Genomic DNA, 57,671 nt, shown 5'->3' on the forward strand with positions numbered 1-57,671 from the left:
ATGGTAGTGTGGGGTTTCCCCATGTGAGAGTAGGTCATCGTCAAGATTGAATTCCAGAAACCCTCTTCGCTTACGCGTTGAGGGTTTTTGTTTGTCTGGGGTTCCAGAAACCTCTGTCTTCTCCTGAACTCATAACTCCACCTCTCCGGCAGTCATCCAGACCCACGTGCTTATGGCAATCCGGCGCGCTTGCCCTTATGGTTCGGCATCAGGTTCCACGCACCCGTCAAGGAAGCAAGCATGTCCGTTACAACCTCTCTGAGTGCAGGCTTCATGGTGGTTCAAGGCAACCGCCCGGATGAACTGCGCAGTCTGGTTGTGTCCTGGATGCGGCGATATCCATTGGCGCCCCTGGAAAACGAGATTGCTCTGGTGCAGAGCAACGGCATTGCACAGTGGCTGAAGCTGGCCTTGGCCGAAGATGCTCAGGATGAAGATAACGGTGGCTGTGGTATCGCTGCCGCCATAGACGTCCAGTTGCCCGGCAGTTTCATGTGGACGCTGTATCGCATGGTGCTGGGTGCGGACGAGATCCCCCAGACGTCCTTGCTCGACAAGACCCCTTTGACCTGGCGCTTGATGCGCTTGCTGCCGTCGCTGATCAATCAGCCGCACTTCGAACCGCTGCAGCGCTTCCTGACCGACGACACTGATCTGCGCAAGCGCTATCAATTGTCCGAACGCCTGTCCGATCTGTTCGACCAATATCAGGTTTACCGCGCTGACTGGCTGCAAGACTGGGCCGCTGGCCGCCATCAATTGCGCGACGTACGAGGTCAGTCCAGGCCATTGTCAGCCGCCAATTGCTGGCAAGCCGAACTGTGGCGCGCGCTGCTGGACGATGTCGGGGCTGAAGGGATGTCGCAGAGCCGTGCAGGCGTGCATCAGCGCTTCATCGAGCGCATCGGCAATATGACCGAAGCGCCACCGGGCTTGCCGGCACGGGTCATCGTTTTCGGCATTTCGTCACTGCCGGCACAAGCGCTCGAGGCGTTGGCAGGGCTGGCCAGGTTCAGTCAGGTTCTGCTCTGTGTGCACAATCCGTGTCGTCACCACTGGACCGATATCGTTGCTGACAAGGACCTGCTGCGTCACCAGTACAAACGCCAGGCGCGCAAGAGCGGAATGCCGATGGTCCTCGACCCGCAAGCGCTGCATCAGCATGCTCACCCCTTGCTCGCGGCTTGGGGCAAGCAGGGACGTGATTACATCAACCTGCTGGACAGCCATGACGACCCACGCAGCTACCGTTCCTCGTTCAAGGACGAGCGGATTGACCTGTTCAGTGAGTCAGAGCCCACCAACCTTCTGAACCAGCTGCAGGACGATATCCTCGAGCTGCGTCCGCTGGATGAAACCCGTGAGCTGTGGCCGGCAGTCAATCCTTCTGAGGACCGCTCGATCCGCTTCCATGTGGCTCACAGCGCGCAGCGCGAAGTAGAGGTGCTGCATGACCAGCTACTGGCGAGATTCAGCAAAGACCCTGGCCTGCGCCCGCGTGACGTGATTGTCATGGTCCCGGATATCGACAGCTATGCCCCGCACATACGAGCAGTATTCGGGCAGATCGAGCGCGAAGATCGTCGCTTCATCCCCTTTACGCTGGCTGACCAGGGCCAGCGCGGCCGCGAGCCGTTGCTGATTGCTGTCGAGCACCTGCTCAAACTCCCGGACAGCCGTTTCCCGGTCAGCGAGATTCTCGACCTGCTGGACGTTCCAGCCTTGCGCGCACGCTTCAGGATTCAGGAGCGTGACCTGCCAACACTGCATCGCTGGATAGAGGGCGCGGGCATTCGTTGGGGGCTGAATGCTCAACAGCGTGCCGGTCTGGGTCTGCCGGATGCTCTTGAGCAGAACAGCTGGCATTTCGGCCTGCGTCGCATGTTGCTGGGGTACGCGGTGGGTGCCGGCGCGGCTTACGACGGCATCGAACCCTACGATGAGATCGGCGGGCTTGATGCAGCGTTGATCGGTCCGCTGGTCGCGTTGATTGATGCTCTCCAGGTCGCCCACACAGAGTTGTCGACACCCACCACTCCGGAAGCATGGGGTGCTCGCCTGCAATCGCTGCTGCAGTTGTTCTTCCTCGCCGACAGCGAGCATGACGACTACTTGCTTGCCCAGCTGGAAACACTGCGCGAGAACTGGCTGGAAACCTGTGCAACGGTAAGACTGACCGATGAGCTGCCGCTGACCGTTGTGCGTGAGGCCTGGCTGGCCGGGCTCGATCAAGGGCGCCTGTCCCAGCGTTTTCTGGCGGGCTCGGTCAACTTCTGCACGCTGATGCCCATGCGCGCCATCCCGTTCAAAGTGGTCTGCCTGTTGGGCATGAACGACGGCGATTACCCGCGTGCGCAACCGCCGCTGGATTTCGATCTGATGGGCAGCGATTACCGACCCGGCGACCGCTCCCGGCGTGAAGACGATCGCTACCTGTTGCTGGAAGCCTTGCTCTCGGCCAGAGACCAGTTGTACGTCAGTTGGGTTGGCCATAGCATTCGTGACAACAGCGAGCGTCCAGCTTCGGTGCTCATCGGTCAGCTGCGCGATCACCTCGCCAGCGGCTGGAAGCTGGCCGGCGAGACCGATCCGGACGGTAAACACGATGATCAGCGCTTGCTGAAAGCCCTGACTGTGAATCACCCTTTGCAACCCTTCAGCGCCAATTACTTCCACGCCGGCACAGGTTATTTCAGCTTCGCCCGCGAGTGGCGCCTGCTGCATGAAACCGACCTTCAGGTGGCTGTGCCTCAAGCGCTGCCTGCTCATGAACAGGAAGAACCGCTGTCCATTGCGCAGTTACAGGATTTCCTGAGAAACCCGGTAAAGCACTTTTTCAGTCAGCGCCTGAAGATCTATTTCGAGGTGGCTGAAGCGCCGCTCGCCGATGAGGAACCGTTCGTGCTCGATGCCCTTGAGCGTTACGGCCTCAGTGAAAGCCTGCTCAGCGCAGCGATGGTTTCCCCTGACGATATGGATGCCGCCCTGAAAACCCAGGCGCTGAAACTGCAAGCCAGTGGACTGCTGCCGCTCGCGGGCTTCGGCACCTTGATGCAGAGCGAGCTGATCGAGCCGCTGCCTGACGTACTCAGGCGCTACCACGATCTGTTGACCCTCTGGCCCGAGACCCTGAGCAGCGCTTTACCGATCGGCTTCAGCCATGCGGGTGTGAGCATCGACGGCTGGCTGGGCGGGCTGCACCGTAACGCCCGCGGCGAGCTATTGCTGGTCACCGCCATTCCCAACAGCATCGGCTCGAAAAAGACCCGCAAGTGGCACCGGCTGATTCGGCCGTGGGTCAATCACCTGGTGGCGTGCGCCTGCGACCTGCCGTTGAGCACGGCACTGGTCGCCAGTGATGAAACCCTGATGCTGGAGCCGCTGGACAAGGCGAGTGCCGTCACCACGCTCAATCACTTGCTGACGGCCTGGCTGCACGGCATGCAGGAACCCCTTCCGGTCGCGGTCAAAACCGCCTTCGCCTGGTTGGGCCAGCCTGCCGACAAAGCCGAAGCGGCTGCCCGCAAAGCCTACGAAGGTGACGGACAGACCAGCGATGGCGAGCGTCGCGAAAGCACGGCACTGGCTCGGCAGTTCCCGGACTTTGACGCACTGATCGACAGTGAAGAATTTGCAGGCTGGTGCGAGACGCTCTACAAACCGATTTACGACGCGCCCTGGCAATCGTTGTCCGGCGGGGAGGGCGGCGCATGAGTGAGCAATCCCTTCCTCTCGCGCTGCGCTTCCCACTGCGCGGTAGCCAGTTGATCGAGGCCAGCGCCGGGACCGGCAAGACCTTCACCATCTCCGCCTTGTACTTGCGTCTGGTGCTCGGCCACGGTACCGAGCAGTGCGGCTTTGGTCGTGAACTGCTGCCGCCGCAGATCCTTGTGGTGACCTTTACCGATGCCGCGACCAAGGAACTGCGTGACAGAATTCGTACCCGGCTGGCGGAGGCTGCACGCTTCTTTCGTGACGAGATCCCTTCCCCCGATGGCCTGATTGCCGAGCTGCGTGAACAGTTTGAAGCGTCGCTATGGCCTGCCTGTGCCAGCCGTCTGGACATCGCCGCGCAGTGGATGGACGAGGCCGCGGTCTCGACCATCCACAGTTGGTGCCAGCGCATGTTGCGCGAGCACGCATTCGACAGCGGCAGCCTGTTCACCCAGACGCTGGAAACCGATCACAGCGATTTGCTCGGCGAAGTCCTGCGCGATTACTGGCGGCGCTTCTGCTATCCCATGAGCGGCGACGCGTTGACCTGGGTGCGGGAAAACCTCAGCGGCCCCGCGGCGTTGCTGCCGCGTGTGCGAGGTCTGTTCGGACGCGATCGCAGCCCACTCACCCAAGAACCGGCCGAACTGATCGCGGCGTCATTGCAAGAGCGCCGGGCAGCGCTTGCCGCGCTGAAAGCGCCGTGGGCCGTTTGGTCCGACGAGTTGTATGCGCTGTGTCAGGACGCGGTCGCTCGCAAGGCAGTCGATGGCCGCAAAATGCAGGAGCGCTACTTCAAACCCTGGTTTGAAAAGCTCGCCGCCTGGGCCGCTGACGATACACAGGAAGCGTTGGATCTGGGCACCGGTTTCACTCGTCTGACCCCCGACGGCATTGCCGAAGCCTGGAAGGGCGATCCACCTGCGCACCCGGCCTTCGAGGCCATGGCACAGCTGAAGGCGGCGCTCGATGGCTTGCCCAAACCGGACGCTGCCGTGTTGCAGCATGCGGCGCAGTGGGTCAGTGTCCGCTTTGAAGAAGAGAAGCGTCGCCGCGCCGAGATGGGCTTTGATGACATGCTGCTCAGGCTCGACGCGGCCCTGCATGGCGCTGGCGGCGAGCGTCTGGCCACCCTGATTCGCGAGCAGTTTCCGGTGGCGTTGATCGACGAATTCCAGGACACCGACCCGGTCCAGTACCGGATCTTCGACAGCATCTATCGTCTCGAGGCCAACGATGAGCAGACCGGGCTGTTCTTGATTGGCGACCCGAAACAGGCGATCTATGCCTTTCGCGGCGCCGATATCTACACCTACCTGCGTGCCCGCCAGGCGACCGATGGCCGTTGGCATACACTGGACACCAACTACCGCTCCAGCCATGCGATGGTCGAGTCGGTCAACCATGTCTTCACGCGAGCAGAGCAACGTGAGCAAGGTCGCGGTGCGTTCCTGTTTCGCGATGAGCACGGCAATCAGGTGCCGTTCTCCGATGCGCTGGCCCAAGGCCTCAAAGAGACGCTGCACGTCGACGGTGGACCCCTGACGCCGCTGACGGTCTGGCACCTGAAAAGTGACCAGCCGGTGTCCGGCGTGGTTTATCGTCAGCAGTTGGCAGCCAGTTGCGCGAGCGAGATCGTGCGTCTGCTCAATGCCGGTCAGCAGGGCCGTGCCGGTTTCGTTACGCCCGACAACACAACACGCGGGCTGCGTCCCGCCGACATTGCGATTCTGGTCCGCGACGGCAAGGAGGCGCAGGCGGTGCGTCAGCAACTGACCGCGCGGGGTGTGCGCAGCGTGTACCTGTCCGACAAGGATTCCGTGTTTGCCGCTCAGGAAGCCCACGACCTGCTGTCCTGGCTCAAGGCCTGTGCCGAGCCGGACTCCGAGCGCACGCTGCGTGCCGCGCTGGCGTGTATCACGCTGGACCTGCCGCTGGCCGAGCTGGAACGCCTGAATCAGGACGAGCTGGCATGGGAGCGGCGCGTCATGCAGTTTCGTGGCTATCGCGCCATATGGCGCAGCCAGGGCGTGCTGCCGATGCTGCGCCGTCTGCTGCACGACTTTGCCCTGCCACAGACCTTGATGACCCGCAACGACGGTGAGCGAGTACTCACCAACCTGCTGCACCTGTCTGAACTGCTGCAGCAGGCCGCCGCCGAACTGGATGGCGAGCAGGCGCTGATCCGCCATCTGGGCGACCACCTGGCACTTTCCGGTCAGGCCGGGGAAGAACAGATCCTGCGCCTGGAAAGCGACGAGCAACTGGTCAAGGTGGTTACTATCCACAAGTCCAAGGGCTTGCAGTATCCGCTGGTGTTCCTGCCGTTCATTTGCTCGTCGAAACCGGTGGACGGCAGTCGCTTGCCGCTGCAGTTTCATGACGCCGACGGCAAGTCGCAGATCAGCCTGCAGCCTACCGAGGCGCTGATTCAGCAAGCTGATGACGAACGTCTGGCCGAAGACCTGCGTTTGCTCTACGTCGCACTGACCCGATCGGAACATGCCTGCTGGCTGGGCGTCGCCGACCTCAAGCGCGGCAATGCCAACACCTCCATGCTGCACCGTTCGGCATTGGGTTACCTGCTGGGCGGTGGCGCAGCGCTGGCCGAGTCCGCGGAGTTGAATATCTGGCTGCGTGATCTGGCCCAGGGGTGTGGCGCAATTGCCTTGCAGCCTGTTCCCGAGCCCACCGACGAGCGCTTCAGTGCGCCGCGCAACGCAGCGGCGCTGGTCAAGCTGCTGGTGCCCAAACGCCGCGCTGCCGAGAACTGGTGGATCGCGTCCTACAGTGCCCTGCGTATCGGCGACACGGTAACGGCCGGTGCCGATGAATCGCCTGACAGCCCGCAGGCACAGAAACTGTTCGACGACGAGCGTCTGGACCCCGAAGCCCCGCGCGACATCCTGACCAGCGGCGGCGATATCCATCGTTTTCCGCGTGGCCCCAATCCCGGCACCTTTCTGCACGGGCTGCTCGAATGGGCTGGCAACGAAGGTTTTGCAAATACCGCGCACGCGCCGGACAAACTGCAGGACGCCGTCGCCCGTCGCTGTAATCGGCGCGGTTGGGCGGGCTGGATCAATACCCTGAGCGATTGGCTGCAGCACCTGCTGAACATGCCGCTGCGCCTGTCGCCTGATGCCGCACCGGTGGCCCTGGGCGAACTGGATCAGCCCAATCAGTACCGTGTGGAGATGGAATTCTGGTTCGCCAGCAATAACGTCAACGTCGCGCAAATGGACGCCCTCGTGCGCCGCTTCACCCACGACAACGCGCCGCGTGCTGCAACCGAGACGGTCTCGCTCAACGGTATGTTCAAAGGGTTTATCGACCTGACGTTCGAACACGAAGGCCGGTATTACGTGGCGGACTACAAGTCCAACTGGCTGGGCAGTGACGACAGTGCGTACACCCAGCTGGCGATGGAAACCGCCATTCTCGACAACCGCTATGACCTGCAATACGTCCTGTACCTGCTGGCTCTGCACCGCCAGCTCAAGACGCGGATGGCCGACTACGATTACGACCAGCACATGGGCGGCGCGCTGTACCTGTTTCTACGGGGCAGTCGCTCGGCCTCTCAGGGAGCGTATTTCACCCGTCCGCCACGTGAGCTGATCGAGAGTCTGGACCTGCTGTTTCAGGGCAAACCGATAGCGCATGACCTGCCGGGAGCATTGGCATGAGCCGCTCGTTCGATGATCTGTTGCCTACCGCACTGGACGACATCAGCCTCGCTGAGTTGAGCCCGCTGACGCGTGTCAGCGATCTGCTGATCCTGCTCGAACGTTGGGTCGAGCGCGGCTGGTTGCGTGCTCTGGACAAGGCGTTCGTCGCGTTCCTCAGTGACCTCGATCCGCAGGCCGATTCGTTGGTACTGGTGGCAGCAGCGCTTACCAGCCATCAGCTCGGCCACGGTCACGTCTGCCTTGATCTGTACGAGACCCTCAAAGAACCGGACTTCGCCCTGTCACTGCCACCTGAAGGCGATCAGCAGAGCGCGCCGATGCTGCTGCCCTCACAACTGCTGGCAGCGCTGGATGGCGCCGCCTGGTGCCAGGCGCTGGCAGGCAGCATGCTGGTCGCCGAGGTGGGCGATTCAAGTGCCGAAGCGCGACAAAAACCGCTGGTGCTGGCCGAGCGGCGTCTTTACCTGCGTCGCTACTGGGCTTACGAACGGCGTATCGCTGCAGCCTTGCGTCAGCGCCTGGCCCAGCGTGAAACGCCGCCGGAGGGGCTGCCGCAGCAGCTCGACGCGTTGTTCGGTCCTGCCGATTCTTCGCCACAAGCCGTCATCGACTGGCAGAAACTTGCCTGCGCACTGGCGACCCGCAAGGGCTTCAGCATCATCACCGGCGGCCCCGGCACCGGCAAAACCACCACGGTGGTGCGCCTGCTGGCCTTGTTGCAGGCCCCGGCGGTACAGAGTGGCCAGCCGCTGCGCATCCGTCTCGCGGCACCCACCGGCAAGGCGGCGGCACGTCTGACCGAGTCCATCAGCCAACAGGTGAAGAGCCTGGATGTGAGTGACGACGTACGCCAGAAAATCCCCAGCGAGGTGACCACCGTCCACCGCCTGCTGGGCAGTCGCCCCGGTACCCGGCATTTCCGCCACCATGCGGGCAATTTACTGCCGCTCGACGTGCTGGTGGTTGATGAAGCCTCCATGATCGACCTGGAAATGATGGCTAACCTGCTCGACGCACTGCCTGCGCATGCACGCATGGTTCTGCTGGGTGACAAGGACCAGCTGGCATCCGTTGAGGCGGGGGCGGTACTCGGGGATTTGTGCCGCGACGCCGAAGAAGGTTTCTACAGCCCCGACACCCAGGCCTGGCTGGAAGCCGTCAGCGGCGAAGACCTCGGCAAGGGCGGTTTGCGCCAGGGCGATGCGCAGCAGCATCCGTTGGCCCAGCAAGTGGTGATGCTGCGCCACTCACGTCGTTTCGGCCAAGGCAGCGGTATCGGCCAGTTGGCCCGGCTGGTCAACCAGCAACAGGACCAACAGGCCCGCGCGCTGCTGTCGGCGGGCAGTCATGACGACCTGTTCGCCTTGGCTCTCAAGGGCGAGCAGGACCTCAAGTTCGAACGCCTGGTGCTCGACGGTCTTGGCAGGGGCGAGCAAGGTCCGCAGGGTTACCGGCATTACCTGAACGTACTCGCCGCCGAGCGTCCCGCCGATGATTCGGCACTGGACGACGCGTGCTGGACCCGCTGGGCGCGCTCGGTACTCAGCGCCTTCGACGCTTTTCAACTGCTGTGTGCCGTGCGCAAAGGCCCGTGGGGCGTGGAAGGCTTGAACCAGCGCATCACGCACGCGCTGTTCAGCGCGAAGCTGATCGAAAGCGAACAGCAATGGTACGAAGGTCGCCCGGTGCTGATGACCCACAACGACTACGGCCTCGGCCTGATGAACGGCGACATCGGCATCACTTTGCGCCTGCCTGAGCGCGACGGCGAGGGCAAACAGGTGTTGCGCGTCGCCTTCCCCCGCAACGACGGCAGCGAAGGCGTACGCTTCGTCCTGCCCAGCCGCCTCAACGAGGTCGAAACCGTGTACGCCATGACCGTACACAAATCCCAGGGCTCGGAATTCGCCCACACCGCCCTGATCCTGCCCGAAGCGCTCAACCCGGTACTGACCAAGGAGCTCATCTACACCGGCATCACCCGCGCCAAGCACTGGTTCAGCCTCATCGAACCGCGCCAGGGCATCTTCGAAGAAGCCCTGCGCCGCAAGGTCAAACGTCTGAGTGGGCTGATGTTGGGGCTTTGATCACGTCCGGGCTGTCTGGCGATTCGTTACCGTGCATTGCAGGTACGAAGTCGAGCGCCATAATCCCTATGCGCTTCAACCGGGTTCAAGGGCCAATTGAAAAGGCCAGGGTGTAACTGCATGACGGCGGATAAAGCGTGTGCTGTGGTTCTGCGAGACCGGGGAGTGCTGGAGATTCTGGCATTCGAGCATCCGTTGGCGGGCCTGCAATTGGTGAAGGGCAGTGTGGAACCAGGCGAGTCAACTTGCGCGGCTGCTGTGCGGGAGTTAATGGAGGAGGCCGGGATTCAAGCGACAGCAAAGCGAAACCTGGGTGAGTGGCACTCCACCATAACGGGACATATCTGGGCATTTCATGAATGTCAGGTGGCTCAAGACCTTCCCGATAGCTGGGTGCATTTTGCAGAGGATGATGGAGGACACGATTTCAGATTCTTCTGGCATCCGCTGATGAGTGAGCCGTCTGACAGATGGCATCATATTTTCAAGGATGCCTTGAGCTTTCTCAGGGAGACCGTTACTTGAGTCTGGGTATGGGTCAGCTCTTCTTTAGATGCCGGGAGTGTTTTCTGTGTTTACTCATTGGCTGTGCCGAGTTTGACGTGGCGCGGGTAGCACGCCTCAGGGCTGGAAGGGGTCTGGTCGCCCCGGACACTGTTTCAGACGAGCAATGACGTCAGGCGCCGTTTTTGCTGTGTCGATCCTGCCGATATCATCAAGATAGATGTCTATCGTACTTCCCCATTTAGGCGTGATGTCGATGCACCGCTTGAAACCCTTATCGGTCCACCAATCGAACATCATGAAGAAGTCCTTATCAGGGAATATGTAGCTGAACTCAACGGCTGAGCCGCCGTGCCTGATATCGCCCCTGTGGATTCTGTCCTGAATGTTCCACACGTATCGAAACTCCTCCTTGCTATTCGGAGAAAAATTGACCGCTACGACCGGCGAGGAAAAATACCAAAAAGCCACAGGAAGGATGCCGAGTAGAAGAAACATCCAGCGGCCAAATCGGATCTTGGGTTTATGGACAGGCATGTATCTGGACCCCTTTACCCCATGCCTGGGGCGGTACTGCAAGCACTTCGTCCATGATCATTTTGGCAGTGACGCTTCCTTTAGGATGTCGTCCGCGTTCTGCTTGGGTGCTGTGATGGGTGTACGTTGGTGGTGCTGGTAGGGCACCTTAGGACCGAAAAGGGTCAGGTTCCCCAGCACACTGTTTTAAACGAGCGATAACATCATGGTCAGTCGCAGCAGTGTCGATTCGACCTTTATCATCAAGGTAAATGTCTATCATTCGCCCCCATTTCGGCGTTACGTAGAAACACCTCTGAAATCCCTTGTCGGTCCACCAGTCGAACCTCATGAAGAAGTCTTTATCAGGGAAGATTTGGCCCCACTCGACCGCTGAGCCGCCACCTGCGGGCATGTCACCTTTATAAATTTGATGCTGAGTGTTCCAGATGTATCGAAACTCGTCCTTTCCTTCGTGAGAAAAATTTACTGCTACGACTGGAGACGCTAAGTACCAAAAGGCCATAGGGCCGACCAATAGGCCAACAAGCAGCCAACGGCCATACCCGGTTTTAGTTTTGCTTGCATTTGTGTTCACGGATGCCTTTTCCCCATGCTCCAGGTGCTACTGCAAGAACTTCCTTCATTACCATTTGTGCCGTAATTCCACCGGTGGGGTTTTGGCTGAACAGCTTGATCCCAATGCTAATCGAAATCCGGTCTGGGGCGTCGTCCCATGCACGGAGTCCATCAATGTCGGCCGAGCGATTAGGCCCCGGAAGTTTTCTTTCCTCTTTCGGTTTCTGTAGGACCTCGACTGCTTTCCTGAGTGTGTCTGAAACGATCTGCTCAGCACCTGCGCCATCCAAAAGGATGCTTTCGGAAAGCCCACCAACTCGCCCGACGTATCCATAGTGAATGTTCGACCCGATGTCATAGAAGTAATCGTAATCGCCCTGTTTGTGGTAGACGACGCCATCGTATTTCGCGGCGAGTATCGGCTTGTGGTCCCACGGGCGATTCTGACCAACACGTTCTGCCCAGATGGCAAAAGCCTTTGCTTGCATACCGGCCGCCATGCTGTAGAAATCGGGGTCGGGACCAAGGCGCAAGTAAAATGGAAGCGTCTCATACTCCTTCATCTTTGCCGCCGCATCGAAGCTATTGAGGTCTCTCATCTGTCGAATTGCGGGACTATTGATGTTGGCGTTCATCTCTCCAGCTATATAGCTCGCCAGCTCTTCCATCCTGTCAGGGTGTTTGCAAACAACAGGTTCCGATTTTGGCTAAGGCTTCGCCTCTGACTCCCTAGCGGCAGCCTTAGGTTCTAAGGGCACCTTAGTGCCGGAAAGGATCAGGTTCGCCCTCACATTTTTTCAAGCGTTCAATAATGGCGGGAGATGTTTTGTTAATGTCGACTCTACCCGATTCCGTTAGGTATATATCTAACGTAGCCCAGCGCTTGGGCGTTATGTCGATACATCTCATATGGCCCTTGATGGGGCCCCAAAAGAAAACCATAAAAAAGTCTTCATCGGGGAATAGATGACCAACATCAGATGACGCTTCTCCCGGAAGCATCCTCTCTCTATGAATTTGGTGTTGCGTATCCCATACTAAACGAAGTTCATCGGTAGCTTCTTTGGAGTAATGAATAACTACGCTGGGGGTAGCGGCATACCAAGCCGTTAGCAGAGCTATAAACGCGAACAAAACTGCATGACGCAACTTAAGTTTTCTCACATTGATGATCAATGACACCTGCTCCCCATGCTTGTGGTGCAACCGAAAGAACCTCTTTTATTATCATTTTCGCTGTTATGCCACCATGAGGATGCAGGTTAAAGAGTTTAATCCCGATCCCGACAGATATTCGGTCGGGATCGTCGTCCCAAGCGCGGAGTCCCTCTACGTTCTCGGCACGTTGAGGCCCCCGATGTTTTCTGCTTACCGGTGGTTTGGTTATGTCACTGATCGCCCCGACAGAGTCTGAGACTATCTGCTCTAACCCCGCACCGTCGGTAAGCACGCTTTCTGAAAGACCGCCTGCGCGGCCAACATAACCGTAGTGGATGTTAGACCAAATATCATAAAAATACTCGTACTCTCCTTGCTTGTGGTAATACCCACCGAACTTCTTATGGATTTTCGGCTTGTGGTCCCAATCCCTATACTGCCCTACACGCTCAGTCCAAATCACCAACGCAGCAGCGCCATTTGCTGCGCCAATAGTTTGGGGGCTCGTCGCGCCAACTTGAGCATACCAAGGCCGGTCCATTTGCTTGCGAGTCTCTTCGGCAACGTCATAACTGAGCAGTTTTTTCATTTTCAAAACAGAAGGGTGATGAATATTGCGATTCATCTCGTCCGCAATGTATGTCGCCAGCTCTTCCATCCTGTCAGGGTCTTTGCAAACAACAGGTTCCGCTTTTGACTCAGGCTGCGCATCTGACTTCTTACCGGCTGCCTCAGGGCCTACCAAAGCGTTCGCCGCCAAGGCTTTCTCCGTGAGCTTCGGGTCAGACAACAAGGTCGCCATCTTCTCATTGTCCATGGAACCGTCTGGCCGGAAGGCCCCCAGCGCCATGAAGTTAATAAGGGTCGCGCCACCAGCGTCACCCATGACGAAGCCGCCACCAACATTGCTTGAGCCGGTGATGATTGTCCCGCCGTGACTGGTGGGGCTTCCCAGGTGGGCCATGGGACGGCCATTCACCAGAATGGAAGGAAAGCCTGTAGTGATGACCGCGCCACACCCGCAGGTATCCCCCACACGTGCCGCGCCCATGCCGTTGATGTTGACGTCATCGGATGCAGAAGCGATAGGCGTTGTACCGTGACCCGGCAATGGGCAGGCGTGCTTGTCGCCCAATCGGGCTGAAGAAATCATTGCATGCCGTCCTTGCGTCTTTGATCCGTAGACAACCAGCGTTTAGTTGACGCGTGGCAGGCTACCGGAGGCGCAAAAGGCGGTATGTAGGGGAAATCTTAGTTTTGTGAAGGACCTTGAGAATCTGATCGAAAAGTCGGGGTTACCCCAATGGGAGCGAACCAGCATCCGTGTGACAAACCGCCAACTCCGGTCTGCCACCGCTACGATACGGCCACCTGATCCCTTGAAAATCTGTCACTGAAGGAAGCGAATAGCGCGGTTTTCCCCCAACAAAAACCCCTTATTCAACTCCGTCACCTCCCGAATGTAATCCCACAGCAACGTGATCCGCTTCAACTTGCGCAGGTCCTCCCGGCAGTACATCCAGAATTGACGAGTGATGTTCACTTCCTCCCTCAGCACGGGCAGCAGCCGTGGGTCTTGAGCGGCGAGGAAGCATGGCAGGATGGCCAGTGCGCGGCCTTGCAGGGCCGCGGTGTATTGGGCGATGACGCTGGTGCTGCGCAGCTGTGCCTGGGCGTTGGGCAGCAGGTTGCTCATGTACAGCAGCTCGGAGCTGAACGCCAGGTCGTCGACGTAGCTGATGAAGACGTGTTCGCTCAGGTCCGCCTTGTGTTTGATGGGCGAGTGGTTGTCGAGGTAGGCCTGGGTCGCGTACAGACCCAGGCTGTAATCGCAGAGCTTGCAACACACGTAGGGGCCGTGTTCGGGTCGCTCCAGGGCGATGACGATATCCGCCTCGCGTTTCGACAGGCTGATGAAGTGCGGCAGCGGCAGGATGTCCAGCGAAATGCTCGGGTAGCTGTCGAGAAAGTGGCTCAGTTGCGGGGTGATGAAGAAGCTGCCGAAACCTTCGGTGCAGCCCATACGCACGTGCCCGGATAACGCGACGCTGGACCCGGAAACCTGCTCGCAGGCCATGTGCAGTGTGCTTTCGATGGATTCTGCATAGCCCAGCAGGCGCTGACCTTCGGCGGTCATGATGAAGCCATTGTTGCGCGATTTCTCGAACAGCAGCGTGCCCAGCGAGGTTTCCAGCGAGTTGATGCGCCGCGATACGGTGGTGTAGTCGACGCCCAGGCGGCGGGCCGCGCTGCTGACTTTTCGGGTGCGGGCCACCTCGAGGAAAAACTTCAGGTCATCCCAGTTCAACAGCCCCAGGGAGGTGATGTTTTTTTGCATGTTGACCCTGCTTTTATCTGCGTTCTTGTTAGAAGTTTGCACATCTATACTCCAAAGCACGCCCCCTGACCAATTCAAAAACAAGACTGCCGGGAGGCCACGATCATCCTTCTGCACAGGCTGTGGATGCGTGGTTTGCTGAAGGGAGAATCGCTGAAATGAATGCCTCACTGAACCACACGACGACCTCGATTGCTCGCGTGAAACTGCTGATCAACGGCGAGTGGACTGACTCGCAAAGCAGCGAATGGCAAGACATCGTCAACCCGGCCACTCAGGAAATCCTCGCCCAAGTGCCATTCGCCACGGCCAGTGAAGTGGACGCCGCCGTCGCAGCCGCTCACGCGGCCTATCGAACCTGGCGTGAAACACCGATCGGTGTGCGCATGCGCATCATGCTCAAGTTGCAGGCGCTGATCCGCGAGCACTCCAAGCGCATCGCGGCGGTACTCAGTGCCGAGCAGGGCAAGACGCTGGCCGATGCCGAGGGCGATATCTTTCGGGGCCTGGAAGTGGTCGAGCACGCCTGTTCGATCGGCACGCTGCAAATGGGCGAGTTTGCCGAGAACGTCGCCAGTGGCGTTGACACCTATACGCTGCGCCAGCCGATCGGTGTGTGCGCCGGGATCACGCCGTTCAACTTCCCGGCGATGATTCCGCTGTGGATGTTTCCGATGGCGATCGCCTGCGGCAATACATTCGTGCTCAAGCCTTCCGAGCAGGATCCGCTGTCGACCCTGTTGCTGGTCGAGCTGGCGATCGAGGCGGGGGTGCCGCCCGGTGTGCTCAATGTGGTGCATGGTGGCAAGGAGGTGGTGGACGCGATCTGCACGCACCAGGACATCAAGGCTGTTTCCTTCGTCGGTTCGACGGCGGTTGGCACGCACGTCTACGATCTGGCCGGTCGGCATGGCAAGCGGGTGCAGGCAATGATGGGGGCGAAGAATCATGCCGTCGTGCTACCCGACGCCAACCGTGAGCAAACCCTGAACGCGCTGGTGGGCGCAGGTTTCGGTGCGGCGGGTCAGCGGTGCATGGCGACTTCTGTGGTGGTGCTGGTCGGCGCGTCGAAACAGTGGCTGCCCGACCTCAAGGCGCGGGCGCAGACTCTCAAGGTCAATGCCGGCCAGGAACCGGGCACCGACATCGGGCCGGTGATTTCACGACGGGCCAAACAACGCATTCTGGACCTGATCGAGAGCGGTGTGCGTGAAGGCGCGACGCTGGAACTGGATGGTCGGGAGGTTTCGGTGCCGGGTTACGAGGGCGGCAACTTCGTGGGGCCGACGCTGTTCTCGGGCGTCACCACCGACATGCAGATCTACACTCAGGAAATTTTCGGGCCGGTGCTGGTGGTGCTGGAAGTCGATACCCTCGATGAGGCTATCGCGCTGGTCAACGCCAACCCGTTCGGCAACGGCACCGGGCTGTTCACCCAGAGCGGCGCGGCGGCGCGCAAGTTCCAAAGCGAGATCGATGTCGGGCAGGTCGGGATCAATATTCCAATTCCCGTGCCGGTGCCGTTTTTCAGTTTTACCGGCTCGCGGGGTTCCAAACTGGGCGATCTGGGCCCGTACGGCAAACAGGTGGTGCAGTTCTACACTCAGACCAAGACCGTCACCAGCCGCTGGTTCGATGACGACAGCGTCAACGATGGCGTGAACACCACGATCAATCTGCGCTGAGCGCTGGCGGTCAATTCGCCCGGGAGAACAACCATGAACATCGCATTTATCGGTCTGGGCAATATGGGCGCGCCCATGGCCCGCAACCTGATCAGAGCCGGTCACGCCTTGCAGGTGTTCGACCTCAACAAGAGCGTACTGGCTGAATTCGCCGAGCTGGGCGCACAGGTCAGCGATTCACCCGCACAGGCGGCCCAAGGCACTGAACTGGTCATCACCATGCTGCCCGCCGCGGCGCACGTGCGCAGCGTGTACCTGAATGACGACGGCGTTTTGAAGGGGATCTCGCCCGGTGTTCCGGCGGTTGATTGCAGCACCATCGACCCGCAGACCATTCGCGACATCGCCGCGGTCGCTGCGCAGCAAGGCGTGGTGTTGGGCGATGCGCCGGTGTCGGGCGGCACCGGTGGGGCGCAGGCCGGTACGTTGACCTTCATGGTCGGAGGCTCTGCCGGTCATTTCGCTGTGCTCAAACCAGTGCTGGAACAGATGGGCCGCAACATCGTGCATTGTGGTGACGTGGGCACCGGCCAGATCGCCAAGATCTGCAACAACATGCTGCTGGCGATTTCCATGATCGGCGTGGCCGAGTCCATGGCCTTGGGCAATGCGCTGGGTATCGACACCGAAGTGCTGGCCGGCATCATCAATACCTCGACCGGTCGTTGCTGGAGTTCCGAGGCCTATAACCCGTGGCCCGGCATCGTCGAAAGCGCGCCCGCGTCACGCGGTTACAGCGGCGGCTTTGGCGCCGAACTGATGCTCAAGGACCTGGGTCTGGCAACCGAGGCCGCGCGCTCGGCGCATCAACCGGTCATCCTCGGCGCAGTGGCGCAACAGCTGTACCAGGCGATGAGCCTGCGTGGCGATGGCGGCAAGGATTTCTCGGCGATCATTGAGGGGTATCGCCCGAAAGCGTAGGTGTCGCACGTGTCGGGGATAAGCGGGGCGTTAATGTGTATCCGGTTTTTACAGTAGGAAAACGTGGCAGAACCGGATACTTTGGACTTCGTCAGACCCGCGCCGGGATGCTCGGTACGCTTCGACGAGAAGTGCCGCATCCCTCGTCTAGAGGCTGGCGCTTCACATCAAACGTCCCTGACCCAGAAAAAGAAGAGATCGACCATGAAGTTCGAACCCCTCGCCAGATCGTTGATCGCGACGGCATTGATTGTCGCGTATTCCCCCACATTCGCCGCGTCACAAGCCCCGGTCGCAGCCGAAAACGGCATGGTCGTCACGGCTCAGCACCTGGCTACCCACGTGGGTGTCGATGTACTCAAGGCTGGTGGTAATGCGGTCGATGCGGCCGTAGCGGTTGGCTACGCGCTGGCGGTGGTCTATCCCGCTGCCGGCAACCTCGGCGGTGGCGGGTTCATGACCATTCAGCTGGCCGACGGGCGCAAGACCTTCCTCGACTTCCGTGAAAAGGCGCCGTTGGCCGCGACTGCGAACATGTACCTGGACAAGGACGGCAAGGTCATCCCTGATCTGAGTGCCAAGGGCCATCTGGCCGTCGGCGTGCCTGGCACCGTGTCCGGTATGGAAATGGCCCTCAGCAAGTACGGCACCCGCAAGCGTGAAGAAGTTATCGCGCCGGCAATCAAGCTCGCCGAGGACGGTTTTGTGCTGGGGCAGGGCGATGTCGACATGCTGTCGAGCGCCACGGATGTGTTCAAGGCGGACATGGCCGATTCCGGGTCGATCTTCCTCGACAAGGGCGAGCCGATGCAGGTCGGTCAGAAGCTGGTGCAGAAAGACCTGGCCAAGACCCTCAAGGAAGTGTCCGAGAAGGGCAGCGACGGTTTCTACAAGGGCTGGGTTGCCAAGGCACTGGTCGATTCCAGCCAGGCCGGCAAGGGCATCATCACCCAGGCTGACCTCGACCATTACAAGACCCGCGAGCTGGCTCCGGTCGAATGTGACTACCGTGGCTACCACGTGGTCTCGGCACCGCCTCCGAGCTCCGGTGGTGTGGTCATCTGCCAGATTCTGAACATCCTCGAAGGCTACCCGATGAAAGAGCTGGGCTTTCGCTCGGCGCAGGGTATGCATTATCAGATCGAGGCCATGCGTCATGCCTACGCGGACCGCAACAGCTACCTGGGCGATCCGGACTTCGTCAAGAACCCGGTCGAGCACCTGCTGGACGTCAAGTATGCCGCCAAGTTGCGGGCTGCCATCGATCCGCAAAAGGCCGGTGACTCGAACAAGATCAAACCCGGCGTCGCGCCCCATGAAGGCAGCAATACCACCCACTATTCGATTGTCGACAAGTGGGGCAATGCGGTTTCGGTGACCTACACCTTGAACAACTGGTTCGGCGCGGGCGTCATGGCCAGCAAGACCGGCGTGATCCTCAACGACGAAATGGATGACTTCACCGTCAAGGTCGGCGTGCCCAACATGTACGGACTGGTGCAGGGCGAAGCCAACGCCATCGCGCCGGGCAAGACGCCGCTGTCGTCGATGAGCCCGACCATTGTCACCAAGGACGGCAAGGCAGTGATGGTCGTCGGCACGCCGGGCGGCAGCCGCATCATTACCGCCACGCTGCTGACCATGCTCAATGTCATCGACTACGGCATGAACATTCAGGAAGCGGTGGACGCGCCGCGTTTCCACCAGCAATGGCAGCCTGAAGAGACCAACATCGATACCTTCGCGGTCAGCCCTGACACGCTGAAGATTCTCCAGAGCTGGGGTCAAAAGTTCGCAGGTCCGCAGCCGCTCAATCATGTGGCGGCGATTCTGGTAGGCGCGCCTTCGCTGGGTGGCAAACCGGTCGGTAACAACCGCTTCTACGGCGCCAACGACCCGCGTCGCAACACCGGGTTGTCGCTGGGCTACTGAGTCACGCTGCCAATCACGCCACGGCCCTGAGCTTCAAGGGCGTGGCGTTTTGCGTTCTGAGGTCTGCTCAGTTACGCACCCAGCGCTGCCTGCTCCAGCCGCTCAACGCGTCGACGGCGAATACCAGTATCAGCATGGCCAGAATCACGGTGCTGGCCTGCGCTTCCTGAAACAGGCTGAGGCTGACATACAGCATCTGCCCCAGACCGCCCGCGCCGACAAAACCCAGTACGCTGGCCATGCGAATGTTGTTCTCCCAGCGATACAGCGTATACGCCAGCAGTTGTGGCCAGAGGTTGGGCAGGGTGCCGTAGCTGAACGCCTGCCAGGCGCTGCCGCCCTGCAGACGAATCGCTGCCGCGGGTTGCGGCGCGGTATTTTCCAGCGCCTCGGCAAACAGACGGCCCAGAACGCCGGTGGTGTGCAGCGCCAATGCCAGCGTGCCGGCATTGGGGCCGAGCCCGGCAGCCAGCACCATCAACACGGCCCACACCAGTTCCGGAATGGCGCGCAGCGCATTGAGCAGCAGGCGACTCAGGCTGCGCAGGAACCAACCGAAGCGTCCGGCAGCGGGCAGGGCCAGGAGCAAACCTGCAATGGCGGCCAGCAAGGTGCCAAGCGCAGACATGGCCAGGGTTTCCAGGGCACCCTGGCCGATTGCCTGCAGATGAGGGCCGCTCAGGTCCGGGCTCATGAAGCGCAACGCGTAACGGCCCATCTGCGTCAGGTTGTCGTGGCTGCCCAGGGTGAACAGGTCGAGGCCGAGGTACACAAACGATGCGACCACGGCCGCAATCATCGTCAGCACCAGCAGCAGATTGCCAGCGCGCTTCATGTGAACTGTCTGCGTAGCAAACGGCTGAGCTGGTCGGCGAGCAGCACCAGCAGCAGGAAGGTCAGCAGCATGCTCGCCACTTCGCCACCGGCGAACATGCGCATCGACAGGTCGATCTGCTGACCCAGTCCGCCTGCGCCGACGAAGCCCATGACCACCGAAGCGCGCACGGCGCACTCCCAGCGGTACACGGTGTAGGAGGTCAGTTCGGCTGCTGCATTGGGCAGGATGCCGTAAGCCAGTGCGGCCAGGCGACCACTGCCTGCCTGAAGCAGCGCGTGGGCCGGGCGTTGGTCCACCGATTCGAAAATCTCCGCGTACACCTTGCCGAGCATGCCTGCATAGGTGATGGCGATGGCCAGCACGCCCGCCGTCGGGCCCAGGCCGACCGCGCGCACGAACAACAGCGCCCAGACGATTTCCGGCACGCTGCGCAGAAAGATCAACACCCCGCGTGCCGGCCAGCGCAGGCACTGGCCGGGCCAGCCGGGGCGGCCGCCGCGTGAGGCGGCCGACAGCGACAATGCCTGGCTGGCGAGCAGGCTTGCCGGAACGGCCAGCAGCAGCGCAAGGGCTATGCCGGCTGTGGCGATCGCCAGGGTTTGCAGCGTCGCATCCAGCAGCAGCCCGAGGAATTCCGCAGAGTGCGCCACCGGCCAGAACCCGGCGAGAAAGCTGCCCATCGTCCGCGCATTATCGGCTTGCAGCAGTACCAGCGGATTCAGTTCGGCCAGACGAATGCCCGGCCAGAGCAGGGCGACCGCCAGCAACGTCAGCAACAGGCGCGGCGTTGCCGCCGGGTCGCGCTGATCCCGACTCAGCATCGCGGCGTCCAGCGTGTTTCAGCCGCATCCGAAACCGCCTGAGGGCTGAGTTGTTCGTTGGCATACAGCGTGTCGAGATGCTCCCGGCCGACCTCGCTGGCGGCGAGGTCGAAGTGAATGCGCCCGTCGCGCACCCCGATGATTCGCGGAAAATGCGCCAGCGCCAGTTCCACCGCATGCAGGCTGGCGACCAGCGTCACGTTGTGCTCGATGGCGTGCTGACCCAGCAGCGCCAGGGTGTGATCGGCGAGGCGCGGGTCCATCGCCGAAACCGGCTCGTCGGCCAGCAGCAGTTCGGGTTGCTGATACAAGGCGCGGGCAATGCCGACACGTTGCAGCTGTCCGCCGGACAACTGCTGGCAACGTTCGAACAGTTTGTCCGCCAGGTCCAGACGTGCCAGCACCTCACGGGCGCCGCTGATGTCGAGTGGATGCAGCAGGTTCAGCAGGCTTTTGCCCAGCCCCCACTGACCAAGCCTGCCCGCCGACACCGCAGTCACCACCCGCTGGCGCGCCGGCAACGGCGGTGCCTGATGAATCAGCGCAATGCGGCTGCGCAGGCGCTGGCGTCGTGTGCTGGAGAGCTGCCAGGGATCAGTCCCCAGCACCTGCAGTTGCCCGGCACTGGGCGGCAGAGCGCTGGCCAGCAGGTTAAGCAGCGTGGTCTTGCCCGCACCGGACGGCCCGATGATCGCCACCCGCTCGCCGCGATCAATGCTCAGGTCCAGGCCGCGCAACGCCAGTGTGCCGTCGCTGTGGCGCAGCTCGATGGCGGACAGACGCAGGGTCATTTCAGCAGGTCGGCAGCGCGTGCGGCTTCTTCGATGCCTTTGTAGTTCTCTGGCTTGGTTTCGATGAAGCGGCTGGCGGCCTGAAGATCGAGGATCGCCTTCTGCTCCGGGTTGGCCGGGTCGAGGTCGAGGAAAGCCTGTTTGATCTTCGCTGCCAGTGCCGGGTCGAGGCTGCCGCGTACGGTCCAGTTGTAGTCGAAGTAAGCCGGTGTGGTCTGGAAGACGTGAACCTTGTTGGTGTCGACCTTGCCGCTGGCGACCAGCTTGTCCCATACGCTGGCATTGAGCACGCCTGCATCGACCTTGCCCGCCTGAACCCATGCGGCGGTTGCGTCATGCGCGCCGGAATAGGCGACGCGGCTGAAGAACGTTTCCGGCTTGATGTTTTCCTTGAGCATGAAGTAGCGCGGCATCAGGCTGCCGGATGTCGACGACACCGAACCAAAGGCAAACGTCTTGCCCTTGAGGTCCGCCAGGGTTTTCACGTTCGGATCGGAGGTGATGAATTTGCTGGTGAACCTGGCGTCCTGCTCACGCTGTACCAGTGGCACCGCATTACCGGTCTTGAGGTTGACCTGAACGAAGGTGAAACCGCCCAGCCAGGCCATGTCGAGCCGGTCAGTGGCCAGCGCTTCGACCACTGCCGGATAATCCGCGACCGGAACGAACTCGACCTTCATGCCCAGCCGTTGCTCCAGATAAGCCCCCAGCGGCTTGAACTTGCGCAGCAGTTCGGTAGGCGCTTCGTCGGGAATGGCCGAGACGCGCAGGGTCTCGGCAGCGTGGCTGGTCAGGGCGGAGAAGGACAGGGCAAGGCCGGCGGCGAGCGCCAGGGTACGCTTGAGCATGGGGGTTCTCCGGTTCAATAGCGGAAAAAGGATAGCCTGAAGCCCGCGTGCACGAGCAGGCGGCGCTTCACAGGATTCGGTGATGATGCGCGGGGATTATAAGAGGCATGGCGAGAAAGGCCAGTTCGGCAGATTCATCGCCCGAATGCGCGACCGGCGCACGACGCGGTTTGCGCTGATAAGGGAACAGCCCCTAGACTCCACAGCCTGTTTCCCGGTAACCGAGAGTGTCGCGATGAATGAGCCAATCCGCCTGACCCAGTACAGTCACGGAGCAGGGTGTGGCTGCAAGATTTCCCCCAACGTGCTGGACGTGATCCTCGCTGGCAGCGGCGCTCAGAACCTTGACCCCAGACTTTGGGTTGGCAATGCCTCGCGTGATGACGCGGCGGTCTATGCGCTGGATGACGAGCGCGGCGTGGTCTCGACAACGGACTTCTTCATGCCCATCGTCGATGACCCGTTCGACTTCGGCCGTATCGCCGCGACCAATGCCATCAGCGACATCTATGCGATGGGCGGCGACCCACTGATGGCCATCGCCATTCTCGGCTGGCCGGTCAACATCCTGCCGCCAGAAGTCGCACGTGAAGTCATTCGCGGTGGTCGTGCCGTCTGCGATGCTGCCGGTATTCCGCTGGCGGGCGGGCATTCCATCGATGCGCCGGAGCCGATCTTCGGTCTGGCGGTGACCGGCGTGGTGCAGAAAAAGCACATGAAACGCAACGACACTGCCCAGGCGGGGAGCACCTTGTACCTGACCAAGCCTGTGGGCATCGGCATCCTCACCACGGCCGAGAAAAAATCGAAGTTGCGCGATGAGGACATCGGCCTGGCGCGTGACTGGATGTGTACCCTGAACAAGCCGGGCAGCCGGTTCGGCAAGCTCGACGGGGTGCAGGCAATGACCGATGTCACCGGCTTCGGTCTGCTCGGGCATCTGGTTGAAATGGCTGACGGCGCAGGTCTGACCGCACGTCTGGACTACGCTGCTGTACCGCGTCTGCCCGGCGTCGAGCACTACATTGCCGAGGGCTGTGTGCCGGGCGGCACATTGCGCAATTTTGAAAGTTACGGCGACAGGATCGGCGCACTGAGCGATGCCCAGCGTGATCTGTTGTGTGATCCGCAGACCAGCGGTGGTCTGTTGGTCGCGGTCAGCCCTGAAGGTGAAGCCGAGTTTCTGATCGTGGCCGCCGAACTGGGGCTGCTGCTTACCCCTATCGGCACCCTGCATGAGCGACAGACCCACGCCGTCGAGGTGTTCTGATGGCCGACAACAGCAGCGACTACCGTGCACTGTTTCTCAACGACGTGCCGATGATGGACGCTCGGGCTCCGGTGGAGTTTTCCAAGGGGGCTTTCCCTGGCGTGATCAACCTGCCGCTGATGAATGACATCGAGCGGCAAAAGGTCGGCACCTGCTACAAGCAACACGGTCAGGACGCCGCTATCCAGCTCGGGCATCAATTGGTCTGCGGTCAGGTCAAGGATGAACGCGTCAATGCGTGGATCGAGTTCGCTAAAGCCAATCCGGACGGCTACCTGTACTGCTTTCGCGGCGGGCTGCGCTCGCAGACCGTGCAGCGCTGGCTGAAGGATGCCGGGGTCGACTACCCGCGGGTTCTTGGCGGCTACAAGGCGATGCGCACGTTCCTGCTGGATACCCTGCACGAGGCGGTGAGCGAATGCGCTATTGTCGTGCTCGGCGGGATGACCGGCACGGGCAAGACCGAAGTATTGACGCAACTGCGCAATAGCGTGGACCTGGAAGGCATCGCCAATCACCGCGGCTCCAGCTTCGGCAAGCGTGCCACCGGGCAGCCGGCGCAGATCGACTTCGAGAACCGCCTGGCCATCGACCTGCTCAAGAAGCGCGCAGCCGGTATCGAGCAATTCGTTGTGGAAGATGAAAGCCGTCTGGTTGGCAGTTGCAACGTGCCGCTGGAACTGCACCAGGCGATGCAGGGCTGCCCGATGGTCTGGCTGGAAGACAGCTTCGAGAACCGCGTCGAGCGCATTCTCGAGGACTACGTGATCAACCTCTGCGCAGAGTTCATCACCGTCAAGGGCGAAGAGCAGGGCTTTGGCCTGTTCGCCGAGCGTTTGTTGCAAAGCCTGAACAATATTCACAAACGTCTGGGCGGCGAGCGTCATCAGCGCCTGTCGGACCTGATGCAGGCGGCGCTGGAAGAACAGCAGCGTAGCGGTGCGGTTGACCTGCACCGAGGCTGGATCGAAGGGTTGCTCGGCGAGTATTACGATCCGATGTACGCTTACCAGCGCGAACACAAAGCGGCGCGTATCGAATTCGCAGGTGATCAAACGCAAGTGCTGGCCTATCTGCGCGAGCGCTCTGAGCAACGTTAAGCCTCGACCTCTATCCATCTGGCAAAGGACGCCATGCACTCGATTCTCGACTTCTATCAAACCCTGGGCTGGGGCCTTTCGGCGCTGGTGATCGGCACCTTTCTGCTGGCCGGAACGGTCAAGGGTGTCATCGGTCTGGGCTTGCCCACGGTGGCAATGGGGTTGCTGGGGCTGGCCATGCTGCCGGCGCAGGCTGCGGCGTTGCTGATCATCCCGTCGACATTCACCAACGTCTGGCAACTGGCGACGGGTGGGAGCCTGCGGCCTTTGCTGAAGCGGCTATGGCCGATGCTGAGCATGATTTTCATCGGCACGCTGGCCGGGGCGTTCTGGCTGGGCATGAGTGGCGGTCATTCAATGACCCGCGCGTTGGGTGGCGCGTTGTTTCTCTACGCGTTGAGCGGGTTGTTCCTGCCGACCTTCAGGGTTGCCGCCGCTGCCGAGCGCTGGCTGGGCCCGCTGTGCGGCTTGATTACCGGGGTGATCGCGTCGGCCACCGGGGTGTTCGTGATTCCCGTGGTGCCTTATTTGCAGGCGCTGGGCCTTGAGCGCGACCAACTGGTCCAGGCGCTGGGGTTGTCCTTCACCGTCTCGACGCTTGCGCTGGCGGCGGGGTTGTCGTGGAACGGCGCGCTGGGCGGCGCAGAGCTGGGCGCCTCCACGCTGGCGCTGATTCCGGCCCTGTTGGGCATGCTGCTGGGGCAATGGCTGCGCCAGCGAATCAGCGCAGTGCTGTTCAAGCGTGTGTTCTTTATCGGCATGGGCCTGCTGGGGCTGCATCTGCTGATAAAAGGCTGATCAGTCATGCGCTGTATCGCGGGCATACGCGGCTTGCACTGAGGATTCAGTGTTTTCCGGATTTCATGCAGGAGAGGATGAAGGATTACGCGCTGACTGCCATTTGCCGAGCCCGTCGCTGGACGGGCTTTTGACTGCTGCGAATGTCAGTGCGTGCGGGCGACCGCAAACTCGCTCAGTTCGACCAGTGCGTCGCGGTACTCGCTGGGCGGCAGCGCGTCCAGGCAGGCAATGGCGCGGGCCGCGTAGTCGCGGGCCAGCTGTGCGGTGTAATCGAGGGCACCGGCGCTTTCCACTGCATTGCGGATGCTTTCCAGATCTTCCAGGCCACCTTTCTGGATCGCCTGACGAACCAGCGCGGCCTGTTCCGGGCTGCCTTCACGCATGGTGTAGATCAGCGGCAGGGTCGGCTTGCCTTCGGCGAGGTCGTCACCGACGTTCTTGCCCAGTGTCTCGGCATCGCCACGGTAGTCGAGCAGGTCATCCACCAGCTGGAAGGCCACACCCAGATGGTCGCCGAACGTGCGCAGTGCTTCGCTCTGTTCCTGGGGGGCGTTGCACAGGGCAGCGGCACTGTGCGTCGAGGCTTCGAACAGCATGGCTGTCTTGCCACGAATCACTTCCATGTAGGTTTCTTCGGTGGTGCTGGCGTCACGAATCTTCGAGAGCTGCAACACTTCGCCTTCGGCGATGATGCGGGTTGCCTTGGACAGAATCTTCATGACTTCCATCGAGCCCAGCTCGACCATCATTTCGAACGAGCGCGAATAAAGGAAGTCGCCCACCAAGACGCTGGGCGCATTGCCCCAGAGCGCGTTGGCGGTGGAGCGACCACGACGCATGCCGGACATGTCGACCACATCGTCATGCAGCAGGGTCGCGGTGTGCAGGAATTCGATGGTGGCGGCGAGCAGGCGAACATCATCGCCTTCGCGACCCAGTGCCTTGCCACACAGCAGCACCAGCAACGGGCGCAGGCGCTTGCCACCTGCCGACGTGATGTAATCACCGATTTTCGAGACCAGCGGTACGCGCGACGTCAGTTGCTTTTTGATGATAAGGTCAACGGCACTAAAGTCGTCCGCCACCGCGCGGTAGAAGGCTTGGGGTTGCATCAGCGACAGGTGCTCCGGATAGGTTGCGCCGCATGCTAGGTCGCGGGGTAGAGCGTGTCAAGGTATGACGAGCCGCCTCTTGCAACACGCGAATGCCTTGCGTACAATCGCGCACCCTAACTTTCCTGGGCAGCACCTGCCTTACGCAATGCAAACGGGCCGTTCCAGCCCCATGCAGCCATGCCAGCCGATACTCTTCTTATAAAGAGCTGGGTGAGCAGGATTTTCGGAGAAATACCATGTACGCAGTAATTGTTACCGGTGGCAAGCAGTACAAAGTCGCCCCAGGTGAATACCTGAAAATTGAAAAACTGGAAATCGCTACTGGCGAATCCGTCACGTTTGACCGCGTTCTGCTGGTTGGCAATGGCGACGACGTCAATATCGGTGCTCCCGTTGTTGCTGGCGCTACCGTTGTGGCTGAAGTGGTTTCGCAAGGTCGTCACGATAAGGTTCGTATCATCAAGTTCCGTCGTCGTAAGCACCACATGAAGCGTATGGGCCACCGCCAGTGGTACACCGAGATCAAAATTACAGGTATTCAGGCTTAATTCAGCCTAATCCTCAACTGGAGAATTGACTCATGGCTCACAAAAAAGCTGGTGGTAGTACCCGTAACGGGCGCGACTCAGAAGCCAAACGCCTTGGCGTGAAGATGTATGGCGGCCAGGCTATCATCCCTGGCAACATCATCGTGCGTCAGCGCGGCACCCAATTCCACGCTGGCTACGGCGTTGGCATGGGTAAAGATCACACCCTGTTCGCGAAAGTGGAAGGCGTGATCAAGTTTCAGGTCAAGGGCGCCTTCGGTCGCCGCTACGTGAGCATCGTTCCGAAGACTGAAGTCTCCGCAGCGTAATCACGCAGTAGCTTAAGAGCCCTGTCTTGCGACGGGGCTTTTTTGTTTGTAGAGGTAGAGAGGCAGGTGAGTCTCTTGCAAAACTGTTTGTGCGGGCTGTTGTGATGTTGACCCATGGGGTCGCTGGTTTCTGATCGGTATCGCAACGCTCATTTTTGCAAGAGTCTTATGTAATTTATGTGGTTCTGCTCGTCCCTGTGGCGGGAGGCGTGCGTTATGAAATTTGTAGATGAAGTATCCATTCGAGTAAAAGCCGGTGATGGCGGCAACGGTTGCATGAGCTTCCGCCGCGAAAAATTCATTGAGAACGGTGGTCCCAACGGTGGTGATGGTGGTGATGGCGGCTCGATCTTCATGGTCGCCGACGTCAATCTGAACACGCTGGTCGACTACCGTTACACCCGCCACTTCGACGCCGAGCGCGGCTCCAACGGTGGCAGCGCCGACTGCACCGGTCGCAAGGGTGAAGAGCTGGTGCTGCGTGTGCCGGTCGGGACCACCATCATTGACGCCACTACTCAGGAAATCATCGGTGACCTGACCAAGGACGGTCAGCGCCTGATGGTTGCGCAGGGCGGCTGGCACGGTCTGGGTAACACCCGATTCAAGTCCAGTACCAACCGCGCTCCGCGCCAGACCACACCGGGCAAGCCGGGTGATCAGCGTGATCTCAAGCTCGAGCTGAAAGTGCTGGCCGACGTCGGCCTGCTCGGTCTGCCAAATGCGGGCAAGAGTACCTTCATCCGTTCGGTGTCTGCGGCCAAGCCGAAGGTTGCCGACTATCCGTTCACCACGCTGGTGCCGAACCTGGGCGTGGTCAGTGTCGATCGCTGGAAAAGCTTTGTGGTTGCCGACATTCCAGGTCTGATCGAGGGTGCATCCGACGGCGCAGGCCTGGGGATTCGCTTCCTCAAGCACCTGGCGCGTACCCGTCTGTTGCTGCACCTCGTCGATATGGCGCCACTGGATGAAAGCAGTGCTCCGGATGCGGCTGAAGTGATCGTCAACGAGCTGGAGAAATTCAGCCCGTCGCTGGCCGAGCGTGATCGCTGGCTGGTGCTGAACAAGTGCGATCAGATTCTCGAAGAGGAGCAGGAAGCGCGCAAGCAGGAGATCGTCGATCGTCTGGAGTGGACCGGCCCGGTTTACGTGATCTCCGCAATTGCCAAAGAAGGCACCGAGCAGCTGACCCGCGACATCATGCGTTACCTTGAAGAGCGCAGCCAGCGTATCGCCGAAGAGCCTGGTTACGCCGAAGAGCTGGCCGAGCTCGATCAGCGCATCGAAGATGAAGCCCGTGCCCAGTTGCAGGCACTGGACGATCAGCGTGCCCTGCGTCGCAGTGGCGTGAAGAGCGTGCATGACATCGGTGACGATGACTGGGATGAAGAAGATGTGGACGATGAAGATGGTCCGGAAATCATTTACGTCCGTGACTGATCGCTTGAAGTAAACTTGAACGCCGCTACGATTGTTAGCGGCGTTTTTGTATCCCGAATTTGAAAATCTCTGGCTAGGGTTGGAAAAAGATGCGCAGCAAAGTGACGGGCGCCCAGCGCTGGGTTGTGAAGATTGGCAGTGCCTTGCTGACGGCGGATGGCAAGGGTCTGGATCGCAACGCCATGGGTGTTTGGGTGGAGCAGATGGTGGCGCTGCACGAGGCGGGTGTCGAGCTGGTACTGGTGTCTTCCGGGGCGGTGGCTGCCGGCATGAGCCGTCTTGGCTGGACGGCCCGACCCAGCGCCATGCATGAGCTTCAGGCTGCTGCGGCGATTGGTCAGATGGGCTTGGTGCAGGCGTGGGAATCGAGCTTCGCCGAGCATGGCCGACATACCGCGCAGATCCTTCTGACTCACGATGACCTGTCGGACCGCAAGCGCTACCTGAATGCCCGTAGCACCCTGCGCACGCTGGTCGAGCTTGGGGTTGTGCCGGTCATCAATGAAAACGACACAGTGGTCACCGACGAAATCCGTTTTGGCGATAACGACACGCTGGCGGCGCTGGTTGCCAATCTGGTCGAAGCTGATCTGCTGGTCATCCTGACCGACCGTGACGGCATGTTCGACGCCGATCCGCGCAACAACCCGGAGGCGCAGCTGATTTACGAAGCGCGTGCCGATGATCCGGCGCTGGATGCAGTGGCCGGTGGTACCGGCGGTGCGCTGGGTCGCGGCGGCATGCAGACCAAGTTGCGTGCAGCGCGACTGGCGGCGCGTTCCGGTGCGCATACCGTCATCGTCGGCGGGCGCATCGAGCGCGTTCTGGCGCGGCTCAAGGGTGGTGAACGGTTGGGTACGCTGCTGTCCCCGGAGCGCGGCATGCTCGCAGCACGCAAGCAGTGGCTGGCAGGTCATCTGCAGACCCGCGGTACGCTGGTGCTGGATGATGGCGCTGTTGCGGCGCTGGCCAGGGATCAGAAAAGCCTGCTGCCGGTGGGCGTCAAACTGGTCCAGGGCAGCTTCCGGCGCGGCGAGATGGTGGTATGCGTCGCCCAGGACGGTCGCGAGATCGCTCGTGGGCTGAGTAACTACAGTGCCATCGAAGCCCAGAAAATCATTGGTCACTCTTCCGAATCCATCGTGCGCGAGCTGGGCTATATGGCCGAGCCCGAGCTGATTCATCGGGATAACCTGATCCTCGTCTGACTCAAGGCTGCAAAAGGAATCGTTGATGCGCTTCATGAAAGGTTTATTGGCGGCCGCGTTGCTGGTGCCGGTGCTGGTCTCGGCCGAAGAGATCGGTCAGGTGTCTACCGTGTTCAAGATGGTCGGGCCCAACGATCGAATCGTGGTCGAGGCGTTTGATGATCCCAAGGTGGACGGGGTGACGTGCTACCTGTCACGCGCCAAGACGGGCGGTGTGAGGGGTGGTCTGGGATTGGCCGAAGACCGTGCCGAGGCGTCCATCGCCTGTCGCCAGGTCGGGCCGATCCGCTTCAAGGAAACCCTCAAGGACGGCGACGAGGTGTTCAAGGAGCGTACTTCGCTGGTCTTCAAGACTATGCAGGTGGTGCGTTTCTTCGACAAGAAGCGCAATGCACTGGTGTACCTGGTCTACAGCGACCGGGTCATCGAAGGCAGCCCGCAGAATGCCGTGACCGCCATTCCGATCCTGCCATGGACAACCGCGCCAGCGCCTTGATCCTCCTGCGCGCGGAGGGGAGTTGCCATGTCAGGGCGTTGTGGTGGCGCTCTGCATCGGTTGTTCGCAGTTCTGTGCGGTAAAGAGTACATCCCGGGTTGGGCTTATGCGTTTTGGCAGTGCGCTACTGCCACTGCTGATGCCCGATCCATCAGGATGCACTTCTTTTTCGTCTCAAAAAAGCACCCATGCGCATGTCGTCTTACTTCCAGCCTCTTGCCTCTGATTCCGAAGCTCGTACGGACGGCTGAATCATGTCGTCTGGCAAATAACATCGGCCTTGCGGCCGCGGATTGAAAAAACGGCCTACCTGTTATTTCTGTCAGTAGACGGGTTGATGAACGAAGTGGTTTGATGTGGCCAGTTCGTAATAGCCGGCTGGTGGGGGTAAGCACGCTATTACGTAATGATCACGCTGAATAAAATTTACTCATTGGAGGCTTCGGCGTATCAAGAGGGTATGCACTCATGAGAATGATCTCATTGCAGTACTTGCGTGGATTCGCTGCATTACTTGTTGTCGTTGGGCATAATTCGTTTTTTTTGGGCGGCGACTGGATAGATCATATACCTGCCTTGCTGGGCGTGGATATTTTTTTTATTGTGAGTGGCTTCATTATGACGTTGATCACTTATCAGTCCCCTGAAAGGCCGATATCATTTGTGATCAGGCGCCTCTTTCGTATATGGCCGGCTTTCTTTGTGGTGTGGCTGCTTTCCTACCTGTTTGTTTATCCTGAAAAACCCCTCGATCAGATGGTATGCAGTCTCTATTTTTGTCTGCAGGACTATAGTCTCGTGGCGCCTTCGTTTGGATTCAGCGCGCTCGGACCGCCCTGGACCCTCACCTATGAGGTTGTGTTCTACCTTGTATTCACTATTTCAATGAGCATCAGCTATCGCTACCGCAGCTACGTCTGCGCGCTGGTTTTTCTGGTGTCTTCGGTAGGATTTCAGCTGTATTACAATGGTCATTTTGATTTTTCATCACAGGCCTCGCCCGATATTGTTGTGGTGCACGTATGGCAGGCCTGGATTAAGATTATTAGCAATACCATCACTTTCGAATTCATCGCCGGCATGATGCTGGCTGAGTTAATGCTCGCGAACAGGTTGCCCGACCTGTCGCTGTCAGGGCGAAGGCTTATGCAGTTGGCTCTTCTGTTGGCGATAATAAGTGCCTGCCTTTTGGGGTGGCAAGACTTCGGTCTCCGTGGCGGTTTTTGGCTGGCATTAATTATTGTGTCGTCGGTTGTGATGCTCGGTTATCGCGCTGAAGTGAAGGGTAACAGGCTATTGATTTTTCTCGGTGATATCTCCTATTCGCTTTATCTTGTTCATTATTCCCTGATGATGTTCCTGATTAAAATCATTCCTGGCAATGCACCGATGGTTGAAAAGGCAGGGGTGTTCATTCTGTCGATCGCTGCAAGCATCGTGTTGGCGTTTTTCATGTTTGAGTGGGTTGAAAAGCCCTTCATCAGGGTGGGTAAAAAAGTTGCCAGTGTTTTATCTGCTGGGCAGAAATGACCGATGCGCTAAAACTCAGGCAGTGGGTATGTTTATTGTAGTGAGCTCAGAAGGCGGGATTGGAGCAATCTTGTGTCCGCTGTCGGTGCAGCTGTTACGGTCTGCCCATCGGCACATGAGTGCTCCGCGCAGTCTTGCTCAAAGCATTGAAGCCGTTATCGCCATACCCTACCCGCTGTTTGGCGGGCCAGTCGGCTTGACCGGCAATGATCTGTGAGATGCCTGTGCCGAGGCGGCTTTCAAGCAGGCAATAAAAAACCGACCCTGAGGTCGGTTTTTTAACCAGCGTGTCGCTTAGGCTGCAGCAGCAAGGCTCAGAGCCTTGATGTGACCGTTCAGACGACCTTTGTGGCGAGCAGCCTTGTTCTTGTGGATGATGCCTTTATCGGCCATACGGTCGATAACAGGAACAGCCAGAACATAAGCGGCTTGCGCTTTTTCTGCGTCTTTTGCGTCAATGGCTTTCACTACATTCTTGATGTAGGTACGAACCATGGAACGCAGGCTGGCGTTGTGGCTGCGACGCTTCTCAGCCTGTTTTGCACGTTTTTTGGCGGAAGGTGTGTTGGCCACCGTCGAGCTCCTCGAAAGACTTTGTGAAATAGCAAACAAAATAGGCCGCGAATCATGCCGATGAGTTGAAGTCTTGTCAAGGGCAGTTAAGGTGTTCCGCTGAGTGGTTGCTACATTTGACTGGAGGATTTATTTCCGGCCTGTGACCTGTAAACTCGCGGCCTTTGCTTCGGGCGTTTTTGCGGCGCGAAGTATCGCATAAATGGCTGGCTTAATCGCCCATCCTTTGCCAAGGCGCACAACTCTTTCAATGAATCTACTCAAGTCACTCGCCGCCGTCAGCTCTATCACCATGGTTTCCAGGGTTCTGGGCTTTGTCCGCGACACCATCATCGCGCGCACTTTCGGTGCCGGAATGGCCACGGATGCGTTCTTCATCGCCTTCAAGCTGCCCAATCTGCTGCGCCGTATTTTCGCCGAGGGTGCCTTTTCCCAGGCATTCGTGCCGATCCTGGCCGAGTACAAGAGCCAGCAGGGGGAGGAGGCGACGCGTACCTTCATTTCGTATGTCACCGGGCTGCTGACCCTTGCGCTGGCGCTGGTGACACTGCTCGGAGTGATATTTGCGCCCTGGGTGATCTGGGCCACCGCGCCCGGCTTTGTCGACACCCCGGAGAAGTTCGCCCTCACCTCGGACCTGCTGCGGGTGACCTTTCCTTATATATTGCTGATCTCCCTGTCCTCGATGGCCGGGGCGATCCTCAATACCTGGAACCGTTTCTCGGTGCCGGCGTTCGTGCCTACGCTGCTCAACGTCAGCATGATTTTCTTCGCGCTGTTCCTGACGCCGTATTTCGATCCGCCGGTCATGGCGCTGGGCTGGGCGGTTCTGGTGGGCGGCCTGCTGCAGCTGCTTTACCAACTGCCGCACCTGAAAAAGATCGGCATGCTGGTGCTGCCGCGCCTGAATCTGCGCGACACCGGGGTCTGGCGGGTAATGAAGCAGATGCTGCCCGCCATCCTTGGCGTTTCTGTCAGTCAGATTTCTCTGATCATCAACACGATCTTTGCCTCGTTCCTCGTCGCCGGTTCGGTGTCATGGATGTACTACGCCGACCGTTTGATGGAGCTGCCCTCCGGTGTGCTGGGTGTGGCGCTGGGTACGATTCTGCTGCCGATACTGTCCAAAACCTACGCGCAACGGGATCGCCAGGAATATTCGCGGATTCTCGACTGGGGTCTGCGGCTGTGTTTCGTGCTGGTCCTGCCTTGCACCCTGGCGCTGGGGCTGCTCGCCGAACCATTGACCGTTTCGTTGTTTCAGTATGGTAAATTCGACGCGCTCGACGCGGCTATGACCCAGCGTGCGCTGGTCGCCTATTCGGTCGGTTTGCTGGGGATCATCCTGATCAAGGTGCTGGCCCCCGGTTTTTATGCTCAACAAAATATCCGCACCCCGGTGAAAATCGCGATCTTCACCCTCATAGTGACTCAACTGCTCAACCTGGCCTTCATCGTGCCCTTGCAGCATGCCGGTCTGGCGCTGGCGATCAGTGTGGGGGCGTGCATCAATGCCGGGTTGTTGTTCTGGCAGTTGCGCAAGCAGGATCTGTTTCAGCCGCAGCCAGGCTGGACGAAGTTCCTGTTCAAGCTGGTGATTGCCGTCGCGGTGATGTCGGTGGTGCTGCTGGGGCTCATGCATGTCATGCCGGCGTGGGACGAAGGTCACATGCTGGAGCGTTTTCTGCGTCTGGGTGCGCTGGTTGCAGCCGGCGTCGTGACCTATTTCGCCATGCTTCTTTTATTAGGCTTCCGCCTCCGGGATTTCGCCCGCAAAGCCATTATGTAGGGCGCGTTGCAGGGGTTGACCTTCGGTTTTTGTCGCCACACGCCGAGAACCTTCATCCGGTCTTGGTGTGTTGCCTGTCGTCCACGGCCGTGTGTGGTTATAATCGGCCACTTTATGAGCAAGAAGTGCGTTATGCAGCTGGTTAGAGGCCTTCACAACCTGCGCCCCGAACATCGGGGCTGCGTCGCCACGATTGGCAATTTCGACGGCGTTCATCGCGGCCACCAGGCTATCCTGGCGCGTCTGCGCGAGCGTGCCGTCGAATTGGGTGTGCCCAGTTGTGTGGTGATCTTCGAGCCGCAGCCGCGTGAGTTCTTTGCGCCCGAGACGGCGCCGGCACGTCTGGCCCGTCTGCGTGACAAGCTCGAACTGCTGAGTGCCGAAGGCGTTGACCGGGTACTGTGCCTGTCCTTCAATCAGCGTCTGTGCAAGCTCAGCGCGGCAAGTTTTGTCGAGACCGTGCTGATCGACGGCCTCGGTGTCCAGCACCTCGAAGTGGGCGACGATTTTCGTTTCGGCTTCGACCGGGTCGGTGACTTCGACTTCCTGCAACAGGCCGGCACATCGTATGGTTTTACCGTAGAAGCGGCGCAGACCGTTGAAATAGATGGCATCCGGGTCAGCAGCACCAAGGTGCGCAAGGCTCTGGCTGCGTCAGACTTTGCCCTGGCCGAGCGTATGCTCGGTCGTCCGTTCCAGATAGCCGGGCGGGTATTGCACGGCCAGAAGCTGGCGCGCCAGCTGGGTACGCCCACCGCCAACGTACAACTCAAGCGTCGTCGTGTACCGCTGAGCGGGGTCTATCTGGTCAGCACGGACATCGATGGCAAAACCTGGCCAGGGGTCGCCAACATCGGTGTGCGCCCGACGGTCACCGGTGATGGCAGTGCCCACCTTGAAGTGCATCTTCTGGATTTTGCCGGCGATCTTTATGACCGGCGTTTGACGGTGGCTTTCCACCACAAGCTGCGTGATGAGCAGCGTTTCGCCTCACTGGAGGCGCTCAAGACGGCGATCAATGCGGACGTCGCCGCCGCCCGTGCCCATTGGCATGGCTAACCGCTAAACAAGAGCCTGAAATGACTGACTATAAAGCCACGCTAAACCTTCCGGACACCGCCTTCCCTATGAAGGCCGGCCTGCCCCAGCGCGAGCCGCAAACTCTGCAGCGCTGGGACAGCATTGGCCTGTACCAGAAGCTGCGCGAGATTGGCAAGGACCGTCCCAAGTTCGTCCTGCACGACGGTCCTCCGTACGCCAACGGCAATATTCACATCGGTCATGCGGTCAACAAGATTCTCAAGGACATGATCCTGCGTTCCAAGACCCTGGCGGGCTTCGATGCCCCGTATGTGCCGGGCTGGGACTGCCATGGTCTGCCGATCGAACACAAGGTCGAAGTGACCCACGGCAAGAACCTCTCCGCTGACCGTACGCGTGAGCTGTGCCGCGCCTATGCGTCCGAGCAGATCGAAGGCCAGAAGTCCGAATTCATCCGTCTCGGCGTGCTGGGCGACTGGAGCAATCCGTACCTGACCATGAACTTTGCCAACGAAGCCGGGGAAATCCGCGCGCTGGCCGAGATGGTCAAGGGCGGTTTCGTCTTCAAGGGCCTCAAGCCGGTCAACTGGTGTTTCGATTGCGGTTCGGCACTGGCTGAAGCCGAAGTCGAGTATCAGGACAAGAAGTCCTCGACCATCGACGTCGCGTTCCCGATCGCCGACGAAGCGAAACTGGCAGCCGCGTTCGGCGTGCCGTCGCTGGGCAAGCCTGCGTCCATCGTGATCTGGACCACCACACCGTGGACCATCCCCGCCAACCAGGCGCTGAACGTCCACCCGGAATTCGAATACGCGCTGGTCGATGTCGGCGACAAGCTGCTGGTACTGGCCGCCGAACTGGTCGAAAGCTGTCTGGCCCGTTACAAGCTGGAAGGCACCGTCATCGCGACCACCACCGGTCAGGCGCTTGAGCTGATCAACTTCCGCCATCCGTTCTACGACCGCCTGTCGCCAGTCTATCTGGCTGACTACGTCGAGCTGGGTGCGGGCACGGGGATCGTTCACTGCTCGCCTGCCTATGGCGTAGACGACTTCACTATCTGCAAACAGTATGGCCTGAGCAACGACGACATCATCAGCCCGGTGCAGAGCAACGGTGTGTATGTCGAGTCGCTGGAGTTCTTCGGTGGCCAGTTCATCTTCAAGGCCAACCAGAACATCATCGACAAGCTGGTCGAAGTCGGCAGCCTGATGGACACCGAAACCATCAGCCACAGCTACATGCACTGCTGGCGCCACAAGTCGCCCTTGATCTACCGCGCCACCGCGCAGTGGTTCGTCGGCATGGACAAGCAGCCTGAAAGCGGCGAGACCCTGCGCAAGCGTGCGGTCAAGGCCATCGAAGACACTGAATTCGTTCCGGCATGGGGGCAGGCGCGCCTGCACTCGATGATCGCCAACCGTCCTGACTGGTGCATCTCGCGTCAGCGCAACTGGGGCGTGCCGATTCCGTTCTTCCTGCACAAGGAAAGCGGCGACCTGCACCCACGTACCGTCGAGCTGATGGAAGAAGTGGCGCAGCGTGTCGAGAAAGAAGGCATCGAGGCCTGGTTCAAGCTCGACGCCAGCGAGTTGCTCGGTGAAGAGGCCGGCAAGTACGACAAGATCTCCGACACCCTGGACGTCTGGTTCGACTCGGGCACCACGCACTGGCATGTGCTGCGCGGTTCGCACCCGATGGGCCACGAAAGCGGTCCGCGTGCCGACCTGTACCTGGAAGGCTCGGACCAGCATCGCGGCTGGTTCCACTCCTCACTGCTGACCGGCTGCATGCTGGACGATCACGCACCGTATCGCGAGCTGCTGACCCACGGGTTCGTGGTCGACGAGAACGGCCGCAAGATGTCCAAATCGCTGAACAACGTGGTAGCGCCACAGAAGGTCAATGATTCGCTGGGTGCCGACATCATGCGTCTGTGGGTATCGGCGACCGATTATTCCGGCGAGATGGCGGTTTCCGACCAGATCCTGCAGCGCAGCGCCGACGCTTATCGTCGTATCCGTAACACGGCGCGATTCCTGCTCTCCAACCTGACGGGCTTCAACCCGGCGACCGACATCCTGCCCGCCGAGGAAATGCTCGCGCTGGACCGTTGGGCCGTGGATCGCACGCTGCTGCTGCAACGCGAGCTGCAAGAGCATTACGGCGAATACCGCTTCTGGAACGTGTACTCGAAGATCCACAACTTCTGCGTGCAGGAGCTGGGTGGTTTCTACCTCGACATCATCAAGGATCGTCAGTACACCACGGCGGCCAACAGCACCGCGCGTCGTTCGTGCCAGACGGCACTGTTCCACATCTCCGAAGCGCTGGTGCGCTGGATCGCGCCGATCCTGGCGTTCACCGCCGACGAGCTGTGGCAGTTCCTGCCCGGCGAGCGCAACGAGTCGGTGATGCTCAACACCTGGTACGAAGGCCTGACTGAAATGCCGGCCGACTTCGACATGGACCGCGCCTACTGGGAGCGGATCATGGCGGTGAAGACCTCGGTCAACAAGGAAATGGAAAACCTGCGCGCTGCCAAGGCCATTGGCGGCAACCTGCAGGCTGAAGTGACCCTGTATGCCGAGGAGTCGCTGGTGGCTGACCTGTCGAAGCTGAGCAACGAGCTGCGCTTCGTGCTGATCACCTCGACAGCCAGTGCGGCGCCGCTCGCGTCCGCGCCAGCCGATGCCGTGGTCACCGAAGTCGCCGGGCTGAAACTGAAAGTGCTCAAGTCCAGTCATGCCAAGTGCGCCCGTTGCTGGCATCACCGCGAGGATGTGGGGGTCAACCCCGAGCATCCGGAAATCTGCGGTCGTTGCGTAGACAACATCAGCGGTGCAGGCGAGGTCCGTCACTATGCCTAACGCCTCGTTTGGCCGTCTGGCCTGGCTGTGGTTGAGCGTGCTGGTTCTGGTCATTGACCAGGCCAGCAAGTATTACTTCGAGAACGCGTTGAGCCTGTATCAGCAGATCATCGTGATTCCCGACCTGTTCAGCTGGACCCTGGCCTACAACACCGGTGCCGCCTTCAGTTTTCTGGCCGACGGTGCCGGCTGGCAGCGCTGGCTGTTCGCCCTGATCGCGGTGGTGGTCAGCGCCGTGCTGGTCGTCTGGCTCAAACGCCTGGGTCGTGACGACACGTGGCTGGCCGTTGCACTGGCGCTGGTACTGGGCGGCGCACTGGGCAACCTCTACGACCGTATCGTGCTGGGCCACGTGATCGACTTCATCCTGGTTCACTGGCAGAACCGCTGGTACTTCCCTGCATTCAACGTCGCGGACAGTGCGATCAGCGTCGGCGCAGTCATGCTGGCGCTGGACATGTTCAAGAGCAAGAAAACCGGAGAGACCGTCAATGACTGAGCAATCTTCGACTCAAGGCTCGTCTGACGAGCTGCGCATCGGTCAGAATACGCAGGTCACTCTGCACTTCGCCCTGCGTCTGGAAAACGGCGATACCGTCGACAGCACCTTCGAAAAGGCTCCGGCCACGTTCAAGGTCGGTGACGGCAACCTGCTGCCTGGCTTCGAAATGGCGATTTTCGGTTTCAAGGCGGGCGATAAAAAGACCGTCGAGATTCTGCCGGAAAACGCCTTTGGTCAGCCCAACCCACAAAACGTGCAGATCATGCCACGCTCGCAGTTCGTGGGCATGGAACTGTCCGAAGGGTTGCTGGTGATCTTCAATGACGCCGCCAATACCGAGTTGCCAGGCGTGGTGAAAGCGTTCGATGACGAGCAGGTCACCATCGACTTCAATCACCCACTGGCAGGCAAGACTCTGAGCTTTGAAGTGGAAATCTTCGAAGTGAAGGCGATTCTGGCTTCCTGACCTTCGCCGTCAAGCCCGGCCCAGGCCGGGCTACCCCGTACCAATCATGAGGCACCGCATGCAAATCAAACTCGCCAACCCCCGCGGCTTTTGTGCCGGAGTGGACCGCGCGATCGAAATCGTCAATCGCGCTCTGGAAGTGTTTGGTCCGCCGATTTATGTGCGCCATGAAGTCGTTCACAACAAATTTGTCGTCGAAGACCTGCGCTCTCGCGGTGCGATCTTCGTCGAAGAGCTGGATCAGGTGCCGGATGACGTCATCGTTATCTTCAGCGCCCACGGTGTCTCCCAGGCTGTGCGTACCGAGGCGGCAGGCCGTGGCTTGAAAGTCTTCGATGCTACCTGTCCGCTGGTGACCAAGGTGCACATCGAGGTTGCCCGTTACAGCCGTGACGGCCGCGAGTGCATCCTGATCGGCCACGCCGGTCACCCGGAAGTCGAAGGCACCATGGGCCAGTACGACGCCGCCAACGGCGGTGCGATCTATCTGGTCGAGGACGAAGAGGATGTTGCCAGCCTGCAGGTGCGCAACCCTGAAGCCCTGGCTTTCGTGACCCAGACTACCTTGTCCATGGATGACACCAGCCGGGTGATCGATGCCTTGCGCACGCGCTTCCCGGCCATTGGCGGGCCGCGCAAGGATGACATCTGCTACGCCACGCAAAACCGTCAGGACGCGGTCAAGCAACTGGCCGACGAATGCGATGTGGTGTTGGTGGTGGGCAGCCCGAACAGCTCCAACTCCAATCGCCTGCGCGAGCTGGCCGAGCGCATGGCGACTCCGGCGTACCTCATCGACGGCGCCGAAGACATGCAACGGGGCTGGTTCGACGGGGTAGAGCGTATCGGCATCACTGCGGGCGCTTCGGCCCCCGAAGTGCTGGTGCGCGGCGTGATCCAGCAATTGCAGGCCTGGGGCGCCACTGGTGCGGATGAGCTTGCCGGCCGCGAGGAGAACATCACCTTCTCGATGCCCAAGGAATTGCGCGTCAAGTCGCTGCTCTGAGGCTATTCAGCCACACAGTGCTGCATCGATTTTCGTGTCCTCGACCCTCACGCGCCCGGCCGGTGCGACTATCACCCGATAGTTGCTCACCGGCTGATCTGCGGCACATACGTGCAACGTCCTGGCGGTCCTGCGCCGCAACGTCCCCAGACCGTTGAAACTGATTTCCTCTACACGCTTGCGGTTATCGACCACTCGCGCCGTGCTGCTATTGGCGCGTTCTATCAGCACCGGATCGTTTTCGTCGGGACCTTTGCCATCCGCGTCGAGTATGATCCGCCAGCCGTTGCTCCAGTCGTTCTCGATGGCATGAAGCGTAACGATCTGATTGCGTGTGACTGCGGCCGCTCTCGCCGAGCGAATGCCGCTGGCCAGCTCCCGGGCGGTTGCAAGCCCGCGGCTGGAATCGATGAGTTCCTTGAAAGACGGTGTTGCGACGTTGGCCAAAATGGCCACCAGTGCAACGACGATCAATAATTCGATCAGTGTGAATCCTGCATGCTTCATATGCTTTCCTCCCTGGAAACCGCCGTTTCAGCACCCTGCGGGCGTTCGTCGTGGCAAAACAACCGTACGTCCCGCTATGGATTTTCCAGCGGCGTTGCTGCCTTATAGTCGTAACGTCTAGGAGACACTCAATGCGTCATATAGCCAAGGGATTCAGCCTCATCGAATTGTTAGTCACTGTGTCCCTGGTGGGCATCCTGGCGGCTATCGCTATCCCGAATTTCACCAGCTCCATCCAGAGCAACAAGGCCGATACCGAGCTCAGCGATTTGCAGCGGGCGCTCAACTATGCGCGACTCGAGGCGATAAACAGGGGAGTGGCAGTGCGTATTGCGCCGACCAGCGGTACGGCGTGGACCAGCGAATTGCAGGTGTATCTGGTTTCCGATACTCAGACGACGCCTACGGCGCTGCGAAAAGTGGCGGCCATGAGCAGCGGTGCCACGCTGGTGGCCGATAACAATGCCACGGCAATTGATTTCAACAACCTGGGCGCGCTCATTGCCCCGGCTGCGGCGGTGACCATGACCTACACCCGAGGCACCATTAGCAAAACCATAAAGGTCTGTCTGACCGGTCGGATCACCCTGGGTGGAGGCTGCTGATGGCCGGTGAAACCCGACATCGCCAGATCGGTATGACTTTGATCGAGGTGCTGGTCTCGGTATTGATTCTGGCCATCGGCCTGCTGGGCGCGGCGGCCATTCAGCTCAACGCGCTCAAGTACACCGACAGCGCGACCATGAGCAGTCAGGCCAGCTTCATTGCTTACGACATGATGGATCGTATCCGCGCCAATGTTGATGGTAATGCCAGTGCCAACGGGTCGACCAACGTGCTGGCGACTTATGCGTTGGCGAATCTGGATGCGGCGCCAGCGGCCAATCCGAACGATGCCAGAGCGCAGGATCTGTCTGATTTCAGAAGCAACATCATCAACTTTGCAGGCTCGAGCGGTACCGGCAGCATTGATATCACCGGGGCTCCGGAGGTGACCATTAACGTCGGCTGGAGCGACACAAGGGCTGCGGGATCGAGCAATCAGGCAACCGGAAACACGACCGGCAGCCCGACCAACCGGAATTTTACGCTGACCTCGCGGATCGGGGTCAACCCATGAGAAAGCTGTCCAGAGGCTTCGGCCTGGTCGAAATCATGGTGGCGCTGGTCCTGGGGCTGGTGGTCAGCCTGGGTATCGTGCAGATATTCACGGCGGCCAGAGGCACCTACCAGAGCCAGAATGCCGCAGCGCGGATGCAGGAGGATGCGCGTTTCCTGCTGAGCAAACTGATTCAGGAAATCAGGATGACCGGCATGTATGGCTGCCTGAGCTTCAAAAACTACACGCCTGTATCTCCTGCTATCCCGTGGCCGATCGCACTGGATACTCCAATTCTCTGGGATAATCCGAGCAGGACGCTGACGCTGGTGACTGCCGACGTAGGGACCACAGGCAGTACGCCCACCTGGACCATCGTTTCAGACTGTCAGTCCAAGACGCAGCTTTACGCCAGTACTCGTGCGCCGGCTACGGGGGAGACGGCCTTTCCGTTGCGGCAGTTGGTCTACACGCTCAGCGGAACAGACTTGACCATAAAATATGGCACGGACGGCACTCCGCAGCCGCTGTTGCAGAACGTCGCGGACTTCAGTGTTTCTTTCGGCATGACGGGTAACCCGATGTCCTATACCACGGCTGTTACCAAGGCCAACGCCGACGCTGTGCGCAGTGTGCGTATCAGCCTGACGCTGCAGGATGGGCAGAACGGCATCGTAAAGTCTCAAAAGTACAATGTTGTCGCTTACTTGCGTAATCGCTTTTGAACGGGCCGGGCATGAACAGGATCGTGCGATTCAAATCGATACAGGCTTTCCCTGCACGGCAGGGCGGTATGGTGTTGCTGGTCAGTCTGGTGTTTCTGCTGCTGCTCACTCTGCTGGGTATCTCTTCCATGCAGAACGCCACGCTGCAGGAAAAGATGGCGGGCAGCGTCACCCTGCGCAATCAATCCTTCCAGAAGGCCGAAGCGGCATTAAGGTTGGGAGAGTCTTCGATCAAGATGACGGGCTTTACCATGGCCAAGTGTACAACTGCATCTTGTGCACCGCCTGCGGAATCCACTTCTTTGACGACGGCTGGGGTAGGCGCATCCGGGGTTAATTGGATCGCTGCGGCAGGCGGTTTCTACGGTATACAGAATCTGGGGACCACTGCAACACCTGTGAATCGGCCACCGATCTGTACCGGAACAGTAACGCTCTATCGCGTGACATCAGTCGCTATTCAAGGCACGTCGCGCACGGTGCTGGAGAGTATTTATGCCAATTGCTGAGAAACTCCGTCGCAGCCTGAAGTATCTCGGCGGTGCGCTTTTGGCTTTTTATGCCCTTACGCCCGTGTATGCGTTTACGCCAGCACAAGTACCTTTGCTCAGTGCGTCGGCCGTGCCGCCTAACCTGATGCTGCTGGTGGATAACTCCGGGAGTATGTACAACATCATCTGGGCAGCCGGCTTTGATCCGACGGTGACCAATCGTCCGTCGATTATCTATGCGCAGCCAGGGTCATGCGGTTTTCTTAACTGCAGAGGCGTTTCCATTCAGGGCGACGATACGCTTTCGCTGGACTCTGCCGGGCCCTACACGTGCAGAAGCGATTACACCTACGTTGCGCGTGACAACGTGGGTTACTGCCTGAAGTTGCCCGATCCGGCCGGTAACGAGAGCACCACTCGCTACACTGCAGATTACCTTTCTTATCTGGTTGACTTGACGCGGGCCGCCAACACTACTACCAAAGACTTCACCGTCAACAACATCATTCCCAACGATTACCGTATCAACGTCGCGCGCAACGTTTCATTGAAGCTGGTTGAAAACAACAAATCCCTGAGAATCGGTCTGGCCGGGTTCAACCCGCCGACCAACGCTGACCCCGGGCGTGGAGGGAAGATTTCCAGACCTGTTGCAGACCTGTCCCCTGTTGCCAGTAACCCTTACAACAACGGCGGTGTCAGCCAGCGTGATGCAAACGACAATGTTACCGCCCTCAATACGGCCATCAATGCACTGCGAGGCGACTCCAATACGCCGTTGGCTGAAACGTACTATGAGATAACCCGCTACTTTCGGGGCATGACTCCGTTTTACGGCTATAACGGTGCACCGGAAACCTACACCAGCCCAATACAGTACCGCTGCCAGAAAAACTTTGGCGTGGTGATTACTGACGGCTTGCCGACGTACGATCGAACGTTCCCGAGCAACGATCCGGAGGATGTACTCAATACCTCCCGCTCGCTGCCCAATTGGGACTTGAATGCGGCCAATGACGGGGCCAATCTTAATGGTGATGGTGAGGGCGATACGCTTTATCTGGACGACCTCGCCAAGTTCGCCTATGACATCGACATGCGAAGAGCGAGCAGTACACCTGCCACTGACCTGACCAAGAAAAGTTGGGATACAGACGGCTTCTCTCAACAGAACATGACTACCTACACCATTGGTTTCACAGCCGCCAACCAGATGCTGATAGACGCTGCCGACAATAATCACGGGCACGGCAAGTATTTCCAGACCAATGACAGTGCCGGTTTGAACAACGCCTTGAACCTCGCATTGAGCGATATCTATGCCAAGGCCGGTTCGGGCGGCGGTGGCGTGGCAAACTCGTCCACCCTTCAGGCGGGCAGCCGCTTCTATCAGACGCTTTATGACCCGACGGACTGGCATGGCACGATCAAGGCTTACAATCTGGACGCTACGACAGGAGCGCTGAGCGCCCCTGTCTGGACCACTGATACCACGATCACCAGCAGCACCAAGGCGCCTGTTTTCGAGTCATGGAGCACAGCGGCGACACCGACGAAAATCACCCTGGATTTTCTGAATTTCACGCAGGCGCAACGCGATGCCTTTACCGCTACGCTGCCCACCGGAGTGACCGGCGCGGAGGTTATTGCCTGGGCCAAAGGCACGGCCAATGCCAAGCTTCGTACTCGTGCCACACTCTTGGGCGATATCGTCAATTCATCATTGGGGGCCGGGCTGCCGACAGAGAAGACGGCGTCTGATTTGCTCGGCGACACCACTTACACGACGTACCTTTCTGCCAAGTCCAGCAACATGAGTTCCAGTCTGCTGGCCAACGCCAACGATGGCTTCTTCAACGTGATCGACGCCAGCTCCGGTGCGCGTAAATACGCGTATATGCCGTCTACGTCTCTGAGTTCATTGGCGACCATTTCATCCTCTTCCTACGGTTCCGGCGTTCACCGTTTTACGGTGGATGGTCAGATTGCAGTCTTCGATACGCAGGCATCCGCAGGGAGTGTATGGCGCACGGTGGCGTATTCCGGGCTGGGCGCTGGCGGCAAGGCTTTTTTTGCGATCAAGCTTTTCGAAGGTTCGGCAGACAGCATCGGGGCATTGTGGGAGGTCAAGGCTCCCGACACTTCAGACACCAACAACAAGTTCAACAACCTTGGATACACCTACTCCAAGCCGGATGTAGCGCGTATGGCCGATGGCACCGGGATCGTTGTCGTTGGCAATGGTTATGGCAGTTTTACCGGGAGGGCGTCCCTGTATGTACTCAACGCCAACACCGGACAGTTCATTGCCGAAATTCCGACTCCGGTCATTGGCAGCGAAACGGATAACGGGTTGTCTTCGGTGAAACTTCGGGTCAATTCGCAGAATGTCGTTCAAGCAGCCTATGCGGGCGATCTCAAGGGCCGCCTATGGAAGTTCGACATGAGCGGGGCCGCAGCATCCAGCTGGAAAGTCGCTTTCAATGGCTCACCCCTGTTCACTGCACCTCAAGGGGCCAGTCAGTCGATTACCGTTCAGCCCTTGTTGCTGGACCATCCACTCAACGGCAAGATCGTGTATTTCGGCACCGGGAAATTCAGCGAAACCGCGGACAAGCAGACCAGCTCGTTGCAGGATTTCTATGCCATCTGGGATGGCGACAACGGTTCAGGCAACATCGTTGAGGCCAATCTGCAGCCTCAGGCCATTAACGGGACGGTAGTCGGAAGTGGCAATACGTATTACACCACGACTTCCAATGATGTGGATTGGGGCACCAAGAAAGGCTGGTACCTGCCGTTGGCAACCACGGCCCCTTATGTCGGCGAGCGGATTATCTATCCGGCACAAACCTCTCGCGGTCGTATCATCTTCACCACGGCAGCCGTCAACTCTACCGACCCCTGCGAAAGCACCGGGACCGGGCGCTTGTTCGAGCTGAACGCCGCGACTGGCAGCATGCTTAATTACCAGGTACTGGACACCAATAATGACGGCGATATCAACTCTTCGGATTTGATCATTGGCGGTCTCGGTATCGGTACTGGTATCCCGGTAGTGGCTTCTATCGTTGCCGGTACCAATGGGGCCAACGATAACAAGTACGTGATTGACTCCAGCGGCGGCACGCCCACCAAGATTAATGAGAAGGGCGGCAGTGCGAACGTCTTCCAACGCATCATGTGGCGACAAATCCAATAGGGAAACTAGACATGCGAGCGACATCCAGGGGCTTTACGTTGATCGAACTCATGATCGTCGTGGCGATTGTCGGTATTCTGGCGGCCATCGCGTACCCCAGTTACACCGAGTACGTGAAGCGCACCCAGCGGTCGGCGATTGCTAGCCTGCTGTCCGAGCAAACCCAGGCGCTGGAGCGGTTTTATTCGCAGAAGGGAAATTACTCGGATTACAAAGGCGTATCTGGTGGTAATACGTACTACAAGATAACGCCGACCCTAACTGCCACCGACTTCACCCTGACAGCTGACCCTATCGGAGGCACGCTGATGGCTGGCGACAAGTGTGGCAGTTTCGTGATCACTAACACCGGGGCGCGTACCAACACGGGCGCAACCAGCGGTGTCACTGTCAAAGACTGCTGGGGCCGCTAAACCGTTTTTCTTGTCATGAGACCAAGATGTCCAAGCAAAAAATAGTCATTGTCGGCGGTGGCGTCATAGGTCTGTTGACCGCCTTCAATCTGGCGTCCGAGCAGGTCAGCGTGGTGCTGCTGGATCGTTTGGGCGTTGGCCAGGAATCCTCCTGGGCGGGCGGCGGGATTGTTTCGCCGCTTTACCCGTGGCGCTACAGCCCTGCGGTCACCGCGCTGGCGCATTGGTCGCAGGACTTCTACCCGCACCTCGCCGAGCGTTTGCTCGCACAGACCGGTATCGACCCCGAAGTGCACAAGACCGGCCTGTACTGGCTCGACCTCGATGACGAGCAGTCTGCGCTTGAATGGGCGGTCCGTGAAAAACGCTCGTTGAACCGCGTGGATATCTCGGCGGTGAATGATGCCGTGCCGGTGCTGGGTGAGGGCTATTCGCGGGCGATCTACATGGCCGATGTGGCCAACGTACGTAATCCCCGTCTGGTCAAATCGCTCAAGGCCGCCTTGCTGGCATTGCCCAATGTCGAGATTCGCGAGCAGTGTGAAGTCAGCGGCTTTACCCGTGAAGGCAGCAGGATTTCGGGTGTGCAGACACCAGCAGGGGATATCACCGGTGATCGGGTGATTCTGGCGGCGGGTGCGTGGAGCGGCGAGTTGCTCAAGACCCTGGGTCTGGAGCTGCCGGTCGAGCCGGTAAAAGGCCAGATGATTCTCTACAAGTGCGCATCGGACTTTCTGTCGAGCATGGTGCTGGCGAAAGGGCGCTACGCTATCCCGCGTCGTGACGGGCATATCCTGATCGGCAGTACTCTTGAGCACGAAGGTTTCGACAAAACCACCACGCAGGCCGCATTGGAAAGTTTGAAGGCGTCGGCCGTCGAATTGATTCCGCCATTGGCCCATGCCGAGCCGGTCGCCCAGTGGGCAGGCCTGCGCCCTGGCTCGCCTGAGGGCATCCCGTTCATCGGACCGCTGGACGGTTTTGACGGCCTGTGGCTCAACTGCGGGCATTACCGCAACGGCCTGGTGCTGGCTCCGGCGTCCTGCCAGTTGATCACTGACCTGCTGCTGGAGCGCGAGCCGATCATCGATCCGGCACCCTACGCGCCGACTGGTCGCCTCGCAGGCTAGTCATCCTGTCGGTCACGCGGAGCGTGGGGCGCGACGATGTTCTCGCGCGCACCTATCGTTCCGCACGCTCTAGTGGAATGCCTTTCGTGACGCTATGCGTCGCACGGTTTTTGCCGCGCAACGCATTCAATCCAGGCCCAGCTTCTTCAGGCGATAGCGCAGTGACCTGAACGACAAACTGAGCCTTTCTGCTGCAGCGGTGCGGTTCCAGCGGGTTTCTTCCAGTGCCTGCAGGATGAGCTGGCGTTCGATGCTTTCCAGGTAGTCTTCAAGGTTGTCGATGTCGGCCAGGCTCGGCCCGTCGCTCTCCTGAGGGCTGGCGGACTCTGTCAGGCGCAGGTCGCTGGCGTGGATTTCATCGTTCTCGCACAGCGTGTAGGCGCGCTCCAGCATGTTTTCCAGTTCGCGCACGTTACCGGGGAAGCGGTAGCTCTTCAGCGTTTCCAGCGCCTGCGCGTTCAGGCGCGCGACGGGTTGTGCGCCGTTCCCGGCAAGGCGCTTGAGCACGCTGGCTGCCAGTTGGTCGATATCCTCACGCCGCTCGCGCAACGGGGGCACGCGCACTTCGATCACGTTCAATCGGTAATACAGATCCTGCCGGAACCGACCCGCCGCGACCTCCGCATTCAGATTCTTATGGGTGGCGCACAGAATGCGCACGTCGACGATTTGCTCTTGCTGGCCGCCGACGCTGCGGATGGATTTTTCCTGAATGGCGCGCAGCAGTTTGACCTGCATGGCCAGCGGCAGGTCGGCGACCTCATCGAGAAACAGCGTCCCGGTATGCGCCGCCTGAAACAGACCTGGCTTGTCTTCGTGGGCGCCGCTGAAGCTGCCTTTGCGATGACCGAAGAATTCGCTTTCCATGAGTTCGGAAGGAATGGCGCCGCAGTTCACCGGTATGAAAGGTTTGTCGATGCGCGGACCCTGCTCGTGGATCAGCCTCGCTACAAGCTCCTTGCCGCTGCCCGACTCACCGCTGATGTAGATCGGCGCCTGGCTGCGGGCCAGCTTGCCGATCTGACTGCGCAAGGTACGCATTGCCAGCGAGTCGCCCAGCAGGCGGTTGTCGATGCTGCGCGTGGGTTGCGCGCCGGGCAGGCTCAGCGCGCTATTGACCAGCTCGCGCAACCTGCCCAGGTCGACCGGCTTGGTCACAAAGTCGAAAGCTCCGGCCTTCAGCGCGTGGATCGCGGTGTCCAGGTTGCCGTGGGCAGTGATCATCGCCACCGGCACGTGGGGGTAGCCGTGCTGTATGTGTTGCACCAGCTCAAGGCCATTGCCGTCCGGCAGACGCATGTCGGTCAGGCACATGTCGAACGGTTCGCGGGCCAGCCAGTCGTGGGCTTCGGCAACGTTACGCGCACTACGGGTGTCGAGTTTCATGCGTCCCAGCGTGATCTCCAGGAGTTCGCGAATATCCGGCTCATCATCGACTATCAGGATTTTTTGCCGTTGGCTCATGCTCAGCTCGTCTTGAACGGGTGGGCGAAGGTAATGCGCAGGCAACTGCCACCCGTGGGGCGGGGCGCGTATTCCAAATGCGCCTGATTGCTTTCACACAGTTCACGTGACAGATATAGACCAAGGCCGGTGCCTTTGCTTTCTGTGGTGAAAAACGGTTCGAACATTTTGCTCAGGTGTTGCTCGCTGACCCCCGGCCCGTCGTCCAGCACTTCCAGTGTGGGCAGGTCGCTCTTCTGGTCATTGTGTAGTTTCAGCCAGACCTGCGCTGACGGATGATTCTTGCCGCTGTAGCGCAGGCCGTTCTGCACCAGGTTGGTCATGATTTGCGTCAGTTGTCCGGAATCCATGCGGGTTGTCAGCGTGCCAGGGCTGATGTCGACATGAATCTTCTGATTGGGCGCAGCGGAACTGCGAAATTCAGCGACAAAGTGTTCCAGCCAGGTTTTCAGATCGAGCAGTTCGGGTTGCGCTTCGCGTCTGCGTGACAACTGCAGGACATTTTCGATGACCCTATCAATGCGTCCCGACTGCTCATGAATGATCTGCCCCAAGCGTCGATCCGCTGCACTGAGCTCTTCCGATTCATTAAGCAACTGCGCCGCATGACTGACGGCGCCCAGCGGGTTGCGTATCTCATGGGCAATCCCGGCGGTCAGGCGCCCCAGCGCGGCAAGCTTGAGCTGCTGCGCCTGATGGGCGATCTGCGACAGGTCTTCGAGAAAAACCAGCGTCTGACGCTGATCGCCACGGTTGAGTGTGGCAAAGCTCGGTTGCAGCACCAGCCCGACGGGGGCGGTGGTGATGCTGCGCGGCACCATGATCGGGTTGACGAGCCACTGGCGCAGGCGTTCGACCAGTTGTGGCGAGCAGGTGTCGATGATCTGGCCGACCAGTTGTTCCTGGCCCAGCAGGTTCAAGGCCCCCTGATTGGCCAGCAGCACCTGATGGTTGGCATCCAGCACCAGAATGCCGGTACGCATGCGTTGCAGGATCAGCGCGTTGAGTGCTTCAAGGCTGTCGACATCCGCCGCGCGCTGTTCGGCCAGCACCTCGCTGACCTGCATGCGCGCTGTCAGTGCCTGCACCAGCAGGGCGGCGGCGAAGCACAAGGCGCCCAGCGAGCCAGCCTGCACGTAGTCGTTGGAAACCGAGGGTGTGCCGAAGCTGATGTAGAACGTCAGGTAGATGATGCCGATGGCCGAAACCGCAGCGATCAACAAGCCGATACGGCCGCGCAGCAACACGTTGCTGATCGCCACCGAGGCAATCAACAGGTTGCCGATACCGCTGGAAGGCCCGCCGGCTGCGTAGAACAGTGCGGAGAGCATGATCGCGTCGGTCATCGCCAGGCCGAAAAACTGTGCCTGACGGCTGGGGCGTTCCAGCAGCACGACGACCAGAATGTTGAACACCAGATACAACCAGCAGCCCGAGCGGAACAGGTTCGGGTTGGCCAGTTGCAGCAGCTCGGTTTCCAGGCTGCTGGAAATCAACAGAACCAGTACAACGCCGATGGTCAGTCGGTAGAGGTGGTACAGCCGTAGAATCCGCTGTGCCTGCGGGCTGACAAGGGACGGTGAGTCAGCGGTCACGTGCCGCGGGGCCTTGCAGTCGGTGTGCTTCGCTGCAATACCATTGCTGTGCCTGGCTCAGCGCACTATCCTGCGGCAGATGAACGCCACACTGCGCGCATCGCACCATGGGGGTAGACGCCAGTTCAGGCGGCTCGGCGCGGGGTTTCGGCTTGGGGGGATTGATCAGACGCTTGACGAACCAGACCACCGCCGCGATCAACGCGACCCACATAAGTAAGCGAATCATGACTACCAGCTTAGTGATTGACGATGGCGCAGTGTAGCCAAGCCGCGAGCGGGCGCACAGTGGCAAAATTAATGCACAAAAAAAGAGGCCCGAAGGCCTCTTTTTTTCATGCGCTCAGGATCAGTCGAACAGACCCAGGGTCATGTAGCTGAACCACGAACGGCTCTTGGTGCCTTTCGCTTCGGCGTCTTTTTCCGCCTGTTCGTCCAGCTCTGCCTGATTCTCCGGCAGCAGCTCTTTCGGAATGGAGTCCTTGGCGTCCTGGTACTGCTTCTTCATGTCCTGATCGGCACGGGTCTGGCCCGGTGGCAGCGGTGCGCTACCGTCGATCAGGCCAAGGGTCGCTTTCGACAGCCATGAGCGGTTATCGGCTTCGGCTTCACGCGGGGTGAATTTGCCGTTAGCCAGTTGCGGGTGGTTCGGGTAGTTGGTCTTCAGCACTTCCAGGCTGGTGGCAGCCAGGTCGTCAAGGTGCAGACGCTGATAGGACTCGACCATCACTGCCAGACCGTCGCCGACCGAAGGCGTCTCCTGGAAGTTTTCCACTACATAACGGCCGCGGTTGGCGGCGGCGACGTAGGCCTGACGGGTCAGGTAGTAGTCGGCTACGTGGATTTCGTAGGATGCCAGCAGGTTGCGCAGGTAAATCATGCGCTGCTTGGCGTCAGGCGCATAGCGACTGTTCGGAAAGCGGCTGGTCAGCTGGGCGAACTCGTTGAACGAGTCGCGGGCAGCTCCCGGGTCACGTTTGGTCTGGTCCAGCGGCAGGAAGCGCGCCAGAAGGCCCACGTCCTGGTCGAAGGAGGTCAGGCCCTTCATGTAATACGCGTAGTCGACGTTCGGGTGCTGCGGATGCAGGCGGATGAAACGCTCGGCAGCGGATTTGGCTGCTTCGGGTTCACCGTTTTTGTAGTTCGAGTAGATCAACTCGAGCTGGGCCTGATCGGCGTAGCGACCGAACGGATAGCGAGATTCCAGCGCCTTGAGCTTCTCAGTGGCACTGTTATAGCTGTTATTTCCCAGGTCGGCCTGCGCCTGCTGGTACAGCTCGACTTCGCTGAGGTTTTCGTCGATGACTTCCTTCGACGAACAGGCCGCAGTCAATGCGAGGATGGCGATCAGCAGCAGGTGTTTCACTTGCATGGCGGCTTGCGTCCCTATAACGGCCTGCTGTCTTGGGCGGGGCCGTCCTGTTATGATGAGCGCCCCGCGATACCGGCGGGACAAAAGACGCCGTATTTAACCACAAGCGCGCTGCCGAAACCAAAGGCTAGCCGCCACCTAGTCTGGTCATGTCCGAAAATATAGAACTTCGCGCAGAGGTGCCGTCCGAATTGGGCGGTCAACGCCTCGATCAAGTCGCCGCACAATTATTCGCTGAGCACTCGCGCTCGCGCCTTTCCGCCTGGATCAAGGACGGCCGCCTGACTGTGGACGGAGGCGCTCTGCGCCCTCGCGACATCGTGCACGGTGGCGCTGTTCTCGAGCTGATTGCCGAGCAGGAGGCCCAGGGTGAATGGGTCGCTCAGGACATCGAGCTCGACATCATCTATGAAGACGACCAGATACTCGTCATCAACAAGCCTGCCGGGCTGGTGGTGCATCCGGCTGCCGGTCATGCCGATGGCACGCTGCTCAACGCCCTGCTGCACCATGTGCCGGACATCATCAATGTTCCGCGTGCCGGCATCGTGCATCGTCTGGACAAGGACACCACCGGTCTGATGGTGGTCGCCAAGACCATTCAGGCACAGACCCAACTGGTTACTCAGTTGCAGAGTCGCAGTGTCAGCCGCATCTACGAGTGCATCGTGATCGGCGTGGTGACCGCAGGCGGCAAGATCGACGCACCGATCGGCCGTCACGGCCAGCAGCGTCAGCGCATGGCGGTGATGGAAGGCGGCAAGCAGGCGGTCAGTCATTACCGCGTGCTGGAGCGCTTCCGTTCGCACACCCATGTACGGGTCAAGCTGGAAACCGGGCGCACCCACCAGATTCGCGTACACATGGCGCACATCAACTACCCGTTGGTCGGCGACCCGGCCTATGGCGGTCGTTTCCGTATCCCGCCAGCGGCCAGCCTGACCATGGTCGATTCGCTCAAGACCTTCCCGCGGCAGGCGTTACATGCCCGCTTCCTGGAGCTGGATCATCCGACCACCGGTAAGCGCATGAGCTGGGAATCGCCATTGCCGGACGATTTCGTCTGGTTGCTGTCCTTGCTCAAGCAGGACCGCGAGGCGTTCATCGGGTGAATGACTGGCTGATACCTGACTGGCCTGCGCCAGCACAGATCAAGTCCTGCGTTACCACTCGCTCGGGTGGGGTCAGCCTGGCCCCATTCGACAGCTTCAATCTGGGCGATCACGTCGATGACAGCCCGCAGGCCGTGGCGAGCAATCGCCAGCGCCTGAGCTCCAGCCTCAAGGCTCAGCCCGTCTGGTTGAAGCAGGTGCACGGCATAGACGTCGTATCTGCCGATCCATCCCGCGTCGTTGAAGCCGATGCCAGCTGGACGAGCACGCCTGGCGTGGCTTGCACCATCATGACCGCCGATTGCCTGCCCGCGCTGTTCTGTCGTCGTGACGGTACGCGTGTGGCTGCCGCGCATGCCGGCTGGCGCGGGCTGGCGGCCGGGGTGCTGGAAGCGACGGCCAACAGCCTGCAGAGTGCTGCCGAAGACATCATGGTCTGGTTAGGACCGGCCATCGGCCAGCCGTCGTTCGAAGTCGGCCCCGAGGTGCGCGAGGCCTTTACCGCCAGCCACCCGCAGACAGCCGCTGCGTTTGTCGCCAGTTCGAATCCTGATCGTTTCATGGCCGACATCTACGCAATCGCCCGGTTACGACTGGCAGCCCAAGGTATCTCTGCCGTGTACGGCGGCGGGCTGGACACCTTCACCGACCCGCGCTTCTTTTCCTACCGCAGCGCCGCGCGCACTGGCCGCTTCGCCTCGCTGATCTGGATCGAACACGCCTGATTGCCGGGCTGTTTTGCACAAGCCAGCTAGGCTTGCCTGAACGCTCGTCTGATCTGTATCAATCCCGGCCCGCTTGAAACGCGCAGAATCGTCCGCATCTAACTGGCTATTCAGCAGGTTTTCTTTATAGGTGTGTTCATTGCTCCGGCCTGCATTAAAGGAAGGTGACAAATGCGTATCGACAGATTGACCAGTAAATTACAGTTAGCGTTATCCGATTCCCAGTCGCTGGCCGTTGGCCTCGACCATCCCGCCATCGAACCTGCGCACTTGATGCAGGCGCTGCTTGAGCAGCAGGGCGGTTCCATCAAGCCTCTGCTGTTGCAGGTAGGCTTCGACATCAACAGCCTGCGCAAGGAACTGAGCGCAGAGCTGGACCGCCTGCCAAAAATCCAGAACCCGACCGGCGACGTCAACATGTCGCAGGATCTGGCGCGCCTGCTCAACCAGGCTGACCGTCTGGCGCAGCAGAAAGGCGACCAGTTCATTTCCAGCGAGCTGGTGCTGCTCGCGGCAATGGACGAGAACAGCAAGCTCGGCAAATTGTTGCTGGGGCAGGGCGTCAGCAAGAAGGCCCTGGAAAACGCCATCAACAACCTGCGCGGCGAAGGTGCCGTGAATGACCCGAACGTCGAAGAGTCGCGTCAGGCGCTGGACAAGTACACCGTCGACCTGACCAAGCGTGCCGAAGAGGGCAAGCTCGACCCGGTGATCGGTCGTGATGACGAGATTCGTCGCACCATTCAGGTCTTGCAGCGCCGCACCAAGAACAACCCGGTGCTGATCGGCGAACCTGGCGTGGGCAAGACCGCCATTGCCGAGGGCCTGGCGCAGCGCATCATCAATGGCGAAGTACCCGATGGCCTGCGCGGCAAGCGCTTGCTGTCGCTGGACATGGGTTCACTGATTGCCGGTGCCAAGTACCGGGGTGAGTTCGAAGAGCGCCTCAAATCGCTGCTCAACGAACTGTCCAAGCAGGAAGGCCAGATCATCCTGTTCATCGACGAGTTGCACACCATGGTCGGCGCCGGCAAGGGCGAAGGCTCGATGGACGCTGGCAACATGCTCAAACCTGCGCTGGCGCGCGGCGAGCTGCATTGTGTGGGGGCTACCACGCTCAACGAGTACCGCCAATATATAGAGAAGGATGCGGCGCTTGAGCGTCGATTCCAGAAAGTCCTGGTCGACGAGCCAAGTGAAGAAGACACCATCGCGATCCTGCGTGGCCTTAAAGAGCGCTACGAAGTGCACCACAAGGTCGCCATCACTGACGGCGCGATCATCGCGGCGGCCAAGCTGAGCCATCGCTATATCACCGATCGCCAGTTGCCGGACAAGGCCATCGACCTGATCGACGAAGCGGCCAGCCGTATTCGCATGGAGATCGACTCCAAGCCTGAAGTGCTCGACCGCCTTGAACGTCGCCTGATCCAGCTGAAAGTAGAAGCTCAGGCCCTCAAGAAGGAAAAGGACGAGGCAGCGATCAAGCGCCTGGAAAAACTTCAGGGCGAAATCGAGCGTCTTGAGCTTGAGTACGCGGATCTTGAAGAAATCTGGACCTCGGAAAAAGCCGAGGTCACCGGCTCGGCACAGATCCAGCAGAAAATCGAACAGTCTCGCCAGGAACTGGAGGCCGCGCGCCGCCGGGGCGATCTGAACCGCATGGCCGAGTTGCAGTACGGGATCATTCCCGACCTGGAGCGCAGCCTGCAAATGGTCGACCAGCACGGCAAGCCGGAAAACCAGTTGCTGCGCAGCAAGGTAACCGAGGAAGAAATTGCCGAGGTCGTGTCGAAGTGGACCGGTATCCCGGTGTCGAAGATGCTCGAAGGCGAGCGCGACAAGCTGTTGCGCATGGAAACCCTGCTGCACAACCGGGTGATCGGCCAGGAAGAAGCGGTGGTCGCGGTCTCCAATGCCGTGCGTCGTTCGCGTGCCGGGCTTTCCGACCCTAACCGCCCGAGCGGCTCGTTCATGTTCCTCGGCCCGACCGGCGTGGGCAAGACCGAGCTGTGCAAGGCGCTGGCCGAGTTCCTGTTCGACACCGAAGAGGCAATGGTGCGTATCGACATGTCCGAGTTCATGGAGAAACATTCCGTGGCTCGCCTGATCGGTGCGCCGCCAGGCTACGTCGGTTACGAAGAGGGCGGCTACCTGACCGAAGCCGTGCGTCGCAAACCGTATTCGCTGATTCTGCTCGACGAAGTCGAGAAGGCGCATTCCGACGTGTTCAACATCCTCTTGCAGGTGCTTGAAGACGGACGCCTGACTGACAGCCACGGGCGTACGGTGGACTTCCGCAATACCGTGATCGTCATGACCTCCAACCTCGGCTCGGCGCAGATCCAGGAACTGGTCGGTGATCGTGAGGCGCAGCGTGCTGCGGTAATGGACGCGGTCGGTACGCACTTCCGTCCGGAGTTCGTTAACCGGATCGACGAAGTGGTGATCTTCGAACCGCTGGCGCGTGACCAGATTGCCGGTATCACCGACATCCAGCTGGGCCGCCTGCGCAAGCGTCTGGCCGAGCGCGAGCTGTCGATGACCCTGACCCCAGAGGCGCTGGACAAGCTGATCGCCGTTGGTTACGACCCGGTCTATGGCGCACGCCCGCTGAAGCGGGCGATCCAGCGCTGGATCGAGAACCCGCTGGCGCAGATGATCCTCTCGGGCAGCTTCATGCCCGGCACGACCATCACCGGCAAGGTGGTCGACGACGAGATCACGTTTGTCTGACAGCGCTCGTCAACGCTCTATAGAAGGGCCCTCGAACCGAGGGCCTTTTTTTGAGGCGTGGTCAGCAGTAGAATCAGGCCCGAGAGGCGATCTGAAAAAAAATCGCAAATCATTGTCTTAAAAAGCAATTTATAGGGTTGACAGGTGTTTTTAAAATTGTAGAATAGCGCGCCTCAGAGACGTGAACGCAACGATACAAACGAAGCGCAAAGGTCGATGAGATTGAAATCAACGAGTTAACAGCAAGCTGGTTTCAAGGCAACAGGTTGTAAAGTTGAATCTGAAATCGATAGTTCCGCGATAGCTCAGTTGGTAGAGCAAGTGACTGTTAATCACTGGGTCCCTGGTTCGAGTCCAGGTCGTGGAGCCAGATTTCGCAAGGTTCAATGCAGTTTAAGTCGGGGTATAGCGCAGTCCGGTAGCGCGCCTGCTTTGGGAGCAGGATGTCAGGAGTTCGAATCCCCTTACCCCGACCATATTTGGGTCGTTAGCTCAGTTGGTAGAGCAGTTGGCTTTTAACCAATTGGTCGTAGGTTCGAATCCCACACGACCCACCATTTTTGGTCAGTTTGTATCTGGCTGGATCTTAGGGAGTGACGCCACAAGCGTCACC

Annotated in this window: 47 protein-coding genes, 3 tRNA genes and 2 pseudogenes; 35 read left to right on the plus strand and 17 right to left on the minus strand. The window is 59.7% G+C overall.

Annotated features, from left to right (window positions below):
- The first annotated feature begins 240 nt into the window (after positions 1-240).
- The 4 genes from recC to QRN50_RS19590 all read left to right on the plus strand — a co-directional run bounded on the left by recC (position 241) and on the right by QRN50_RS19590 (position 10,018).
- Positions 241-3,714, plus strand: a complete 3,474-nt coding sequence (gene recC, locus QRN50_RS19575; RefSeq protein WP_024641675.1) for an exodeoxyribonuclease V subunit gamma — start codon at positions 241-243, stop codon at positions 3,712-3,714.
- Positions 3,711-7,403: an exodeoxyribonuclease V subunit beta gene (recB, locus tag QRN50_RS19580; RefSeq protein ID WP_096127244.1), complete on the plus strand. Its 3,693-nt coding sequence runs from the start codon at positions 3,711-3,713 to the stop codon at positions 7,401-7,403. The genes recC and recB overlap by 4 nt, the downstream gene beginning before the upstream one ends.
- Positions 7,400-9,493 (plus strand): exodeoxyribonuclease V subunit alpha, encoded by a 2,094-nt coding sequence (gene recD / locus QRN50_RS19585; protein WP_096127243.1) that lies wholly within the window; start codon positions 7,400-7,402, stop codon positions 9,491-9,493. The genes recB and recD overlap by 4 nt, the downstream gene beginning before the upstream one ends.
- A 120-nt stretch (positions 9,494-9,613) precedes the next feature.
- A complete protein-coding gene (locus QRN50_RS19590) occupies positions 9,614-10,018 on the plus strand; it encodes an NUDIX hydrolase (protein ID WP_003403563.1) in 405 nt (134 codons plus the stop codon).
- 96 nt (positions 10,019-10,114) lie between these two features.
- On the opposite strand, the gene QRN50_RS19595 is transcribed toward QRN50_RS19590, so the two are convergent.
- The 6 genes and pseudogenes from QRN50_RS19595 to QRN50_RS19620 all read right to left on the minus strand — a co-directional run bounded on the left by QRN50_RS19595 (position 10,115) and on the right by QRN50_RS19620 (position 14,588).
- A complete protein-coding gene (locus QRN50_RS19595) occupies positions 10,115-10,534 on the minus strand; it encodes a hypothetical protein (RefSeq protein WP_003403562.1) in 420 nt (139 codons plus the stop codon).
- Positions 10,521-10,625: pseudogene (locus tag QRN50_RS26000) on the minus strand (polymorphic toxin type 44 domain-containing protein); the annotation flags it as partial. The pseudogene QRN50_RS26000 and the gene QRN50_RS19595, both read right to left, overlap by 14 nt.
- Before the next feature lie 57 nt (positions 10,626-10,682).
- On the minus strand, positions 10,683-11,039 hold the full coding sequence (locus QRN50_RS19600; RefSeq protein ID WP_024651282.1) for a hypothetical protein: 357 nt from the start codon (positions 11,037-11,039) through the stop codon (positions 10,683-10,685).
- A 46-nt stretch (positions 11,040-11,085) separates the two neighbouring features.
- A pseudogene (locus tag QRN50_RS19605) lies at positions 11,086-11,838 on the minus strand (polymorphic toxin type 44 domain-containing protein); the annotation flags it as partial.
- 404 nt (positions 11,839-12,242) lie between these two features.
- Complete coding sequence (locus tag QRN50_RS19615; RefSeq protein WP_096127242.1) at positions 12,243-13,403, minus strand: polymorphic toxin type 44 domain-containing protein; 1,161 nt, start codon at positions 13,401-13,403, stop codon at positions 12,243-12,245.
- A gap of 237 nt (positions 13,404-13,640) precedes the next feature.
- A complete protein-coding gene (locus QRN50_RS19620; RefSeq protein WP_024664679.1) occupies positions 13,641-14,588 on the minus strand; it encodes a LysR family transcriptional regulator in 948 nt (315 codons plus the stop codon).
- Positions 14,589-14,746: 158 nt separating this feature from the next.
- On the opposite strand from QRN50_RS19620, the gene QRN50_RS19625 reads away from it, so the two are divergent.
- From QRN50_RS19625 to ggt, 3 genes are all read left to right on the plus strand, one after another.
- A complete protein-coding gene (locus QRN50_RS19625) occupies positions 14,747-16,273 on the plus strand; it encodes a CoA-acylating methylmalonate-semialdehyde dehydrogenase (RefSeq protein WP_003403557.1) in 1,527 nt (508 codons plus the stop codon).
- Positions 16,274-16,306: 33 nt separating this feature from the next.
- Positions 16,307-17,194 (plus strand): 3-hydroxyisobutyrate dehydrogenase, encoded by an 888-nt coding sequence (gene mmsB, locus QRN50_RS19630; RefSeq protein WP_003403556.1) that lies wholly within the window; start codon positions 16,307-16,309, stop codon positions 17,192-17,194.
- A gap of 204 nt (positions 17,195-17,398) precedes the next feature.
- The gene (gene ggt, locus QRN50_RS19635) at positions 17,399-19,126 is read left to right on the plus strand and encodes a gamma-glutamyltransferase (RefSeq protein ID WP_011266573.1); all 1,728 of its coding nucleotides are present in this window, start codon (positions 17,399-17,401) and stop codon (positions 19,124-19,126) included.
- Between the two features lie 67 nt (positions 19,127-19,193).
- Here the strand turns inward: ggt and phnE are convergent, their stop codons facing one another.
- The 4 genes from phnE to QRN50_RS19655 are packed head-to-tail and all read right to left on the minus strand — an operon-like array spanning position 19,194 to position 22,424.
- Positions 19,194-19,961: a phosphonate ABC transporter, permease protein PhnE gene (gene phnE, locus QRN50_RS19640; protein WP_003344624.1), complete on the minus strand. Its 768-nt coding sequence runs from the start codon at positions 19,959-19,961 to the stop codon at positions 19,194-19,196.
- Entirely contained in the window at positions 19,958-20,785 is an 828-nt protein-coding gene (locus QRN50_RS19645; RefSeq protein ID WP_096127241.1) for a PhnE/PtxC family ABC transporter permease, read from the minus strand. Before QRN50_RS19645 ends, phnE begins: the two co-directional genes overlap by 4 nt.
- Entirely contained in the window at positions 20,779-21,576 is a 798-nt protein-coding gene (locus QRN50_RS19650) for a phosphonate ABC transporter ATP-binding protein (RefSeq protein ID WP_096127240.1), read from the minus strand. The genes QRN50_RS19645 and QRN50_RS19650 overlap by 7 nt, the downstream gene beginning before the upstream one ends.
- Complete coding sequence (locus QRN50_RS19655; protein WP_032654650.1) at positions 21,573-22,424, minus strand: putative selenate ABC transporter substrate-binding protein; 852 nt, start codon at positions 22,422-22,424, stop codon at positions 21,573-21,575. Before QRN50_RS19655 ends, QRN50_RS19650 begins: the two co-directional genes overlap by 4 nt.
- A gap of 235 nt (positions 22,425-22,659) precedes the next feature.
- On the opposite strand from QRN50_RS19655, the gene selD reads away from it, so the two are divergent.
- The 3 genes from selD to QRN50_RS19670 are packed head-to-tail and all read left to right on the plus strand — an operon-like array spanning position 22,660 to position 25,592.
- On the plus strand, positions 22,660-23,694 hold the full coding sequence (selD, locus tag QRN50_RS19660) for a selenide, water dikinase SelD (protein ID WP_058399126.1): 1,035 nt from the start codon (positions 22,660-22,662) through the stop codon (positions 23,692-23,694).
- On the plus strand, positions 23,694-24,794 hold the full coding sequence (gene mnmH / locus QRN50_RS19665; RefSeq protein WP_024660300.1) for a tRNA 2-selenouridine(34) synthase MnmH: 1,101 nt from the start codon (positions 23,694-23,696) through the stop codon (positions 24,792-24,794). Before selD ends, mnmH begins: the two co-directional genes overlap by 1 nt.
- A gap of 33 nt (positions 24,795-24,827) precedes the next feature.
- A complete protein-coding gene (locus QRN50_RS19670; protein WP_024651290.1) occupies positions 24,828-25,592 on the plus strand; it encodes a sulfite exporter TauE/SafE family protein in 765 nt (254 codons plus the stop codon).
- A 146-nt stretch (positions 25,593-25,738) separates the two neighbouring features.
- Here the strand turns inward: QRN50_RS19670 and QRN50_RS19675 are convergent, their stop codons facing one another.
- Entirely contained in the window at positions 25,739-26,707 is a 969-nt protein-coding gene (locus tag QRN50_RS19675) for a polyprenyl synthetase family protein (RefSeq protein ID WP_003344609.1), read from the minus strand.
- A gap of 239 nt (positions 26,708-26,946) precedes the next feature.
- Here QRN50_RS19675 and rplU point away from each other — a divergent pair, with 239 nt between their 5' ends.
- The 6 genes from rplU (at position 26,947) to QRN50_RS19705 (ending at position 32,240) form a co-directional block, all read left to right on the plus strand.
- Positions 26,947-27,258 carry a 50S ribosomal protein L21 gene (gene rplU / locus QRN50_RS19680; protein ID WP_002551971.1) on the plus strand — a complete coding sequence of 104 codons (312 nt, stop codon included), beginning with the start codon at positions 26,947-26,949 and terminating at the stop codon, positions 27,256-27,258.
- Positions 27,259-27,290: 32 nt separating this feature from the next.
- On the plus strand, positions 27,291-27,566 hold the full coding sequence (gene rpmA / locus QRN50_RS19685; protein WP_002551972.1) for a 50S ribosomal protein L27: 276 nt from the start codon (positions 27,291-27,293) through the stop codon (positions 27,564-27,566).
- 216 nt (positions 27,567-27,782) lie between these two features.
- Complete coding sequence (gene cgtA / locus QRN50_RS19690; protein ID WP_002551973.1) at positions 27,783-29,006, plus strand: Obg family GTPase CgtA; 1,224 nt, start codon at positions 27,783-27,785, stop codon at positions 29,004-29,006.
- An 89-nt stretch (positions 29,007-29,095) separates the two neighbouring features.
- Positions 29,096-30,214, plus strand: a complete 1,119-nt coding sequence (proB, locus tag QRN50_RS19695) for a glutamate 5-kinase (protein ID WP_003403542.1) — start codon at positions 29,096-29,098, stop codon at positions 30,212-30,214.
- Positions 30,215-30,239: 25 nt separating this feature from the next.
- Positions 30,240-30,710 carry a CreA family protein gene (locus QRN50_RS19700; protein ID WP_003403541.1) on the plus strand — a complete coding sequence of 157 codons (471 nt, stop codon included), beginning with the start codon at positions 30,240-30,242 and terminating at the stop codon, positions 30,708-30,710.
- A 468-nt stretch (positions 30,711-31,178) separates the two neighbouring features.
- Positions 31,179-32,240 (plus strand): acyltransferase family protein, encoded by a 1,062-nt coding sequence (locus QRN50_RS19705; RefSeq protein ID WP_024641664.1) that lies wholly within the window; start codon positions 31,179-31,181, stop codon positions 32,238-32,240.
- Between the two features lie 294 nt (positions 32,241-32,534).
- Here the strand turns inward: QRN50_RS19705 and rpsT are convergent, their stop codons facing one another.
- Positions 32,535-32,813, minus strand: a complete 279-nt coding sequence (gene rpsT / locus QRN50_RS19710; RefSeq protein ID WP_003344603.1) for a 30S ribosomal protein S20 — start codon at positions 32,811-32,813, stop codon at positions 32,535-32,537.
- 250 nt (positions 32,814-33,063) lie between these two features.
- Here rpsT and murJ point away from each other — a divergent pair, with 250 nt between their 5' ends.
- The 6 genes from murJ to ispH all read left to right on the plus strand — a co-directional run bounded on the left by murJ (position 33,064) and on the right by ispH (position 40,487).
- Entirely contained in the window at positions 33,064-34,602 is a 1,539-nt protein-coding gene (gene murJ, locus QRN50_RS19715) for a murein biosynthesis integral membrane protein MurJ (protein ID WP_024641663.1), read from the plus strand.
- A gap of 132 nt (positions 34,603-34,734) precedes the next feature.
- Positions 34,735-35,661: a bifunctional riboflavin kinase/FAD synthetase gene (gene ribF, locus QRN50_RS19720; RefSeq protein ID WP_024641662.1), complete on the plus strand. Its 927-nt coding sequence runs from the start codon at positions 34,735-34,737 to the stop codon at positions 35,659-35,661.
- A gap of 20 nt (positions 35,662-35,681) precedes the next feature.
- Positions 35,682-38,513 carry an isoleucine--tRNA ligase gene (ileS, locus tag QRN50_RS19725; RefSeq protein WP_054091787.1) on the plus strand — a complete coding sequence of 944 codons (2,832 nt, stop codon included), beginning with the start codon at positions 35,682-35,684 and terminating at the stop codon, positions 38,511-38,513.
- The gene (lspA, locus tag QRN50_RS19730) at positions 38,506-39,012 is read left to right on the plus strand and encodes a signal peptidase II (RefSeq protein ID WP_011266581.1); all 507 of its coding nucleotides are present in this window, start codon (positions 38,506-38,508) and stop codon (positions 39,010-39,012) included. The genes ileS and lspA overlap by 8 nt, the downstream gene beginning before the upstream one ends.
- Entirely contained in the window at positions 39,005-39,481 is a 477-nt protein-coding gene (locus tag QRN50_RS19735) for an FKBP-type peptidyl-prolyl cis-trans isomerase (protein ID WP_003318786.1), read from the plus strand. Before lspA ends, QRN50_RS19735 begins: the two co-directional genes overlap by 8 nt.
- 58 nt (positions 39,482-39,539) lie before the next feature.
- Complete coding sequence (ispH, locus tag QRN50_RS19740; RefSeq protein ID WP_003408433.1) at positions 39,540-40,487, plus strand: 4-hydroxy-3-methylbut-2-enyl diphosphate reductase; 948 nt, start codon at positions 39,540-39,542, stop codon at positions 40,485-40,487.
- Positions 40,488-40,493: 6 nt separating this feature from the next.
- On the opposite strand, the gene QRN50_RS19745 is transcribed toward ispH, so the two are convergent.
- Positions 40,494-40,994: a GspH/FimT family pseudopilin gene (locus QRN50_RS19745; protein WP_011266582.1), complete on the minus strand. Its 501-nt coding sequence runs from the start codon at positions 40,992-40,994 to the stop codon at positions 40,494-40,496.
- A gap of 131 nt (positions 40,995-41,125) precedes the next feature.
- On the opposite strand from QRN50_RS19745, the gene QRN50_RS19750 reads away from it, so the two are divergent.
- Genes QRN50_RS19750 through thiO form a run of 7 tightly spaced genes read left to right on the plus strand, consistent with a single transcriptional unit; the run spans position 41,126 to position 48,054 of the window.
- Positions 41,126-41,599: a GspH/FimT family pseudopilin gene (locus QRN50_RS19750; RefSeq protein ID WP_003403528.1), complete on the plus strand. Its 474-nt coding sequence runs from the start codon at positions 41,126-41,128 to the stop codon at positions 41,597-41,599.
- Positions 41,599-42,114 (plus strand): type IV pilus modification protein PilV, encoded by a 516-nt coding sequence (gene pilV / locus QRN50_RS19755; protein ID WP_024641659.1) that lies wholly within the window; start codon positions 41,599-41,601, stop codon positions 42,112-42,114. The genes QRN50_RS19750 and pilV overlap by 1 nt, the downstream gene beginning before the upstream one ends.
- A complete protein-coding gene (locus QRN50_RS19760; protein WP_004409697.1) occupies positions 42,111-42,818 on the plus strand; it encodes a PilW family protein in 708 nt (235 codons plus the stop codon). The genes pilV and QRN50_RS19760 overlap by 4 nt, the downstream gene beginning before the upstream one ends.
- An 11-nt stretch (positions 42,819-42,829) precedes the next feature.
- The gene (locus tag QRN50_RS19765; protein WP_024641657.1) at positions 42,830-43,327 is read left to right on the plus strand and encodes a pilus assembly PilX family protein; all 498 of its coding nucleotides are present in this window, start codon (positions 42,830-42,832) and stop codon (positions 43,325-43,327) included.
- The gene (locus tag QRN50_RS19770) at positions 43,314-46,511 is read left to right on the plus strand and encodes a pilus assembly protein (RefSeq protein ID WP_024641656.1); all 3,198 of its coding nucleotides are present in this window, start codon (positions 43,314-43,316) and stop codon (positions 46,509-46,511) included. The genes QRN50_RS19765 and QRN50_RS19770 overlap by 14 nt, the downstream gene beginning before the upstream one ends.
- A gap of 11 nt (positions 46,512-46,522) precedes the next feature.
- On the plus strand, positions 46,523-46,924 hold the full coding sequence (locus QRN50_RS19775) for a type IV pilin protein (RefSeq protein WP_011266587.1): 402 nt from the start codon (positions 46,523-46,525) through the stop codon (positions 46,922-46,924).
- A gap of 26 nt (positions 46,925-46,950) precedes the next feature.
- Complete coding sequence (gene thiO / locus QRN50_RS19780; RefSeq protein ID WP_024641655.1) at positions 46,951-48,054, plus strand: glycine oxidase ThiO; 1,104 nt, start codon at positions 46,951-46,953, stop codon at positions 48,052-48,054.
- Between the two features lie 126 nt (positions 48,055-48,180).
- Here thiO and QRN50_RS19785 read toward each other — a convergent pair whose 3' ends face one another.
- From QRN50_RS19785 to QRN50_RS19800, 4 genes are all read right to left on the minus strand, one after another.
- A complete protein-coding gene (locus QRN50_RS19785; RefSeq protein ID WP_024642308.1) occupies positions 48,181-49,518 on the minus strand; it encodes a sigma-54-dependent transcriptional regulator in 1,338 nt (445 codons plus the stop codon).
- A gap of 2 nt (positions 49,519-49,520) precedes the next feature.
- Complete coding sequence (locus QRN50_RS19790; protein WP_024642307.1) at positions 49,521-51,113, minus strand: sensor histidine kinase; 1,593 nt, start codon at positions 51,111-51,113, stop codon at positions 49,521-49,523.
- A complete protein-coding gene (locus QRN50_RS19795) occupies positions 51,103-51,342 on the minus strand; it encodes a PP0621 family protein (RefSeq protein ID WP_032624946.1) in 240 nt (79 codons plus the stop codon). The genes QRN50_RS19790 and QRN50_RS19795 overlap by 11 nt, the downstream gene beginning before the upstream one ends.
- A gap of 120 nt (positions 51,343-51,462) precedes the next feature.
- Positions 51,463-52,485 (minus strand): outer membrane protein assembly factor BamD, encoded by a 1,023-nt coding sequence (locus QRN50_RS19800; protein WP_096127239.1) that lies wholly within the window; start codon positions 52,483-52,485, stop codon positions 51,463-51,465.
- A 149-nt stretch (positions 52,486-52,634) separates the two neighbouring features.
- Here QRN50_RS19800 and rluD point away from each other — a divergent pair, with 149 nt between their 5' ends.
- From rluD to QRN50_RS19830, 6 genes are all read left to right on the plus strand, one after another.
- Positions 52,635-53,597, plus strand: a complete 963-nt coding sequence (rluD, locus tag QRN50_RS19805; protein WP_011266591.1) for a 23S rRNA pseudouridine(1911/1915/1917) synthase RluD — start codon at positions 52,635-52,637, stop codon at positions 53,595-53,597.
- A complete protein-coding gene (gene pgeF, locus QRN50_RS19810; protein WP_096127238.1) occupies positions 53,594-54,322 on the plus strand; it encodes a peptidoglycan editing factor PgeF in 729 nt (242 codons plus the stop codon). Before rluD ends, pgeF begins: the two co-directional genes overlap by 4 nt.
- A 171-nt stretch (positions 54,323-54,493) precedes the next feature.
- Complete coding sequence (gene clpB / locus QRN50_RS19815) at positions 54,494-57,058, plus strand: ATP-dependent chaperone ClpB (RefSeq protein WP_003403492.1); 2,565 nt, start codon at positions 54,494-54,496, stop codon at positions 57,056-57,058.
- 294 nt (positions 57,059-57,352) lie between these two features.
- Positions 57,353-57,428 (plus strand) — tRNA-Asn (locus tag QRN50_RS19820).
- 29 nt (positions 57,429-57,457) lie between these two features.
- Positions 57,458-57,534 (plus strand) — tRNA-Pro (locus QRN50_RS19825).
- Positions 57,535-57,539: 5 nt separating this feature from the next.
- A tRNA-Lys gene (locus tag QRN50_RS19830) sits at positions 57,540-57,615 on the plus strand.
- The last annotated feature ends 56 nt before the right edge of the window (positions 57,616-57,671 follow it).

The sequence above is a fragment of the Pseudomonas sp. MEJ108 genome (genome assembly GCF_030208985.1).
In the GTDB taxonomy this organism is placed as follows: domain Bacteria; phylum Pseudomonadota; class Gammaproteobacteria; order Pseudomonadales; family Pseudomonadaceae; genus Aquipseudomonas; species Aquipseudomonas fragariae.

Excerpts from the sequence above, each read along its gene's own strand:
- recB (WP_096127244.1), top strand. The coding sequence starts at position 3,711 with ATGAGTGAGCAATCCCTTCCTCTCGCGCTGCGCTTCCCACTGCGCGGT.
- ribF (WP_024641662.1), top strand. The coding sequence starts at position 34,735 with ATGCAGCTGGTTAGAGGCCTTCACAACCTGCGCCCCGAACATCGGGGC.
- ispH (WP_003408433.1), top strand. The coding sequence starts at position 39,540 with ATGCAAATCAAACTCGCCAACCCCCGCGGCTTTTGTGCCGGAGTGGAC.
- cgtA (WP_002551973.1), top strand. The coding sequence starts at position 27,783 with ATGAAATTTGTAGATGAAGTATCCATTCGAGTAAAAGCCGGTGATGGC.
- QRN50_RS19765 (WP_024641657.1), top strand. The coding sequence starts at position 42,830 with ATGAACAGGATCGTGCGATTCAAATCGATACAGGCTTTCCCTGCACGG.
- QRN50_RS19675 (WP_003344609.1), bottom strand. The coding sequence starts at position 26,707 with ATGCAACCCCAAGCCTTCTACCGCGCGGTGGCGGACGACTTTAGTGCC.
- murJ (WP_024641663.1), top strand. The coding sequence starts at position 33,064 with ATGAATCTACTCAAGTCACTCGCCGCCGTCAGCTCTATCACCATGGTT.
- pilV (WP_024641659.1), top strand. The coding sequence starts at position 41,599 with ATGGCCGGTGAAACCCGACATCGCCAGATCGGTATGACTTTGATCGAG.
- QRN50_RS19595 (WP_003403562.1), bottom strand. The coding sequence starts at position 10,534 with ATGCCTGTCCATAAACCCAAGATCCGATTTGGCCGCTGGATGTTTCTT.
- mnmH (WP_024660300.1), top strand. The coding sequence starts at position 23,694 with ATGGCCGACAACAGCAGCGACTACCGTGCACTGTTTCTCAACGACGTG.
- QRN50_RS19670 (WP_024651290.1), top strand. The coding sequence starts at position 24,828 with ATGCACTCGATTCTCGACTTCTATCAAACCCTGGGCTGGGGCCTTTCG.
- ileS (WP_054091787.1), top strand. The coding sequence starts at position 35,682 with ATGACTGACTATAAAGCCACGCTAAACCTTCCGGACACCGCCTTCCCT.
- QRN50_RS19590 (WP_003403563.1), top strand. The coding sequence starts at position 9,614 with ATGACGGCGGATAAAGCGTGTGCTGTGGTTCTGCGAGACCGGGGAGTG.
- QRN50_RS19735 (WP_003318786.1), top strand. The coding sequence starts at position 39,005 with ATGACTGAGCAATCTTCGACTCAAGGCTCGTCTGACGAGCTGCGCATC.
- selD (WP_058399126.1), top strand. The coding sequence starts at position 22,660 with ATGAATGAGCCAATCCGCCTGACCCAGTACAGTCACGGAGCAGGGTGT.
- QRN50_RS19785 (WP_024642308.1), bottom strand. The coding sequence starts at position 49,518 with ATGAGCCAACGGCAAAAAATCCTGATAGTCGATGATGAGCCGGATATT.
- rpmA (WP_002551972.1), top strand. The coding sequence starts at position 27,291 with ATGGCTCACAAAAAAGCTGGTGGTAGTACCCGTAACGGGCGCGACTCA.
- lspA (WP_011266581.1), top strand. The coding sequence starts at position 38,506 with ATGCCTAACGCCTCGTTTGGCCGTCTGGCCTGGCTGTGGTTGAGCGTG.
- clpB (WP_003403492.1), top strand. The coding sequence starts at position 54,494 with ATGCGTATCGACAGATTGACCAGTAAATTACAGTTAGCGTTATCCGAT.
- QRN50_RS19700 (WP_003403541.1), top strand. The coding sequence starts at position 30,240 with ATGCGCTTCATGAAAGGTTTATTGGCGGCCGCGTTGCTGGTGCCGGTG.
- QRN50_RS19800 (WP_096127239.1), bottom strand. The coding sequence starts at position 52,485 with ATGCAAGTGAAACACCTGCTGCTGATCGCCATCCTCGCATTGACTGCG.
- QRN50_RS19770 (WP_024641656.1), top strand. The coding sequence starts at position 43,314 with ATGCCAATTGCTGAGAAACTCCGTCGCAGCCTGAAGTATCTCGGCGGT.
- mmsB (WP_003403556.1), top strand. The coding sequence starts at position 16,307 with ATGAACATCGCATTTATCGGTCTGGGCAATATGGGCGCGCCCATGGCC.
- thiO (WP_024641655.1), top strand. The coding sequence starts at position 46,951 with ATGTCCAAGCAAAAAATAGTCATTGTCGGCGGTGGCGTCATAGGTCTG.
- QRN50_RS19705 (WP_024641664.1), top strand. The coding sequence starts at position 31,179 with ATGAGAATGATCTCATTGCAGTACTTGCGTGGATTCGCTGCATTACTT.
- recD (WP_096127243.1), top strand. The coding sequence starts at position 7,400 with ATGAGCCGCTCGTTCGATGATCTGTTGCCTACCGCACTGGACGACATC.
- proB (WP_003403542.1), top strand. The coding sequence starts at position 29,096 with ATGCGCAGCAAAGTGACGGGCGCCCAGCGCTGGGTTGTGAAGATTGGC.
- ggt (WP_011266573.1), top strand. The coding sequence starts at position 17,399 with ATGAAGTTCGAACCCCTCGCCAGATCGTTGATCGCGACGGCATTGATT.
- QRN50_RS19655 (WP_032654650.1), bottom strand. The coding sequence starts at position 22,424 with ATGCTCAAGCGTACCCTGGCGCTCGCCGCCGGCCTTGCCCTGTCCTTC.
- QRN50_RS19795 (WP_032624946.1), bottom strand. The coding sequence starts at position 51,342 with ATGATTCGCTTACTTATGTGGGTCGCGTTGATCGCGGCGGTGGTCTGG.
- QRN50_RS19760 (WP_004409697.1), top strand. The coding sequence starts at position 42,111 with ATGAGAAAGCTGTCCAGAGGCTTCGGCCTGGTCGAAATCATGGTGGCG.
- rplU (WP_002551971.1), top strand. The coding sequence starts at position 26,947 with ATGTACGCAGTAATTGTTACCGGTGGCAAGCAGTACAAAGTCGCCCCA.
- QRN50_RS19620 (WP_024664679.1), bottom strand. The coding sequence starts at position 14,588 with ATGCAAAAAAACATCACCTCCCTGGGGCTGTTGAACTGGGATGACCTG.
- QRN50_RS19615 (WP_096127242.1), bottom strand. The coding sequence starts at position 13,403 with ATGATTTCTTCAGCCCGATTGGGCGACAAGCACGCCTGCCCATTGCCG.
- recC (WP_024641675.1), top strand. The coding sequence starts at position 241 with ATGTCCGTTACAACCTCTCTGAGTGCAGGCTTCATGGTGGTTCAAGGC.
- QRN50_RS19600 (WP_024651282.1), bottom strand. The coding sequence starts at position 11,039 with ATGGCCTTTTGGTACTTAGCGTCTCCAGTCGTAGCAGTAAATTTTTCT.
- QRN50_RS19650 (WP_096127240.1), bottom strand. The coding sequence starts at position 21,576 with ATGACCCTGCGTCTGTCCGCCATCGAGCTGCGCCACAGCGACGGCACA.
- QRN50_RS19625 (WP_003403557.1), top strand. The coding sequence starts at position 14,747 with ATGAATGCCTCACTGAACCACACGACGACCTCGATTGCTCGCGTGAAA.
- rluD (WP_011266591.1), top strand. The coding sequence starts at position 52,635 with ATGTCCGAAAATATAGAACTTCGCGCAGAGGTGCCGTCCGAATTGGGC.
- phnE (WP_003344624.1), bottom strand. The coding sequence starts at position 19,961 with ATGAAGCGCGCTGGCAATCTGCTGCTGGTGCTGACGATGATTGCGGCC.
- QRN50_RS19750 (WP_003403528.1), top strand. The coding sequence starts at position 41,126 with ATGCGTCATATAGCCAAGGGATTCAGCCTCATCGAATTGTTAGTCACT.
- QRN50_RS19645 (WP_096127241.1), bottom strand. The coding sequence starts at position 20,785 with ATGCTGAGTCGGGATCAGCGCGACCCGGCGGCAACGCCGCGCCTGTTG.
- QRN50_RS19775 (WP_011266587.1), top strand. The coding sequence starts at position 46,523 with ATGCGAGCGACATCCAGGGGCTTTACGTTGATCGAACTCATGATCGTC.
- QRN50_RS19745 (WP_011266582.1), bottom strand. The coding sequence starts at position 40,994 with ATGAAGCATGCAGGATTCACACTGATCGAATTATTGATCGTCGTTGCA.